This window comes from Rhodoluna sp. (assembly GCF_049276775.1).
GTDB lineage: Bacteria > Actinomycetota > Actinomycetes > Actinomycetales > Microbacteriaceae > Rhodoluna.
Genome location: NZ_JBASXC010000017.1, coordinates 1 through 55,763 on the forward strand (window position 1 = coordinate 1; position 55,763 = coordinate 55,763).

Below are 55,763 nucleotides of genomic sequence, written 5' to 3' on the forward strand. Positions count from 1 at the left end.
CAATCACAGAATCCCCAAGGAAGGTTGCAACACCTAAGTCCACAGGAGCCGAGTAAATCTCCCTCGGGTTTCCAACCTGGGCGAAGTTGCCATCACGGAGCAGCGCAACTCGGTCAGCAATCGAGAGGGCTTCTTCCTGGTCGTGAGTTACCAATATGGTCGTCGAGGAAACCTTGTCGAGGACCTGCTTGATTTCTTCGCGGATGCGGGTGCGAAGCTCGGCATCGAGGGCCGCGAAGGGCTCATCGAGCAGTATCAGTTCAGGCTCGGGAGCCAAAGCGCGAGCCAAAGCAATGCGGTGTTTTTGTCCTCCCGATAGTGAGGTAGCGGACTGGTTTTCAAACTGTTCCATCGAGACAAGTTTTAGAAGCTCACTTACCCTGGCCGTTCGGGCCGGCTTCGTAAGACCCTTTAGACCAAAAGCGATGTTTTCTGAAACGGATAGGTGAGGAAATAGTGCCGCATCCTGCGGCACATAGCCAACCCTTCTTGCCTCGGCTGGAACAAAGACGTTCTTTCCTGCAACCAGTTTTCCGGCAATTGAGATCTCGCCGGTGTCCGGATCATCGAAGCCAGCGATAAGTCTTAAAAGAGTTGTCTTGCCAGAACCTGATGAACCAAGCACCGCAACAAACTCACCATTGGTAACTTCCAAAGAGAGCCCATCAAGGACTGTCTGAGAGCCAAAGGACTTGCTGACGCCAGACAGCGCGAGGGTTGCAACCACTAGACACGCTCCAAGTCATTAATCGGTTCAAGATCTTTTCTAATTGCTCTATTGAGCAACCATGCCGGTATTCCAGCCAGCAGTACCAAAAGTAATGCATAAGGCGCAGCCGTAGAAAACGCGGCAACCCCAGTCTCGGTCCAGAGCCTGGTGGCGAGGGTCTCTACACCGGTTGGGCGAAGAAGCAGTGTTGCTGGCAGTTCTTTCAGAACGGTCAAGATCACAAGGGTGGTTGCTGCAAAGATACCTGGACCTGCAATTGGCAACACAACCTTCCTCAAGGTTTCTAACTTGGTTAGACCAAGGGAAGCGGCTACCTCATCCAGGCCAACGGGAGATTGCCTAAGCGGTGTTGATACTGCGGAGAGGGCGTTAGGCAGGAACAGAGCAAGGTAAGCAATCAGCACCAGAGCAAAGCTCTGGTAGATCCAAGGGGCCACCTGGTTGGAGAAGAAGGTTAGGGAAAGTGCAACGACGATTCCCGGGGTTGCGTGGGTTAGCCAAACTGATCTCTCAAGGACGTAGGCGGATCGAGATTTGAACCTAACCACCACAACGGCGATGGCAACGGCAAACAGTGCAGTCAGCATTCCACCGGAAACCGAAAGTATGACCGAGTTATAGAGTGCCTCTAAAACTTTCGCCCAGTCGGTTTTTGGAATGCCGGTTATGGACCATCTAGTTAGGCTCGCAACAGGAACCATAAGGCTCACCGTTGCAATGCCGGAAAGCAGTGCAACGAGTGGCCACTTCCAGCCCCGAAGATCTATCCGGTTTAGGCGGTTTGCTATGACCGAGCTAACTGCAAGTTTTCCCCTGGATCTAGACTCAACAACCAGTACCAGAATGGTGACTGCAACCAAGACAAGAGCAAGGCTTGCAGCCAGGCTCCTATCGAAGCTGGCTCGGTAGGCGTTATATATGGCTCTTGTGAAAGTGTCGTAGCGCACAATGCTTACGGCACCAAAGTCGCTCAACACATAAAGTGCTGATAGCAGCCCACCCGAAACCGCAGCGCCTCGGATGTTTGGCCAGGTCACTTTTCTCAAAACCTGAAACTTTCCAGATCCCAACGAAGAAGCAACTTCTTCAGTTGCCGAATCAAATCTTGCAAGGGCGGCCGAAACCGCCAGATAGACAAGCGGAGACGTTCCAACAGTGAGAAGCAACCAAGCGGCAAAGAAACCGCTAAAGCCTGGGATGACTGCAACCCAGGCGTAGGCAGCAACATAAGAAGGTATCGCTAGCGGAAGAGCGGCCAAGATGGCGAACACTTTTCTTCCCGGAATGTTTGACCTAACTGCAATCCAGGCCTGTACGGTTCCAACAACAACCGCGGAAACCGAGACGGCTGCGGCCATTAGAAGTGAGTTGATTATTAGTTCAAGAGTTCTTGGCGTCAGAACAAACTCAACAAAGGTTGAAATGCCCGCTCCACCAACTCGAACAAAGAGGTAGGCGAGTGGAATAAAAGAAATCAAGACGGCCAACACCGCCACTAGCCATATGGCTATAGGCGGTCTTGACTTTAGGGTCTTGGTCAGAGCAATCCAGCCTTTCGGATTAACTCAAGTGTCTCAGCCAAAGACTCAAGATCCGAGAGGTCTATCTCCGGCGCCTGGATATCCACAAGGGGCTTAAGTCCTTGAACCTCGGGGATACCGGTCATCGAGTACTCCCTGGTTCGCTCAACGAAGTAGCGCTGCGCGGTGTCGCCAAGCAACCACTTAGCGAAGACCTGAGCGCTCGGGTTATCGCTGACAACTGCAACACCTGCGACGTTGATCAAGTTTCCGATGTCACCGTCTTCGAACCAAGCAATTTCTGATCTCATGTTCTCGACGCCGTTCTGTGCAGCGAGCTCAAACCAGTAGTAGTGGTTGATAAGTCCTGCGTCAATGACGCCGTCTTCAACTGCCTGCAAAATGATGGAGTTTTTCTCAAACAGCACTCCGTTTTCTTTCATGGCTGCCAAGAAGTCAATGGCTGCCTGCTCACCCTCCAAAACTCGGATTGCTGTGATGAAGGCTTGGAAAGAAGCGTTGTTTGGCGAAATTCCGATTCTTCCCTTCCAGGAAGAATCCATCAAATCTTTATATGAAGCCGGAATTTCGGTCACCGTGGTTGGGTCAACCAGAATCATCCTTGAGCGGCCAGAGACCCCAACCCACTGCGAGGTAGTTGATCTAAATTCTGCTGGAACTAGTTCCATGATGTCTGGGGAGAGAGTCTGAGTGACTCCGGCTAGAGCGAGTGCTCCAAGAGCTCCGGCATCTTGGCCGAAGTAGACATCGGCACGGATGTTGTCTCCCTCTTCAAGGATTTGAGCGGCAAGCTCTGCAGAGTCGCCGTAGCGCACTTCAACTTGAATGCCGGTTTCTTGAGTGAAGGTATCAAGTAGCTCAGAGATGAGCACTTCGTTTCTACCTGAATAAATGGTGATTGATTCACCGGATGTGTCTACAGGGGTTTCGCTCGCGCAAGCGCCTAGGGTCAAAACTGCACCTAGAGCCAGCGCGATTGGCGCCAGAGTTATTCTGGGTCTTTTCATGTTTAGTTTTCTTTCAGTTTCGGATCGAATGTCATTTCGACCGTCTGGTTTGCCTTGTGGCGGTTGCCCCAAGGACTTCTAATGGGTTTTAGGACTTAGATGTCGAATCCCCTTCGTTCTCCTCGTCTCCTTCAGTCTCTTCGTCCCCGTCATCGGAGTAGAGATCGGCCCACTTGTCTTCGTAGTCGGGCTCATTCGAGCCCGGCGCCTTGGTGAGTTCTTTTTCGAGGGCGTTGTAATCAGTTGACGGGCTGAAATACTTCAGCTCGCGAGCAACCTTGGTGTGCTTTGCCTTTTGACGGCCACGCCCCATGGCGAGACCCCCTCTTCGTATCTTGGCCGCGCCCAAAAAGGCGCAGAATCAATGAAATCTGAGACAAGTTTAGCATCCGGCCTCAGGCTTTTAGCTAGAGCAATATCGACGCTGTGAGGAAACTAACAGCCGGAAACACTAGGTTTGCCACCCCGTTCAATAAAGCCCTACCCCTTCGACCCTTTGCCCAAAGCTCATAGCTTTGGGCTGCGAAAGTAGAAAAGGTGGAAAGCCCTCCGGCCAGTCCAATAATCAGAGCAACTTCATTGACCCCAGCGCTTAGTGCCAGACCGGCAATAAATGAAGCCAAGGAGTTGGCTACCAAAATTCCCCAGGGTAAAAATCCTCGCCAGCTGCCAATCAGGTGACGAACAACAGAGCCTGCCCCGCCCAATAATCCAACGGCTAGTGCCCCGACAAAAACTTCAACCACTTGGCTACCTCACCGAGCCCTTGGTAATTCCAAAGCTTGATCGAACAAACCAGTAAGCCAAGACACCAACAACAAACTGGCTAGCTACCGCTAGCCAGTAGAGGTACCCGATTTCAGAAAGGCCTAAAGAGCTGCCTGCAGTAATAAGGGCTAAGCCACTCATAGTTGTGAAGCCACCGGCAAATCCGGAGCCCCAGAAGGCCTTTGCTTTTTCACTCATTCTGAATGCAGAGCTATGAACAAACCCCAGAAAGGCAGCTCCAGCGATGTTCACAATTGAAGTTGCAACAAGATCAAAGATAAGAACTGATACTCCGGCTTGCTCAGCGCCTAACCAGATGGTGTATCGCGAAAGCGATCCCAGGGCTCCACCCAGAAAGATCGCAAACAAGAGAGCCAGCTTCAACCGGGACTACTTCTTTTTGACCTTCGTGGGCTTGTCCTTTGTAGGTTCTTTTCGTGCAGATTTGGAAGGCGCCCTGGATCCAAGGTTGAATGTGCTGGCAAAGCCAAGCAGTAAGAAACCTCCAGCTACCCAAGCCGCGGCTTTGGTTCCATCGGTAAACGCTTGTCCGGCAGCTTCCTGAAGGGCGGGATTCAGCTCACCAAGTCCAGGGATGGCAGCTCCAGCTGATTCGACAACTGCGTCAACAATTTGAACTTGCTGAGTTGCGTCAATTTGCAATTCATCGAGTCTTGTTTCAAGAGACGTTTGGGTCGATGTGAATAGAACTGTTCCAAGCAAAGCAATGCCGAGGGCCGAACCAATCTGTCGAACGGTGGACTGCGAACCTGATCCCTGACCTGATTTGTCCATTGGAACATCAACCATGATCACACCGGTGAGCTGCGCTGTCGCAAGACCAATTCCGATTCCGTACACAAACAGAAATCCTGCGATTGAAATCCAACCACCGTCGGTTGTGGCATTTAGAGCAATTCCACCGACACCGATCAGTTCAAGCCCAACTCCGATGCGGACCGCCATCGCGGGAGCTAACTTGCCACTCAGGGCTCCACCGATACCGGAGGCTAGGAAAGCTCCGGCTGCAAGCCACAGCAACACAAGTCCTGAGCTAATTGGTGACAGTCCTAGTACGTTTTGCAGCCAAAGAGGAATTGCGAACAAGATGCCGAATTCACCCATCGAGATGATCGCTGCTGCAATTGACCCGTTTCTAAAGGAGCCAATCTTGAAGAGGTCAAGATCCAAAAGCACATTTTTCTTTTCGCGCTCACGCATTTTCTCCCAGAGAACGAAGGCAACTGTTGCAACAACAGAGATCGCAAGCGAAATTGGAATTACCGATATGCCTTCGGTTGGCCAGACAAAACCGAATAGCTCAAACTGCCTCGCAGGATTTATTTCCCACCAGCCGTAGATTCTTCCTTCGATCAGACCAAAGATAAGTGTTGAGAACATCACAACCGATATCGCTGCGCCTACGATATCGATGCCACCTGCTCGCTGGGTCGATTTGGACTCGGGGACAAAATACAAAAGGCCTGCGATGATGATCATGCCGATGGGCAGGTTGATTCCAAAAGCCCAGCGCCATTCAAAATCAGTTGCTAGCCAGCCACCAAGTACGGGACCCACGGCAACCATTCCACCGATTGTTGAACCCCAAACGGCGAAAGCGATTCCTCTTTCTTTGCCCTGGAAGTTTGCGTTCACCAAAGACAGCGTGGTTGGCAAAACCATCGCGCCACCAATACCTTGAACCACACGAGCCAGGATTAGTTCGGCAGGGGTGGCGGAGATACCCGCCCATACCGAGGCGAGGGTGAAGATAACGATGCCGATAATAAGAAGTCGCTTGCGACCGATGCGGTCGGCGATTGATCCAAAAACCAACAGCAGTGCTGCGAAGACAAGGATGTATGACTCCTGAACCCACTGAACTTCTGCTGAGCTTAGGGATAGGTCATTGATGATGGCGGGGAAGATGGTGTTTACTATGGTGCCGTCGATGATGACGATGGAGATTGCCATCGAGATAAAGATCAGGCCGATCCAGCGATTGCGGGTTTTTTGTGGCACTTTTTATTGAGTCCTTAGAAGGTAATGGGCTGGCAAGATTACCAACCGAAATATGTCTATTACCCAACCTAGTCATGACGTGTGGGGAAGTAGGGGTTCTTTGCATACCAACACCCTCAAAAGATTTTCTAAGGGTTGCAGAAGCAAGTTGAAACTGGTGGCTCCGACCGGCATCGATCCGGTGACCTAACGATTTTCAGTCGTTCGCTCTACCAACTGAGCTACAGAGCCTAAAGGCGGTTTGACCCACCCCCATTCAATAAAAGCCCTCAAAAGAGGGCTCCTATTTGAAGCGACCCTGACCGGACTTGAACCGGCGACCTTCGCCGTGACAGGGCGACGCGCTAACCAACTGCGCTACAGGGCCTCGTTGCTACGAGCCATACATCTGGTGACCCCAACGGGATTCGAACCCGTGCTACTGCCGTGAAAGGGCAGCGTCCTAGGCCACTAAACGATGGGGCCTACAAAGAGTGGAACTTCATAGCACCAGCTATAAACAGTAGCCCCCAAGGGCCTTATTTGGCAACCCCAAAGGGCTTTAGACCTCTTATGTTTAGCGACACTCTCAGTAATCCTTCAGGTATTACTTCAAGGTTTCGTGTTAGCTTGAAAAACATGTCTTCCCGACTAAAAGCCTCTTTTGCCCTGCTCGCTAGCATGGGTCTAATTCTGGGCACCCTGGTGGCCGTTCCGGCCCTTGCAAACCCCAACTACCCCACCGCGGCCGAGGTCGCAGCAGCCAAGCGAAATGTAGTTGAGAAGCAGAACATGATCACTCGTATCGAGAAGCTGATTGAGGATCAAGAAGACGAGGTTGCGGCTCTAAACCGCGAAGCAAGCATAAAAGCCGAAATTTTTAACGTTGCCCAAGAAGAATTTGAAATCGTTGAGCGCAAGGTGAAGGTCCTTGAGAAACAGACCAAGGCGGCGCTCGCCGAAGCGGAGCAGGCCTCCGAGCAGCTTGGCCAAATTGCCTCCCAGATGCTTCGAAACGGTTCCGGTGGGACATCGCTGAATCTGTTTTTAAACCCCGGGCAAGCCGATGACCTTTTATACCAGCTCGGAGCCCAAGAAAAGCTGGCTGAGCAAACAGAACTTATCTATCAAAAGTCTTTGGAGCGCCAGCGCCTAGCTAAGGCCCTAACCGATGAGCTTACAACCGCTCAGGCGGAACTCGAAGCCAAGGCTGCAGTTGCCAAAAAAGCCTTCGATGAGGCAACCGCCGCGGCCAATGCCGTTGAAGCCAAGGTTGCCGCCAACAAGCGCCAAGGAAGAATTTTCTATAACCAGCTAGCGTCGCTTCGAAACACCGCTTCTGATCTTGAGCGTCAGCGTGCGGAAGGCTTGGCTTGGGAAAGACGCCAGGCAGCCGGAACCTCTCTTCCGGAAGCCCCTGAGCTATACAAAGTTGGACCACCAAACCAAGAAAAAGTTGAGCGCGTAATCGCTTTCGCTAGAGCTCAGCTCGGTAAGCCTTACGTCCTTGGTGGACGCGGCCCAAACGTTTGGGACTGCAGTGGTTTGACCCTCAAGGCTTATGAAGCTGCCGGTATAGCAATCGGTACGCACTCGGTTTCGAATCAGTTTATTAACGCGATGGATAGGCGTCAGCTTGTTCCGCTTCGACAGATCGAAGCTGGAGACTTGGTGTTCTGGTCCACCAGCAACAACCATCTAAACCGCGGCTACGGGGATAAGTACCACATCGGTATTTACATCGGTGGCGGATTAATTCTTGACGCACCAAACCCATCGAAGCCGGTTCGAATAATTCCGCTCGCTCAGCGAATGGGTGAAGTTGTTCCTTACGCTGCGCGCCCAAGCGCACCGCGTCAGTAACTTTCTTTAGTGCTTGTAATTGGCTTTTGCCTCGGCGATTAGTCTTTCCGCCTCGGTTTTGTTGGCCCACTTGCCACACTTGACCCACTTGCCCGGTTCAAGGTCTTTGTAGTGAGTAAAGAAGTGCTCAATTTCATTTCTGGTCTGCTCCGGAACATCTGAGATGTCCTGGATATGATCCCAGCGCTTATCGCCTGCTGGAACACAAAGAATCTTCTCGTCCATTCCGCCATCGTCTTCCATTGGCAAGACACCTACTGGACGCACGTTCACAACAACGCCTGGGAAAACTGGGAATTCAAGGAGCACTAGGGCATCTAGCGGGTCGCCGTCGCCGCCTAGGGTCTTGTCGAAGTAGCCGTAGTCAACCGGGTAAACAAATGGTGTGTAGAGCACGCGGTCCAAGTGCACACGACCGGTTTCGTGATCAACTTCATATTTGTTCCGGGATCCCCTAGGAATCTCGATTACTGCTTCAAACATTTACTCTCCTCAATAGGCTTGTTCCAGCTCCAAGATTACCCAAATTGAAGGAAAGAAGAAGTTCCGGTGCGTAAGCGTCTATCTCCCGCCCAGGGCCTTGTTCGCCATGCGGTTAGACAAGTGCTTCTTGCCCACACAAGATCCGGCCAGAAACTTCTCATTGCCGTATCCGGGGGAGCCGACTCGCTGGCTTTGGCAGCGGCAGCCGAATTCGAAGCTAAAAAACTCAATCTTAAAATCGCTGCAGCGGTAATCGATCACTCACTTCAACCAAACAGTGACAAGGTTGCAAGCCAAGCCGCCAAGCAACTTCTTGGTTTGGGAATTGATGAAGTTCATATCAAAAAGGTGAGCGTTGGGAAGAAAGGCGGACTTGAAGCGGCAGCGCGCGAAGCGCGCTACACCGCCCTGGAAACACTCCGCCTAAAAACCAAATCAAACTTTATTGTTTTGGGTCACACCTCATCCGATCAGGCAGAAACAGTTTTGCTTGGCCTAGTTCGAGGTTCCGGTGCCAAATCACTATCCGGCATGGCTACCAAAACAGAGTACTTACTGCGCCCACTTCTAAGCATCGAGCGCAAAACCACCGAAGAGTTTTGTCGAGACAGTGGAATTAAGTTTTGGTCCGACCCGCAGAACCAGGACCAGAAGTACTTACGCGTATTGATTCGAAAAACTATTTTGCCATTTTTGGAAAGAAAGCTCGGTGGGTCGGTAGCTAAGTCACTGATTAGAACTTCGGACCAGCTTCGCGAGGATGGCCAATACCTGGACACCGAAGCCAATAAGAAGTATCTAAAGCTTGCGAAGGTTTCCGGTACTTCGGTGAGCTTTGATACGGCTCAGCTTGCCAAGTTGCCTCAGGCGATGTTGAATCGGGTGATCAAGATTGCTCTTGATGGCTTCGGCAAAGAATCTAGTCGGACTCACGTTTTGGCGGTTGCTGATCTGGTTTTGTCCTGGCATGGGCAAAAGCCACTGACCCTGCCAGGGGTTAGAGTAGGGCGTAAGGCAAACACCATAACCTTCACCAAGCAGGAGAAAAGCGTTGGATCTGGAAACCGTAACCGCTGAAATCACCCAGGTACTGATCACCAAAGAACAGATTGAAAGCCGCATAGCGGAACTGGCCAAAGAAATAGATGCCCACTACGCAGGCAAAGACCTACTTCTTGTTGGGGTGCTGAAGGGTGCGGTTATGTTTATGGCCGATTTATCCCGCGCTGTTCAAACCAGAGTCCAGATGGACTGGATGGCGGTTTCTTCCTACGGATCAGGAACTACCTCCTCCGGAGTGGTTCGAATTCTTAAAGACTTAGATTCTGATGTTTTGGGTAGAGATGTTCTGATTGTTGAAGACATCATTGACTCCGGTCTCACACTTTCTTGGTTGGTTTCCAACCTAGAAGCCCGCGGAGCTTCCTCGGTTGAAGTTGTAACGATGCTTAGAAAGCCCGATGCTGCCAAGGTTGAGGTCGAAGTTCGCTGGGTGGGCTTTGAAATTCCGAACGAGTTTGTTGTCGGATATGGCCTCGACTACAACGAGAAATACCGCACCCTGCCTGGGGTAGCGGTGCTATCGCCTTCGGTTTACTCCTAAAACCAAACTGCCAGTTTCGGCAGGTAACCTAGGAATCTATGAAGCTCAAGAAAATCCTCTCTGGACCATATGTCTGGATCGTTGTTGCGATTGCCATACTCGTGACCGGTACCACCCTTATAAACGCTGAGACCTATCAGCAGGTGGACACTAAATACGGCCTGCAGCTGATCGAATCCGGTAAAGCTCAGTCGGTAAAGATTCTTGACGGCGAGCAAAGAGTTGACGTTGAGCTATCAAGTCCCGACGCTGAGTTTGGTTCCCAGGTTCAGTTTTTCTATGTTGCTCCACGCGGCGAGCAGGTAGTTGAAACCATAAATAATTCGGTGATAGCCGATGGCTATAACGACGAGGTTCCAAACACCCCTTGGTACCTAGCTTTGCTAGGTTCCCTGCTTCCCTTTATCTTGATCGGCCTAATCTTTTGGTTCCTACTTTCCTCCATGCAATCAGGCGGCGGCAAAGTAATGCAGTTTGGCAAGTCCAAAGCCAAGATGGTCACCAAAGAAACTTCGCAGACCACCTTCAAGGACGTTGCCGGTATCGACGAGGCCCTCGAAGAACTCGAGGAAATCAAAGACTTCCTAAAAAAGCCCGAGCGCTTTAAAGCGCTCGGCGCCAAGATTCCAAGGGGCGTCCTTCTATACGGACCCCCCGGAACCGGAAAAACTTTGGTTGCCAAAGCGGTAGCCGGCGAAGCCGGAGTTCCGTTTTTCTCAATCTCGGGCTCTGACTTCGTTGAAATGTTTGTTGGTGTTGGAGCATCGCGAGTTCGCGATCTTTTTGAGCAGGCCAAGGCCTCTTCGCCGGCGATCATCTTCGTTGATGAAATTGACGCGGTTGGTCGACAGCGTGGAGCCGGCATCGGTGGCGGAAACGACGAGCGCGAGCAAACCCTAAACCAGCTACTTGTCGAGATGGACGGCTTCGACTCCAACATCAGCGTGATTTTGATTGCAGCCACCAACCGCCCAGACATCCTGGACCCGGCTTTACTTCGGCCCGGAAGATTCGATCGGCAGATTGGTGTTGGAGCACCGGATCTGGCAGGAAGAGAACAAATTCTTCGAGTGCACGCCAAGAACAAACCGGTTGATGACGATGTTGACTTAGCTCTTATCGCTAGAAGAACCCCGGGCTTCACAGGAGCGGATCTTGCGAACGTTCTAAACGAAGCGGCATTGTTGTCAGCGCGTGAGAACCACAAGACCATTGACGCAGCAACCGTTGATGAGGCGATTGACCGCGTCATCGGCGGACCTCAGAAAAAATCTCGTCTGATGAAAGACGAAGAGCGTCTAAACACCGCGTACCACGAAGCAGGTCACGCACTGGTCGCAGCCTCACTAAATCACTCGGACCCGGTCACCAAGGTGACCATCTTGCCCAGGGGCCGTGCTCTTGGATACACCATGGTTTTACCCATGGAGGATCGTTACTCAGTCACCAGAAACCAGTTGCTCGATCAAATCGCCTACGCGCTTGGCGGAAGAGCGGCCGAGGAAATTGTTTTCCACGATCCAACTACCGGTGCATCCAACGACTTTGAAAAAGCCACCAAGACTGCGCGTCAGATGGTTACGCTGTTCGGATTCTCCGCATCGGTTGGAACAGTTTCTTACGGCGGCGGTGGAGAGGTGTTTATCGGACGAGATATGGCCCAGGCCAGGGAGTACTCCGATGAGGTCGCTCACCAGATCGACATTGAAATCAGAAAGATTTTAGATAACGCACACGACGAGGCTTACCGCGCCATCAACCTAAACCGCAAGGTTTTGGACACCATGGCCAAAGAGCTGATGGAAAAAGAAACCTTGAACCCGGACGACATCGCAAGAATTTTCAAGAGCGTAAAGAAACTTCCCAAGCGCAAGCTTTGGCTGTCTAAGACTTCACGTCCGGTTTCCAAAAAGGGTCCGATTCCAATTCCTTCCAAGGGTTCAACTACCGCTAAAGTTGCGGCAAAGAAAAAAGCGGAGGCCACCGCCTCGCGCGACGCGGCCAAGAAAAAAACGGCCAAGAAGGCTGCACCCAAAGCCGCTGCAAAAAAGCCAACCGCTAAGAAATCGACCACGGGATCAAAGAAAAAGTAATTGGTTGACATCGATCGCATCAAGAATGCGGTGAGGGAGCTAATCACCGCAATCGGCGAAGACCCAAATCGCTCAGAGCTTTTGGCAACCCCGGAGAAATTCGCTGATGCCTATCAAGAGTTTTTCAAAGGCGTTGGCGTTGATCCGCTGAGCATCTTGGCCGATGCAGTTCCAGCCGAGCAAAACGACCTGGTGATGCTAAAGGGCATCGAACTGGTCTCTATTTGTGAACACCACCTACTTCCCTTCATCGGCGTAGCTCACATCGCTTACCTTCCCAAGGGCAAGGTGGTTGGACTAGGAAGATTGCCAAAACTTGTTGAGGTATTGTCTGCCAGGCCTCAGCTGCAAGAAAACCTCACTTCTCAGATTGCCGAAGCCATTCAAGAAGGACTTGGGGCCCAGGGAGTTGTGGTGGTTATTGAGGCCCGGCACCACTGTGTGGCATCTCGCGGAGCGAGACAACCAGAGGCCAACACCGTGACAATGAAGGCCCTTGGCACTTTCACTGAACCGGTGGCAAGGACTGAAATCATGGCCCTGATTGCCAAATGACAACATGGTGAATTTCACCAGGCCCCTGATTATGGGCGTAGTCAACATCACCCCAGATTCCTTTTCTGACGGCGGACAGTTTCTAGGAGCCGCAGAAGCCATGGAACATTCACTCGCGCTAATTAAAGAAGGCGCCAACATCATCGACCTTGGTGGCGAATCAACTAGGCCAGGAGCCCTCCGGGTAAAGCTTGAAGACGAGCAGTCCAGAGTCCTCCCAGTGATTGAAAGGTTAGTCGCCAATCCAGAATTTCTTTCAAGCAAAGCGGTTATTAGCATCGACACCATGAACGCGGATACCGCGGCGCTTGCGGTGGCGGCCGGGGCAAAAATTGTTAACGATGTTTCCGGCGGTCTTGCAGATGAGCAAATGTTTGCAAAGCTCCGAGACCTTGATTGCAAATATATTGTGAGTCATTGGCGCGGCTTTAGCGAAACTATGGACTCGATGAATAACTACGAGTCGGTGGCAACCGATGTTGCCTCCGAGCTCACCGATCGAGTTGCCAAGGCGGAAGCCGCCGGGATCTCAAGAGATCGATTGATTATCGATCCGGGTCTTGGCTTTGCGAAGGACATCGCGCAGAACTGGCACCTGGTTGCAAGACTCGACGAACTAGAAAAACTCAATCTTCCGATTCTGGTTGGGGCTTCCAGGAAGCGATTTATCGCCGGGGCCTTAGAGCCAGATGACGTTGCGGGGGTAAGTAACCAGAGAAGGGATTTGGCAAGTGCTGTCCTGACAGCTCTGCTACTTCAAAGAAAACTCTGGGGGGTAAGGGTCCACAACGTATCCACCACACTGGACGCCATAAAGGTAGTCGAGGCGCTGGCGTTTGCGAATCAGGAATCAAGCGGGCAGAGTAAGTAAATGACCCAAAGAATCAAAATCAGGGGACTTCGGGTCTATGGCTATCACGGAGTCATGGAGCACGAGCGTCAAGAAGGTCAATACTTCATCGTGGATGCGGTGATCAAAATTGATTCGGAGCGTGCCAGAGAAACTGATGACATCGCCAATACCGTGAGCTACGCCGAGATCGCCCACCTAATTTCTGAAAACGTTCGAAACAACCCCGTCAATCTTTTGGAAACTTTATCTCAGCGCTTAGCCGATGAAGTTTTATTTGCCGCTAGCCCCTGGGCCAAGAAGGTGAAAATCACCGTCTCAAAGCCGGATGCTCCAATCGACCTTTACTTTGATACCGTTTCGGTCACAGCAAAGGCCAAGAGGTCAAGCTAATGCGAACTTGGAAGATAGCGGTGCTAGCTCTTGGCGCAAACCTGGGTGATCGCGAAAAAACAATCGAGATTGCTATCGAGCAACTCGCAGCTCAAAAAAAGATTCGGGTCTTGGAGCGGTCCCCGCTGGTTGAATCTGTCGCACTAACTGAGTCAGGCCCCGATGATTCGCTGCCTGCTTACCTAAACGGTGTAATCAAAATTGCAACTCAGCTTGGACCAAGAAAGCTACTCAAAGAAATCACCAGGATAGAAAATCTTCACGGGCGCATCAGGCTGCATAAGTGGGGATCCAGGACACTAGATATTGACATCATCACCTACGAGGATGTTTTCAAATCCTCCAAGCACTTAACCATCCCGCACCCAAGATCCCATCAGCGGGCCTTTGTTCTGGTGCCGTGGTTCATGATGGACGAGAGTGCAATCCTGCCAGGCCACGGCAGCGTTGCTGAGTTGGCGAGTTCAATGACTTCTCAGGTGAGTGTCGTGTCATGAAACCCACCAAGCTGAACTTCTTATCTGGGCTGATCCTGGCAACTGCCGTAGTCGGGTACTTTGCTGCTTCTTTATTGGTCTCCCGCGGTTTTCAGGTCCCGGTATCTCCAACCAACCTGCTGATTACCCTAGGGGCCATCGGCGTTGTGTTGCTTGCGCTCTCAATTCCTATTTGGCGCTACCGAAACGCTCTTAGAGATAGCAAAGTCGCAAGACCCAAAAGGGTGGATCCTTTTTATGCGGTTCGCGTTTTACTACTTGCCAAGGCAAGCTCGCTCGCGGGAGCACTATTTGCCGGCTGGCACATCGGGGTGGTTGGCTACCAATTATTTAGCCCGGTTGTGGTGCCAGTTTCAGCACTACAAAATGGCTTGGGTTTTATCGCAAGCTTCGCCCTGGTGGCATCGGCTTATGTGACCGAGCAACTCTGCAAGTTGCCCAATGACCCGGACGCAGATGCCGAACAGGGGGTGACATCGTGAAGCAGGGGAGACTAAACATCGGAGTTGTTGGCAGTCAGATTGCAGGGATTGCCATGGCCCAGGCACTTTCTCATGCCGGTCATCAGGTGGTTGCGGTCACCGCAGATGCACTCGATACCGATGAACGTATTGAGGTTTTACTTCCGCTTGCTAAAAAACTATCCGATGAGAAAATTCTTGCCGCCGCAGATTTAGTGCTTCTTGCGGTTCCGTCCTCCGAGATCGAGTCAACTGTTTTGTCGCTGTCTGATTTTTTTAGAGCTGGACAACTTGTGGTGCACCTGGCCGCTGAATTTGATCACGAAATACTTTCAGTTGCAGTGTCAAAAGGAGCTATTCCGCTGGCTATTCACCCCGCGATGCGCTTTACCGGAACCAGTTTGGATATAAATCGCATGAAGGAAAGCTACTTTGCGGTGAGCGCACCGGTTGTTGCACTCCCCATCGCTGAGGCGCTTGTTATAGAGATGGGCGCTGAACCTATTGTGATTGCAAGTAAGGCACGAGCTAGCTATGCCGAGGCAATAGCGGTTGCCAGCAATTTTTCCGCAATGATTGTTAATCAGGCAGTTGGTTTGCTGGAGCAAGCTGGAGTTGAGAATCCAGCTCTGGTTATTGCACCGGTAATAGAAAGTGCGGTGGATCAGGCACTGTCCAAGGGACACCGCCAGATCAAACCAGAAGATTTGATAGGGGATCTTTAGATGAAGGTCGTGAGAACAGTAGCGGATGTTGCGCTAATGGTCTCGCGAACCAAAGTATCTGGGAAAAAAGTCGCCTTCGTCCCAACAATGGGCTCAATCCACGAAGGACACCTATCCCTTATTGCAATTGCCAAGCAGCATGCTGACCTCGTGGTTGCCTCTATTTTTGTAAACCCGCTGCAGTTTGGCAGCTCGGAGGATTTTGAGCTGTACCCGAGAAACGAAGATGCCGACGCCAGGGCCTTATCCAAGGCCGGCGTCGACCTATTATTCATTCCGCCAGTCGATGAAATCTATCCCGATGCCAAGTTTGAGATAACTCAATCGGCCGGTCCAGTCGGAAAAGTTTACGAGGGAGCTGCCAGGCCCGATCACTTCGACGGGATGCTTACGGTGGTATCGAGACTGTTTGACATCGTCCAACCGGATACGGCGATCTTTGGCGCCAAGGACGCGCAGCAACTCTATTTGATTCGCCAACTGGTGAAGGCTCAAAACCCTCTGGGGATAAGGGACCCAATCGAAATAATCGAGGCTCCAACTGTTCGAGACTCCAAGGGACTCGCACTTTCGAGTAGAAATAAGCGCCTGACTAAGTCTCAACTTGGTCTGGCGCTTACTCTTTCTCAAGCTTTGGCGGAAGGTGCCCTTGCGGCAAAGCGTGGTGGGGGAGCAGCCGGTGCATACTTCTCCGCGAGCTCCGTCTTTACTTTGGCTCCGGAGGCTAAACTTGACTATCTGGCCTTGGTCAATCCAGCAAGCTTCGAACCAATCGAAGAAGGTTTTACGGGCCAAGCATTGATGATTGTTGCCGCAACCGTAGGCGACGTAAGACTTATTGATAACGGGTTGATCACCTTCTAGGAGAAGTAAAAGGGCAATGACTGACAATCTAGAAAACGAATCAGAGGATCTCCCCGAGCAAATTGCCATTCGCATGGAAAAGCGCGAAAAACTCAACGACCTAAACGACGCCTACCCGGTATCACTTCCCATCACACACACTATTTCAGAGGTGAGGGCCGAGTTCCCGGACCTCGAGATCGATGTAGTCACGGGCAAGAAAGTAGCAGTCGCGGGACGCGTGGTTTTTGCAAGAAACACCGGAAAGCTTTGCTTCGCAACTTTGCAAGCTGGCGACGGCGAGAGAATTCAGGCCATGGTGAGCCTCGATAAGGTTGGCGAACAAACTCTTGAGCAATATAAGGAATTGGTTGACCTAGGCGATCACCTCTTTGTCGCGGGTGAAGTAATCACCTCAAAGCGCGGTGAGCTCAGCATTCTTGTCGATAGTTGGAAGATGGCTGCAAAGACCGTCCGTCCACTTCCAAACCTTCACAACGAACTATCGGAAGAATTTCGTGTTCGTCACAGGTATATCGATTTAATTGTTCGCGACCGAGCTCGCGAGGTCGTGAAGATTCGCTCCCAGGTGATGCAGTCTCTTCGAGACACCTTTACCAAGGACAGCTATCTAGAGGTTGAAACCCCAATGCTTCAGTCCATGCACGGCGGGGCATCGGCAAGACCATTTAAAACCCACATGAACGCCTTCGACATGGAGCTTTTCCTTCGTATCGCGCCTGAGTTGTATTTGAAGCGCGCGGTTGTTGGAGGCATCGAGAGAGTATTTGAAATAAACCGAAACTTTAGAAACGAGGGCGCCGACTCAACTCACTCGCCAGAGTTTGCGATGCTCGAGGCTTACCAGGCCTACGGCGACTACGGCACGATGATGGATCTAACTCAGAAGCTGATTCAGAATGCGGCTCAGGACGTTTTCGGTTCTCAGGTAGTTTCACTTGACGGCGGTGAGCAAAACGATCTCTCAGGTGAGTGGGCAAGGGTTTCGATGTTTGAGTCACTTTCGAAAGCAGCCGGCCAAGAGATTACACCGACGACACCGATTGCAGAGCTAAAGAAAATTGCCGACAAGGTCGAGATTGAAATCGATCACCCGCTGCACGGTAAATATGTCGAGGAGCTTTGGGAGCACTTTGTGAAGCCAACCCTTAAGGGCCCGACCTTCGTGATGGACTTCCCGGTCGATACCTCTCCTTTGACTCGCGATCACCGCGATAAGCCCGGGGTAGTGGAAAAGTGGGATCTGTATATCCGTGGCTACGAGCAGGCAACCGGATACTCCGAGCTTGTTGACCCGGTGATTCAACGCGAGCGATTTGTTGCTCAGGCAGCCCTTGCGAAAACCGGAGACCCGGAAGCCATGAAGTTAGACGAAGAGTTCCTCAAGGCACTGGAATTTGGAATGCCACCATCTGGTGGCATGGGTATGGGAATCGACAGGTTGCTGATGAGCCTCACCGGCCTTGGAATCAGAGAGACCATACTGTTTCCGCTGGTGAAGTAAACTGGTAGTTGAAATGGAAGAAATCGAAGTAGTTCAACTAACCGTCCTGGAGTGGCTAAGCGACTTCGGTATGTCCATAATCCCCCCGGTTCTTATGGGGATCTTGTTCTATGTGGTGATGCGGGGCATTTTCCGAGCCGACTCCAATGAGCGTAAGGTTTACGCGAAAATAGAGGCCGAGGAGCGCGCCAAGCGCGAAAAAGCCTCTAACGCCTAGGGCGAACAAGCCTTCCTAAGCCCCTTCCCTCTGGTTAACATCTTTACCTAGGGCATTTTTGAATGCCCCTATAAAGGGAGTGAAAGATGTTTGAGAAGTTCACCGATAAGGCCAGACGAGTCGTTGTTTTGGCCCAGGAAGAAGCCAAGCTTCTAAACCACAACTACATCGGAACCGAACACATCCTTCTGGGTCTAATCCACGAGGGTGAGGGAGTCGCCGCCAAGGCACTCGAGTCTCTCGGCATCAACTTAGACGCAGTTCGCGACCAGGTCCAGGAAATCATCGGACAGGGACAGCAGGCTCCCTCCGGCCACATTCCTTTTACTCCCCGTGCCAAGAAAGTACTAGAGCTCTCGCTTCGCGAAGCTCTTCAGCTCGGACACTCATACATCGGAACCGAACACTTGTTGTTGGGTCTTATTCGCGAGGGTGAGGGTGTTGCAGCTCAAGTTCTTACCCGTCTTGGAGCTGACACCAACCGCGTTCGCCAGCAGGTCATTCAGCTTCTTTCCGGGTTCCAAGGAAAAGAAACCGTTCAGGTTGGTGGCGAGCAGGTCGCACCGCAAAAAGGCTCACAGATTCTCGACCAGTACGGCAAGAACCTCACGCAGTCAGCAGCGGAAGGAAAGCTTGACCCGGTAATTGGTCGTGAGCGCGAGATCGAGCGCGTCATGCAAATTCTTTCCCGTAGATCAAAGAACAACCCGGTGCTAATCGGTGAACCGGGTGTTGGAAAAACTGCAGTTGTCGAAGGACTTGCCCAGGCAATTGTGTCTGGCAACGTCCCAGAAACTCTAAAGGACAAGCAGCTTTACACTCTCGACCTTGGATCCTTAATTGCCGGTAGCCGTTACCGCGGAGACTTCGAGGAAAGACTCAAGAAAGTCACCAAGGAAATTCGGACCCGCGGCGACAGCATCCCCTTCATCGCCGAAATCCACCCCCTGGTTGGTGCCGGAGCTGCCGAGGGTGCGATTGACGCAGCTTCCATTTTGAAGCCGATGCTTGCTCGAGGAGAGCTGCAGACAATCGGTGCAACCACTTTGGATGAGTACCGCAAGCACTTTGAAAAAGACGCCGCCCTTGCTCGCCGATTCCAGTCGGTGCAGGTCAACGAGCCATCGCTTCCACACACCATCAACATCTTGAAGGGTCTTCGCGACCGCTACGAGGCTCACCACAAGGTATCAATCACCGACGGTGCAATCGTTGCTGCGGCTTCCCTTTCTGATCGCTACGTCACCGACCGTTTCCTTCCGGATAAGGCGATCGATCTACTGGATGAGGCGGGTGCAAGGCTTCGTCTTTCGATTCTTTCTTCGCCTCCCGAGCTTCGCGAAATCGAAGAGCGCATCGTTGGAGTAAGAGTTGAAAAAGAAAAAGCTATTGAGGGTCAGGACTTTGAACTTGCCGCGTCTAAGCGCGACGAGGAGAAAAAGCTCACCGCCGAAAGAGCCCAGCTCGAGAAAACCTTCCGTAAGGGTAACGTCGCCGCTCAGGGAATCGTCGACGAGGGACTAATTGCAGAGGTGCTAGCTCAGGCCACCGGTATTCCGGTATTCAAGCTTTCGGAAGAAGAAAGCGCGAAGCTTATTTTCATGGAGGACGAGCTACACAAGCGCGTCATTGGTCAGGAAGTTGCAATTGCAGCTCTATCCAAGACCATTCGTCGTCAGCGCGCGGGTCTGAAAGACCCGAAGCGCCCTTCCGGATCGTTTATCTTCGCCGGTCCTACCGGTGTTGGAAAGACAGAACTTGCCAAGGCTTTGGCCGAATTCCTATTCGATGACGAGAACGCACTTATCTCGCTGGATATGTCAGAGTACGGCGAGAAGCACACCGTCTCTCGTTTGTTCGGTGCCCCTCCGGGCTTCGTTGGATTCGAAGAGGGTGGCCAGCTAACCGAAAAGGTTCGCCGCAAGCCGTTCTCGGTTGTTTTGTTCGACGAGATCGAAAAGGCTCACCCGGATATCTTCAACTCCCTACTTCAGATCCTTGAAGAAGGTCGTCTGACCGACGGTCAGGGTCGTGTTGTTGACTTCAAGAACACCGTGATCATCATGACCACAAACCTTGGAGCCAGAGATATCTCCCGCGGAGCCATGGGCTTTAGCTTGGAAGGCTCGAACGAGAACGACTACCAGTTGATGAAGGCAAAGGTAAACGAGGAGCTAAAGCGCAGCTTTAGGCCAGAGTTCCTAAACCGAGTCGACGAGACTATCGTCTTCCCACAGCTCACCCAGGCAGAACTGCTTCAGGTAGTTGAACTGTTTATCAAGCGCCTCTCGGTTCGCCTAGAGGAAAGAGATCTGACCCTGGAGCTAACGGACGCTGCCAAGCAGCGCCTGATGGAGATCGGTTGGGAGCCAAGCCTCGGAGCAAGACCGCTTCGCAGAGCCGTTCAGCGAGAGATCGAGGACCGTATCTCCGAGCAGATTCTCGAGGGTCACCTCAAGAACTCCAGCCACATCAAGGTTGATTTTGTGGGGGGAGAGTTTGTGTTCACGAACCAAGTTCGTGAATCCATCCCTCAAACCGCCTAACATTTGTTAGATGGAGTCAATCAAGGTTAGGCCAGCTAAGACTGCGGATATCGGGGCAATCGCCGATCTCTGCGGTCCGCTTATTCAATCCCGTGTGCTGCTTGGCAAAGAGCGCGTCGAACTATACGAATCGGTTCAGGAATTCCTAGTGGCCGAGGATGCCTCGGGTGCAGTGATTGGCTGCGGCGCTCTGCACGTGATGTGGGAAGACTTGGGCGAGGTCAGAACCCTAGCCATCGAAGAGTCTCGCCAGGGCCAGGGCATCGGGAAGATGATTTTGGAAAGCCTTTTAGAGCGGGCATCAGACATCGGCCTAAAGCGAATTTTTTGCCTAACATTTGAAGTTGATTTTTTTGGCAAGTTCGGATTCGAGTCAATTTCCGAGACCCCGGTCGAGCCGGAGGTCTACGCGGAAATGGTTCGTTCCCACGATGAGGGTATTGCTGAGTTTTTGGACCTGGCTCGGGTCAAGCAAAATACTTTGGGCAACACCCGCATGCTTAAGCAACTCTAGAGAGCCCCAAACCTAAAATTGAAGGCATGTCCCAGGTGCCTAGATCAAATAAGCCAACCCCTGAAGTTTTTCGACGCAGACGAATCGCCGCCCTCATCGTGCTGGTTGTCTTCATTGGTTTGATCTGGGCGGGAGTGAGTGCCATTTCCTCTTGGCTTGGCGGATCATCTGCGACTGACGAAGTTCAATTACCCGACGGTATTGCCGAATCCAGCGTTGTAGTTGAATCAGGTCAGCCCTGTCCTCCAGGAACCGTTGTTGTTGAAGCAATAGTTGGATCCTCTGACGGTGAGCCAAAGAACGCCTTCGCCTCAAACAAGACTCCCTATATTTGGTTCAGCCTCACAAATAGAAACTCGGTTGACTGCACCTTTAACGCCGGCGCCAAGGCTCAGTTCTTCACCATTCAAAGTGGTGATGAGGTGATCTGGAAATCGGCTCAGTGCAACAGAGATGATCTGGTTGACAGCAACATCATCCTGCCTTTCGGTGAGTCTGTTGAGAGCTCACCTTCGCCGTGGGAAAAAGTTTTCTCAAGTGATTCGGGTTGTGGAGCTGAGCAGCCACCAGTAATCACAGATGGCGCTAGCTACCACCTGAAGGTTGAGGTAAGCGGCGAGCTATCTACTAACTCGCAGCAGTTTGTTCTGAACTAGATATCTAGAGCTAGCTCTTGAACTAACTCTTTAGTCCCGCAGCTAACGCTTTGTTGAGCTGAGTGAAACTTGAGTCAATCACCTTGGTGAAGCCCAGTCGCTTAGCTTCGTTTTGCCGAATTGGAGCCTGATTCACTTTTCTAATTTCGCCCGCAAGGCTTATCTCGCCAAAGGCAACGACGTCATGGGAAATCGGTTGGTCTTTGATGGCCGATGCAATAGCCAGGGCTATTGCAAGATCGGCCGAGGGTTCAGATATTTTCACGCCGCCGACGGTTGACACGTAGACATCCAACTCGGAGAGCTTAAGTCCGGCACGGCGCTCCAACACCGCCAAGAGCATTGCAACGCGGGATGAGTCAACACCGTTGGTGACTCGTCTTGGCTGGGCGGTTGAGCTTTTTACAACGAGCGCCTGAATCTCAGAGATCATGGCGCGCTTGCCCTCGAGGGTTACGGTCACACAGGTTCCAGAAACTTCTGTTTCGGAGCGGGATAAAAATAGTCCGCTTGGGTCTGGCACCTCGAGGATACCGTCGCCGGTCATCTCGAAGCAGCCCACCTCGTCGGTCGGACCGAAGCGGTTCTTAAACGACCGAATGAATCGAAGGCTGGTTTGCCTATCTCCCTCGAAGTGGCAAACAACATCGACCAGGTGCTCCAAGGCTCTAGGGCCTGCAACTGTTCCGTCTTTGGTTACGTGGCCGACCAAGATAATCGGCAGGTTGGATTCCTTGGCCACGCGAATTAGGTTTGCAGCAACCTCCCTAACTTGGGAGGGCATGCCAGCGGCACCGTCTATTTCTCCGGCGATGATGGTCTGCACTGAGTCAACAATCAGTAGCTCTGGCTTTAGGTGATCAACCTGTCCAAGCACTGTTGCCAGATCATTCTCGGAGGCTAAAAATAAGTTCTCGGAGAGCGCTCCGGTTCTATCGGCGCGAAGCTTTATCTGGCCCGTTGATTCCTCGCCGCTTACGTACAAAACCTTCAGGCCTGACTTGGCGCTGTTGGCAGCAACTTCCAATAGCAAGGTGGATTTACCAACCCCGGGTTCACCCGAGAGTAAGACAACTGCTCCAGGAACTATTCCCCCGCCTAATACCCGGTCAAATTCGCCAACGCCGGTGGGGCGAGAGTGCACCTGATCGGTGGAAACTTCAGTGATTGGTTTAGCGGCAAAGCTATCGCCGATGGCGGCTGGCCTGATGGAGCGAACCACCCCGATGCCTCGGCCCTTTCCGAGGGCGGTTAGCTGGACGGTATCCCAGGACTGGCACTCGCCGCACTGCCCAACCCACTTGGCCGCGGTCCAGCCACACTCGACACACGAGTACTCAGCTTTGGTCTTTGCCATGATCCTCCAATAGCTACCAAACTACCGTGACCCACCGATACGGCTAGCTGGTTAAGCTGGAACTATGGAGAACAACAAAATCGCCATTATTGGCGCAGGTTCAATGGGTGGGGCCATACTGAGTGGACTGATTGCCGCCGGGACCGCACCCGAATCCATCACCGCATCAACCGCAACGACGGCTAGTGCAAAGGCGCTCTCTTCAAAGTTTTCCATCTCAGCTTTTGCGACGGAGGAAACACCCTCAGCCAACAGCGAGGCAGCCAAGGGCTCAGATATTTTGCTGATTGGCGTCAAGCCCGGAAAGGTTCTTGAGGCACTTGGAGAAATAAAGGACACCGTCAAAGACGGGGCCCTAATTGTTTCGGTTGCAGCCGGCATCACCACCTCCGCTATGGAGGAAGCTCTAGGCAATAAAGTTTCGGTGATTCGAGCTATGCCCAACACCCCATCGATTGTTGGTCACGGTGTGACGGGTATTTCGAAGGGCAAAAGTGCAACCGATAACCAGCTTGCGGTAGCCAAAGGGCTTTTTGAAACAGTGGGTCAAGTTCTTGTTGTTGAAGAAGACAAGATAAATGCCCTGAGCACCATCTCGGGGTCGGGACCGGCATACGTTTTTTACTTTGCCGAAAAACTTATGACTGCAGCCCAAGCGATGGGCTTTAGTGAAGCGGAGGCCGACCTAATGGTGAGAGCAACATTCCTAGGTTCTGCAACACTACTTGCGGCATCGGAAGATTCCGCGAAGCAACTCCGGGATCAGGTGACCTCCCCGAATGGAACCACCATGCAGGCAACTGCAAAGTTTGATGAAGCGCAATTAGAGAGGATATTCATTGAAGCCACCGGTGCCGCTTTGGCCCGGGCAATTGAGATAGGTAAACAATCATGACTGACATTTATAAGGCAATAGCCGACCCTAAGGCACGTTTAGTTCTAGAGACTCTGGCGGATAAGCCAGGCTCAACGGTTGCAAAGACCGCGGAGTTTTCAAAGCTCCCCTCCGCACAGGTCACAACAATCGCCGCAACTTTGGTTGCGGCAAAGCTCGTGAAATCAACCGGCTCCGGCGCCAGCAAGAAATACACTCTCAACGCCAAGGGTTTTGGTCCGTACGTTTCATGGCTTGCAAAGGTTGCCGAGACATCAGCTGTTTCTAATCTCGAGCTTCAGCTTGTTGACCTCTCTGAGAAATTCGGCAACGTAGTTGCCGAAGGTTCTGACTGGGTTTCAACCAAGGTCAAAGAGAACGTTGACATCAACCCGAAGAAGTGGGGCAAGGAATTAGGTCGCATAATGGCCGAGGTTAAGCGTGAGGTCCAAAGAGAAACCAATCAGGTCAAAAAAGAGGCAAAGAAAATTACCACTGGCGTGAAGAAGGAAGTTAAGAAAGCTACAACCGGTGTGAAGAAGGAAGCCAAGACAATCGCAACCGGCGTCAAAAAGGAAGTCAAGAAGGCTACGACCGGTGTAAAAAAGAAGTGAAGACAGTTGCCGCCAAGGCAAAAAAGAGTGTTAAGAGCTAGCTTTTACCTCGGCAATTAGTGCCTCAACTTTGGCTTTGATTTCGTTTCTTATTTCTCGAACTACCTCGATTGGTTGATTCTTCGGATCGGTTAGTGGCCAGTCGAGGTAGGTCTTGCCAGGAAAGTAAGGACAGGCATCGCCGCAGCCCATTGTGATCACGTAGTCGCTTTCCAAAACTTTTTGGTCGGAGAGCTTCTCGGGATTCGCGGTCGATAAATCAATACCCTCTTCGAGCATTACCGCCATCGCCATTTCGTTGATCTCGGTGCCGGGTTCAGTTCCGGCTGAGATTACTTTGATTTGATCTCCCCCAAGGTGACGAAGATATCCGGCCGCCATCTGAGATCTTCCCGCGTTGTGAACGCAGACAAATAAAACAGTGACAAGCTGTGACATTTTGTCTCCTAGCCTTTCACCCGAATCAAAACCTCGTTGCGCTTGAGAAAGCCAGGCTTCCAGGGTGGGTCAAACCTGGCAAAGTACAAGCTACCCACGGTTTCTAAACCGGAAGTTAACAACTCGCCAACGAGCTTCTTTCCTTCAAGCTCAAATTTCTCTTGGTCCCAGGAGCCAGAAAACCTTCTAGCGGCAGCCAGGTGCGCAGGCACCTTTATTATCTTGACCCCGGGATCCGTGGACTCTGGAACTTGGCCCAGGCTCATTTGCTCAGGAAGCACGAATCTCACCATGTGGGTTTTGGGGCCGGTTGATTCTTGGATTACCGGAGCGGTCATCGCAATGGATTGACCCTTTTTATTGTTACCCGAGATGTACCTAACCAGGGGTCCAAAACCTAGACTTCCAGCATTGACGAAATCACCCCTGGCCTGGGTCTCGATTTGTATTCCGGCGGGGTACTTACGCAGCTCAAAGCCTTTGTGCTTGGTTAGCACCTCGTAAGGCTGTTGTTGAGTCATGGTCATAGCTTAGGAGCAGCTGGACTGGTAGCTTTGAAATGGAGCGAAAACCAAGGAGGACCTCATGACAAAACCGACCGATGACGCCGCTATCCGCAAGGAGGCAGAAAAGGCCCTGAAGAAAAAGAGTGAGTTCAAGCAATTCTTGGTCATCTATGCGGTAGTTTCACTAGTCACCGTCGGGATTTGGTTCTTTGTGACCCCAGGCGGATACTTCTGGCCAGGATGGGTCATTTTTGGCATGGGTATTGGCGCCCTGCTTTCAGGGCTGGATGCTTATGGAAAGCTGTCGGCAAAGCCTATTACTGACTCCGATATCGATGCAGAAGTTGAGCGCCTCAAAACTAAGAGATAAGCTTTTGGGGTTGCCGGTTTTGGCGGCAGACAACAAGATGAGGTTTTCGTGGGTTCAGTAATCAAAAAGCGTCGCAAGCGTATGTCTAAGAAGAAGCACCGTAAGCAGCTTCGTAAGACTCGCCACCAGCGTCGCAATAAGAAGTAGACCGCTAGTCGCGGTTTGCTTTTAGCTCACGCTTCTTAAAATCATAAATCGGCCAGTCGGCCGCCTTTGCATACCTAGTTAGAATTTTGTCCGGATTCACCGCGACCGGATGACCAACGGCAGTTAGCATCGGCAGATCGTTGTGTGAGTCGCTGTAGGCGTAAGACTTCCGAAGAGACAAGTTTCTGGTCTTCGCCAAAGCCTTTATAGCGGTTCGCTTATTTGGACCGTGAACCGGCTTTCCGTCTAGGTCGCCGGTCAAGATTCCATTTTTTCTCTGGACCTTTGTGCCGATGGCTCCAGTAAGGCTCAGTCTTCTTGCAATTACATCCCCTAGTTCCTGAGGCGCCGCGGTTACGAGCCAAACTTCGCGCCCCTCAGCCATATGGTCCTTAGCCAGGCGAACGGTCTCGGGCCAGAGCTTTAGCCGGATGTGTCTTTCGTAGACTTCTTCGACAAGCTCCTCGATGTCTTTAACCCGGTGCCCCGCGATTAGCAACAGGGCACGATCCTTTAATGAGGCAAGTACATTGTTGTTTTCTCCGCGCCAGATGAAGCGGAACTGATGCCAGGCGAAGCTCCAGAAATCTTTGCGGCTAAAAAAATTTCTTTCGAAGGCAGACTTACCAAACAAGTAGCTACTGGAACCGCGCAAGATGGTGTTGTCAACGTCAAAGAAAGCAGCAGCTTTCTTTGGCTTCTTTTTCTCAGGCTCGGTCTTTGGGCTCACGAGGTAAGTTTAACCTGTGTCCACAACGATTGATCTCACCCTGTATACCAAACCGGGCTGTCACCTGTGCGAAGAGGCGTTAGAAGCCATAGATCTAGTGGTGTCTGAAATAAAAGAGAAAAATTCAAACGATGTTCAGATTGAGTTGCATGAACTAAACATTCTCGAGGACGAAGCTCTGCTGGCTGCCTACGCGGAAGAAATTCCTGTGCTGCATATAAACGGTGAAACCCACGCCTACTGGCGCATCGATAAAGACCGCTTTAGGGAAGCTTTAGAAAAACTTCTCTAGGGTTCTAGTCGGTTAGGTCCGCGGAACAAGAAACCAACTTCTCTAATGCTTGGCTGGTGAAGCATAAGCATGATTACTCGAAGTAGTCCCATTCCAAAACCGCCGTGGGTGGGAGCTCCGTAGCGGAAGAAGTCGATGTATGTTTTTAGACCCTCGGGGTCCAAACCTTTTTGCTTAGCCTGTTCGATTAGAACATCTACGCGGTGCTCGCGCTGAGCACCGGTAGTGATTTCAGTTCCACGCCAAATCAAGTCATAGCTCTTGGTAAGTTCTGGATTACCCTCGTGCCTCATGTGATAGAAAGGCCTAACGGTTGATGGGTAGTCGGTTAGAAAAACGAACTCGTGATTGAAAGTTTCCGCAACGTGTGCCGCGATTTGTCTTTCACCCTCCGGATCCATATCCCCTCCGCGAACAACCTCGTGACCGCGCGCTTTGACAATCTCAACCGCCTCAGCCAATGGAATTCTTGGGAATGGGCGAGTAGGAACAATCACGTCAACGTCAAAGAGCTTCTTGATTTCCTCACCGTGGTTATCCTTCACGGCGGTGATGGCTGCAACCATGAGCTGCTCCTGGAAATCCATGACGTCCTCGTGGGAGTCGATCCAAGACATTTCCATATCCACTGACGTGAACTCGGTGGCGTGACGCGAGGTGAAAGATGGGTCAGCCCGGAACACCGGACCGATTTCGAAGATACGACCAAGGCCAGCCATCATCGCCATCTGCTTATAGAACTGGGGAGACTGCGCAAGGTATGCAACGGTCTCAAAGTATTCCAGCTTGAACAGCTCGGCATTTGACTCGGAGGCAGTTCCCATGAGCTTTGGCGAATGAATTTCGGTGAAGCCATTTTCCTGCCAGAACTTTCTCCAAGCTGCCTCAATGGTGGTTTGGACCTGGAAGACCAGGTTCATCTCTGGTCTTCGCATGTCTAGAAAGCGCCAGTCCAACCGCTTGTCAATTGAGGTGTCGTCCGCAATTGGTGTCTCGGGGTCTGCCAGGGTGATGATCTCCAGCTCGTCGAGCTGAATCTCCAACCCTCCGAGCTTGACTCTTTCGTCGTGAACTAGGCGACCGGTAATCCAAACAAAGGAGCCATTGGTAAGTGTTGATACTTTGTCGGCAAGAGCGTCTTCATCGGCAGGCCGCGGGTAGGTAACCTGAACGTCACCTGTTTCATCTCTGAGGATTATGAACTGGATGCGTTTTTGATCTCTTAGCTTTTCAACCCAACCGCCGAGGAGAACCGGACCATCTTTTCTCGATGGTAAGTCTTTGACCTGTTGACGTTCGCGCATTGTTTTTTGCTTCCTTGTTGGGGCTCCAGGCCCCAAGTTTAGCGGGGTTAGACTTGTTACATGCCCGCCACCCGCATTCATCTGGTACGCCACGGGGAAGTTGATAACCCCAACGGTGTCCTCTATGGCCGGCTTCCAAACTTCGCTCTTTCTGCCCTCGGAAGGCAGATGGCAGAGGCGACCGCCGCTGCGGTTTGTGCCCCGGGACACAAAATAACTCGACTATTTAGCTCGCCTCTGCTTCGAACGTTGCAGTCGGCTAGACCATTTACGTTGAAGCTCAATTTGACGGTCGAGAATGAGCCCGAAATCATCGAGCCAACCAATATTTTTGAGGGTAAAAAAGTTGGCCTCGAGACCGTTTTGAAAAACCCAAGCTACTTCTTTTTCCTTTTGAACCCGCTAAGACCCGGCTGGGGAGAGCCATACAACAAGATAGCCAAGCGAATGGTGAGCGCCATGAGAAAGGCCTGGGACGAGACCACAGACGGCGAGGTTGTCATGGTTTCCCACCAGTTACCGATCTGGATGGTGCACCTAAAGGCAGCTGGCAAGCCACTCTGGCACGACCCAAGATCCAGGCGCTGCGAGCTATCGAGCGTCACGAGCTTTGAGTTCAGGGGCAGCAGGCTAGTTGAGGTTGGGTACCTCGAACCAGCCGAGAAACTTCTTGTAAGCGCTATAGATAAAGGTGCAGTTTGAAAAGACTCCTAGCCTTGATTGCGATATCAGTTTTTGTTTTTGCTTCTTCTGGCTGCGCTAACGATTCTTTGGCCGAGCAGTTCAGATCTGGCGATAACAAAAACTACATCGCCGGCGATGGCACAGTCACCGAGTTTGCTCCAGGCTCAAGACCAAAGGCCGCTAGCTGGTCGGGAGTCACCGAAAGCGGTGAGCCGATTTCGAGCGAACAGCTCGAGGGTGTTATCACGGTCATGAACTTCTGGTACGCGGGATGTGCTCCCTGCCGTATCGAGATGCCCGAGCTAATCGAATTACAGGATGAGTTTTTACCGGAGGGTGTTCAATTTGTTGGAGTAAACGTGCGAGACAGCGCAGCAACCTCCCTGGCCTTCGCAAGAAAAATCAACATGAACTTTCCATCCGTTATGGACGCCAAAACCGGATCGGTTGTTCTGGGCTTTACCGGAGTTGTGACTCCTCAGGCGGTTCCAACAACTCTGGTTATTGACGCGGAAGGAAATGTTTCGGCAAGGGTGCTTGGAAGAATTGAAATGGGAATCCTTCGGGCTCTTATTACAACCACCATCAAGGAAAGATCATGAGCCCCGGCGAAATCATTCTGAACGGCTCCTTGATTGCGGCCATGCCGCTTGCCCTGCTTGCCGGAATAGTGTCCTTTGTCTCGCCCTGCGTGCTACCCCTGCTTCCTGGCTACTTAGGTTACATTTCCGGCGTGGCCGACGGGGGAGCCAAAAAGAGCAGGATCATTATTGGCTCTGTCTTGTTTGTGCTGGGCTTTACCGCAGTGTTCGTTTCCTTCGGCGCGCTGTTTGGCGGCATTGGAATGCTCATCTACATCAACAACTTGATGTGGGTCCAGCAGGTACTGGGTGTACTGATCATCATCATGGGTCTTGTTCTGATCGGCCAGTTCTCCTTCCTGCAGCGAACTTTTAAAACCGGCATCAAGCCAAAGGTTGGTCTTTTAGGGGCACCGCTATTGGGCGTTGCCTTTGGCCTGGGTTGGACACCCTGCATTGGACCAACTTTGGCGGCAGTTCTTGCTCTGGCATCCGATGCCGGCTCGCCGGCCAGAGGCGCCCTTCTGGCACTTATTTACTCACTCGGAATCGGACTTCCCTTCATTGCAATTGCGGCCGGCTTCGGTTGGGCAACTCGATCTGTGGCATTTGTGAAAAAACACATCAGGGCCTTCAACGTTGCCGGAGGTGTGATGCTGATCGCACTCGGTATCGCACTGGCTACCGGTGTCTGGATTGGTTTTGCAACTTGGGTACAGGGGGTGTTCGGTGTCTTCATCCCAGTTATATGAGTCTCCGGATATAGGTCTAACCGGTTGGGCCAGATGGATCTGGCGTCAGCTAACTTCAATGCGCACCGCGCTGATTCTGTTACTTCTTTTGGCAGCGGCATCGGTTCCTGGCTCCATTTACCCACAACGCTCGGCGGACCCAAATGGTGTTGCCCTGTACTTCCGCGAGGATGAGCAGCTAGCCGAGGTGTTGGATTTTTTCCAGCTCTTTGATGTCTACACATCAATCTGGTTCTCCGCTATATATATTCTTTTGTTCACTTCGCTGGTTGGCTGCGTTCTACCTAGAACCAAAGTTCACTACGAGGCGCTCAAAGCCGAGCCGGTTCAAACCCCAACCAATCTTGCTCGGATGCCCGTTTACCAAAAGGAAACTGTTCCACGGGGTATTGATCCGGTCGAAGCCGGAAAAAAGATTTTAGAAAAGCAGCGCTACCGCGTTATTAGGCGGGGGGACTCGGTAAGTGCCGAAAAGGGATACATCAGAGAGACTGCCAACTTGGTTTATCACTTTTCGCTGGTAGGTGTCTTAATCGCTGTAGGTATTGGCGGGGGATTGAGTTTTTCGGGTCAACGCGTTTTGGCAGAGGGTGACACTTTTGTTAATAACCTGGCGGGTTTTGACTCCCTCTCTCCAGGGACTTTCTTTGATCCCGAGAGACTTGCCCCAATCAGTGTGACCCTAGATAAGTTTGAGGTCGACTACGACTTTTTGAACGAGACCAACATCGGAACACCGCTTGATTTCAGGGCTACGGTGACGGTTCGAACCCCGTCCGATCCGGTTGGTCAAACAAGCATTGTTCGAGTCAATGAGCCACTTGATGCAACCGGCGCCAGTGTCTATTTGACCGGTCACGGCTACGCGCCGGAGATAACAATTCGGGATGCCAACGGGGACATCAGCTACTCGGGGCCGAGTATTTTCTTGCCCCAGGATGGCAACATGACCTCAATTGGAATCATCAAGGTGCCGGATAACTTGCCTGAGCAAATTGGTGTGGTGGGGTTTTTCTACCCGAGTGTGATTGAGCTTTCAACCGGTGCCTACACATCCATTTTTCCGGGGCTTATCGATCCTCTGATTTCAATGAATGTTTACACCGGAGATCTAGGTCTTGATAGCGGTGTTCCGTTGAACGTTTACGCCCTCGATACTGACCGTCTAACCCAGGTTGCCGGTAGAGGAGCTCCGAGCCCGGGGGTTGAGCTTCGCCTTGGTGAAACCGCTGACTTACCAAATGGGTTGGGGACCGTCCGCTTTGACGGCATCAGACGCTTTGCCTCACTGGACATCGCCTATAACCCTGGTCAGATCTGGGTGCTATTTTTTGCGATGCTGTCTCTCGCCGGAATCACGGTTTCACTCACCACCCCGAGAAGAAGAGTCTGGATCAGACAAGTTGGCGATTCCTTTGAAGTTGCTGGGCTTTCAAGAAGAGACGACCCCAGGCTCGAGGAAGTTGTTAGAGAATTAACTGAAAGCATAAAAAGAGGATAAAAAGTGGACCCAGTTGTCTTGAACGAAGAGCTCTCCCAGCTATCTCTTCTGGTTGCATACGCCGCCATGGCGGTGTTCACCCTTGCCTTTTTGGTCTCCGGCTACCACCTCTCCCAAGCCGCCAGCACTAAGGCTAAACAAGGGCAGCGGGTCGCTGCCTCCTCAAGCTCCGGCAGCGTTGCGGTGCTTGAAAGAGACAGCGATGTTGAGGCAGAGGATAAGTCCACTTCCCTGTTGGTTCTCGAGCGGGTGGGTCTAGCTCTTGCAATCCTTGGAACCTTGATTTTGGCAGCCAGCGTCATCATGCGCGGATTCGCAGCTGCCCGTGTCCCGTGGTCAAATCTCTATGAGTATTCGATCACCGGAGCACTTATCTTGATGATGATCTACCTGATTTCAATCAGGTCTGAAGAAGTTCGCATGATGGGAACTTTTGTTGTCGGTTTTGTGCTTTTGGTTTTGGGAACCGCAGTTTCAGTTTTCTACGTTGAGGTAGTTTCTTTGATGCCAGCGCTGCAGAGCTATTGGTTGGTAATCCACGTCATGGTTGCACTCCTTGCAACGGGATTTTTTAGCTTGGCAGCTGCCCTCTCTCTTGCCTACCTACTCAAGACAGCAAACTGGGTTGAGAACGCGAAGGGTAAAGGAACACAAAACTTCAAGCGCATCATGGAAATTTTCCCCTCAAAGGAAACTCTCGAAAGACTCGCTTACCGCTTTAATATAAGCGGTTTCATTCTTTGGAGCTTTACCCTAATTGCGGGAGCCATCTGGGCAGAGCGCGCCTGGCATCGGTACTGGGGTTGGGATACCAAGGAAGTTTGGACTTTTATCATTTGGGCGATTTACGCAGGCTACCTACACGCCAATGCAACTAGAGGCTGGACTGGTAAGCGTGCGGTATGGCTTGGAGTGATTGGATTCTCCGCAGTTGTGTTTAACTTCACCATCGTGAACATGTTCTTCACCGGACTACACACTTACTCCGGTTTATAGACACTGGTTTATAAAAACTAACTTTCTAAACCGATAAGCCTGCCGCAGCGCTCCAGTCTTTCAATCCACCAGTCGTAGCGGTGGTCTTCGGCATTGAAGATCTCAAGGGCTGCGGGGTTGAGAGTTTCACGCCTTACTTCCAAAACTCCATCAACTGGCTTCAGAGAGTCTTTCACTAGGTCTCCCGCGAAAAGATTTAGTGTTCCAAGGCCCGCGTCATAGCTGGAGCTAGCTAAGCTGGCGGCGAAGTGAAGCTCAGCGGCAAGACCAATCGAGGACTGCATCGCACTCGATGCAGCAATCGGCAGCTTCGAAGAAGCCGCCACTTCTAGTGCCGTGGCAACCCCTCCAAGTGGAGCGCTTTTTAGAACCAAGATATCTGCCGCTCCTGCAATCTCAACCGCCAGTGGGTCGGAGGATTTCCGAACCGATTCATCGGCTGCAACCAAAGTTTCAAGTCCGCGCTTTGACATTTCTAGTCGAAGCTCAGCAAGTTCCGCGATTGATTTCACCGGCTGCTCGAAGTATTCAAGCTTGATGCCAAGACCGGAGAGTTTTTCTAATAGCTCTAGGGCCTGCGGTATTTCAAATCCTCCGTTGGCGTCGAGTCTTATTTTGGCCTCGGGGTAAAGCTGCTTTACTTCTTGGATCCGCTCTAGATCAAGCGAGATGTCTTGGCCGGGTTCTGCAACCTTTATCTTGACCGTTTCGAACTTCCCGGCTCGGGATAAGACCTTGGCAATTTCTTCGCCGTTTACGGCCGGCAGAATCGCATTGACCTTTACCTGCGTTCGCTTCGGTTTTGAAAGATCTCCGTATCCCCATTCGAGGGCGGCTTCCAGCCAAACGGTAGCTTCCTCGTCGCTGTATTCGGGGAAGGCCGCCCACTCGCTCCAGCCGTTGGGGCCTTCAAAGACAAGTAGCTCTCGCTCGGTCATTCCACGAAAGCGGGTTCGAAGCGGGATGCTCACAACGCGAGCGGCTGCCATTAGGGCAAAAAGACGAGGGTTCACATTGTTAGTCTAAGAGCATGGCAAATCCAGTTTCTGAGCTGTTTGACGCGTCAATTTGGCGCGAGGTTCCAGGCTTTGAAGACCTAACCGACATCAGCTACCACCAGCACGTTTCCCTGGGCGTAGTTCGAGTTGCCTTTAATCGACCAGAGGTTAGAAACGCTTTTCGCCCAAAGACAGTTGATGAGCTCGCAGCATCGCTTGAGCACGCCAAAAATAACTCCAAGGTTGGAGTTGTCCTACTCACCGGAAACGGACCATCTCCCAAAGACGGCGGCTGGGCTTTTTCAAGTGGTGGGGATCAGAGAGTTCGTGGGCGAGACGGTTACAAATACGCCGACGATGAGAACAATGCCGACCCTGCCAAATCTGGTCGACTACACATCTTGGAAGTCCAAAGACTCATCCGCTTCATGCCCAAGGTTGTTATTGCCCTGGTTCCGGGCTGGGCAGCCGGGGGAGGTCACTCACTGAATGTGGTGTGCGATCTTTCGATCGCGAGCATCGAGCACGCCCGCTTCAAACAAACTGACGCCGATGTCGGATCCTTTGACGGTGGTTTTGGAAGTGCTTATCTTGCGCGTCAGGTTGGTCAGAAATTCGCCAGAGAGATTTTCTTCTTAGGACAGGAATACAGCGCCGAGCGCGCAGTCGAAATGGGCGTTGTGAACAAGGCGGTAGCTCACAAAGACCTAGAAAAAGAGGGCGTTGCCTGGGCAACCGAAATTTTGTCCAAATCGCCAACTTCGATTCGCATGCTGAAATTTGCGATGAACGCAATCGACGATGGACTCATTGGCCAGCAAATATTTGCAGGTGAGGCAACCCGACTTGCCTATGCATCGGACGAGGCGGCCGAAGGTCGCGACGCTTTTCTAGAAAAGCGAGCACCAAACTGGGCTCCCTACCCCTGGCACTTCTGATTGAAAAATGACTAAGCCGCTTGCGGTGGTACCCGCCAACGACACCGTCAAGGCGCTACTTGTTCTAGCCGATGTAATCGAGAACAAAAAGGCAATCTTTGTTTCGGGGCCCGAGGTGAACGGCGTGAAGCCAACCATCGAACCACTTCCAAAAGAAGTTCCAGAAAACATTGCTTGCGTTGTGGAATCCTCCGGTTCCACCGGAATTCCAAAACGCATTTCAATTTCAACCGCTGCTCTTTTGCACGCCGCTCGTGCAGGCCAAGAAAGACTCGGACCCTTAGGCCAGTGGCTTCTTGCGCTGCCCATTAATTTCATCGCGGGGCAGCAGGTACTGATCAGGTCTTTGCTTGCCAATCAACAGCCCGTGATCATGAATACCTCCTTACCTTTCACGGCGGAGGCTTTTCTGCGCTCAGCAATGCTGATGACAAACCCAATTCGATATACCTCGCTTGTTCCAACCCAGCTTGCAAAACTTATTGTGGAGGCGGAAAAAGATGAGGTGATGCTCAGCTCTTTGCAAAACTTTAGAGCCATCTTGGTGGGAGGACAGTCAACCCCGGATGAGCTCTACGATCGAGCGATTGGTCTGGGACTAAAAGTTGTTCTCAGCTACGGCATGACCGAAACCGCCGGAGGCTGCGTTTATGACGGTATCCCGCTTGATGGGGTGAGGCTCAAGATTGCACCCGATTCGAGACTGTTGATATCTGGAAAGACCCTGGCCGAAGGCCAGGACGATTGGATCTTCACAAATGACCTGGCTGAATTGTCCCATGCTGGAAAGCTCAAAATAATTGGGCGAGCGGATCGGGTAATCATTTCCGGTGGACTAAAGCTTTCTCTAGAAAGAGTCGAGTATTTAGGCAATGAGCTTCCAGGGGTTTCAGAAATCGCAGCTGTTGCACTCGAGGATGAAACTTGGGGTCAGCGAGTTGGAATTGCATACGTCGGCTCTCCGGAGGTAGCCGATGATATCGCCAATCAACTCGCACACCTTCTGGGCCCCGCCGGCAAACCAATTCGAGTAATCCGAGTAGATAAACTACCTAAGCTTCCAACCGGCAAGTCCGACAACCGCGCGGTTGCGGAACTTTTTTGAGACGGAGAAATCTGATGAAGGCAAATAAACTAAAGCTTTGGATAGAGGGCGCGAGGCTTCGCACCCTGCCTTTGGCTATTGCGCCAGTTGCCATCGGTGCTGGAGCCGCTGACTCGGTTCAGGCTTTTGATCTTTCCCTTTCGGTTCTTGCTTTAGCAGTTGCACTCTTTTTGCAGATTGGTGTGAACTTCGCGAACGACTATTCGGATGGCATTAGAGGAACCGATGACAATCGGGTTGGCCCGCTTCGGCTAACCGGATCCAAATCCGTCAAGCCCGAAGCTGTAAAGGTTGCCGCTTTCGGATTTTTTGTCTTAGCTGCGGTCGCAGGACTTGTGATTGTTTTGATCACCGGTTTGTATTGGCTGATTGCTGTTGGGGTGGCCGCGATTATTGCAGCTTGGTTTTACACCGGTGGAAAAAGCCCCTACGGATACTCAGGTCTTGGTGAACTTGCGGTCTTTGTTTTCTTCGGGTTGGTTGCAACTATCGGAACAACTTTCATCCAGGTCGGTTTTATTGAATTCAATGCCGTCCTTGGAGGCATTGCTTCGGGACTATTTGCCTCTGCCGTTTTGATGGTGAATAACATTCGGGATATTGAAACCGATTCGTTGGCCTCGAAGAAAACCCTGGCAGTTCGTCTAGGTAAAAAGCCTGCCATCGCTATGTTCCTCGCGATGATCTGGCTTCCGTTTTTGATTCTTGGCTTTTTTGTGCTGTTGTATCCGGCGAGCATGCTCGGCTTCGCGGCCCTGTTTCTCGTTGTTCCGGCAACGGTGATTGTCACAACGGCGAAGACGGCTAAGGAATTGATCTTGGTTTTGAAACTAACCAGCTTTGCGGCTTTGGCCTACTCACTGAGCTTGGCGACTGGTTTATTTGTCGTTTTCTTTTGAATCCAGAATTGAATTCTCAACATCGGCATCTTCATCAGGAACCCCTGAGAATTTGTCTCGCTTGTTGCGCTTATAAATCTCAGCCGATAGAGCATCTCTTTGCTTCTGCAGAAAGACCAGCGATACAGCTAGGGCTAGGACCCCCGACATAACAGCGGAGTAGATTCCTTCGAATCCCAGTACGAGAAATATCGTCAGGAATAGGGCGAATATGCCTAATCGAGCGGAAATAAAGACCAACCAGAGTTTTTTCACAGTTACATTCTAAGTTTGTCTCTCGCATAGAGTTAATACATGGTTAGAACACTGCTTTTCATATTCGGAGTTTGGTTGCTATTTACGGTCTTTGTGACCGTATTTGCCGCCAGTGCAAACAAAAACGAGGTTAGAACCCTACCCAAGTGGTTATGGATATTGATATGTGCGGGTGTGCCGTTTATCGGTGGCCTGCTTTACCTGGTGCTTGGAAGACCCCTTGGCCCACCAAAACAGCGCTACAGAAAAACCAAATCTGTGGCTCCCGATGATGACCCTGCCTTCTTGCGCGACCTGGCCGACAAGCTAGACACCAAAGATGAAGATCCGGCCAAAGACAAGCCAGAAGATACGCCCGAAGACAAGCCCGAAGAAGACTCGGGTCCAAGCCCCGAACCTAAGGATAAGTCGTAGCTTTGATTGCAGCACCTTCGCAAATCTTCGCAGCTCATCTAATGGCTGCACTTTCGGAGCTGGAGGTCGAGGAGGTATTTTTATCTCCCGGCTCAAGATCTCAATCACTTGCCATCGCAGCCCAACAACTTCACGACGTTGATCGACTCACCCTGAGGGTTCGAATCGATGAGCGCTCGATGGCATTTACCGCTCTGGGGGCAGCGAGGGCATCGGGTCAACCGGTTGCAGTTATGACCACATCGGGAACCGCGGTTGCCAACTTACTTCCGGCCGTGCTTGAAGCTCACCACAGCGGTGTTCCACTGATTGTCATCACGGCGGACAGGCCCCAAGAACTTCGAGGGGTTGGAGCCAACCAAACCACCCACCAGGTCGGGATTTTTGGTGATGCGGTTAGGTTTTGTGAAGATGTCCCAGCCCCTGAGGGAGAAGTTGATTTAGATTTCGTTCGGCAGTTAGCCGAAAGAGCGGTGTCAACGGCAATGGGAGATTTTCCCCACCGACCGGGCCCGGTGCACCTAAACATCTGTTTCAAAGAACCGCTTTCTTCCAAGACCCCCGACGCAGCAGATGTGTATACCGGGGCGGAGTTTCCCGAAGAAACACTTCCGGTTCCAAGCTTTGCGATTTTAGATGGAGAACCAAACACGGTTGTGATTGCAGGAGCCGAATCCGGCGTTCTCGCTCTGGAGGCATCGGAAGCATTCGGCTGGCCGGTGTTTGCCGAGCCAAGCTCAAGGTGTCGCTACGGCGCAAACTCAATCGTTGCCTACGCTGCCATTTTGGCCGAGGACGAAGAACTAAAAGCCAAGATTCAAAGAGTTGTGGTCTATGGAAAACCAACCCTAAGCCGCGAAGTTCAAAAGCTCATCGCGAGAGACGACATCGAATTGATTGTTGTCAACTCTGAGCTCACCGGATTATTCAATCCATATGGGAACGCATCTCAAATTGTTGATGATCTGAGCGTGACCGGCGAGGTTAGTAGCGAATGGCTTGCAAGGTGGCGAGTAGCTTCCCACAACTGGATCTCAGCACAGTCCTATGAGTCTGGACTAGATAGAAGAAAAGTAATTGAGCTTGTCTACCAGGCGAGCCAGCTGGATGACTCGATTGTTTTGGGCGCATCCAGAATGATCCGCGAAGCGGATATTTGGGCACCGTCCAAAGCGGTTCAGGTATTTGCTAACCGCGGTCTATCTGGAATAGATGGCACGGTTGCAACTGCAACCGGCATCGCCCTTCGTGCCGAAGGCGCATACACCAGAGCAATCATTGGCGATCTGACCTTGATTCACGATTCCTCATCGATGATCGAAGATCCGGAAGAGACCCTGAATCTTCAGCTGATTATGGTCAACGATCAGGGTGGCAGCATCTTCGAGAAGCTGGAGCTATTCCAGGAGGTAGAAACCGGAACCTTTGACCGAATCTTTAGAGCCGGTCAAAAGATTGACTACTGGTCACTTGCTAACGCCTACGGTTTTGTTTATCTCGCGCCTGCCGATGAACAAGAACTCACCGAGGCCCTAAAAACCCCGGGTCGGGTCCTTATCGAAATCAAGCTCTAACTCAAAGCTCCTCGAACCGGAACAAACTTTAGTTCGGTTTCCTCAAGTTCTGCCGCTGGCTCTGAATCGGCCACCAGCCCACACCCTGCAAATGCGGTTAAGACGCTTTCTTCAATGTATCCACCCCGAAGAGCGATGGCCCACTCGCCATCGCCGTCAGCACCAATCCATCCGACCGGTCCCGCGTAGCCGCCGCGATCAAAAGGCTCAAGCTCTGCAATCAGAGCTTGAGCAGCAGCCCTCGAGGTTCCGGCAACCGCAGCGGTTGGGTGTAAAAAGGCCGCCAGATCCAGAACCGAAATATTGTTCTTCAGCTTTCCATAGACGTCACTCGCGAGGTGCCAAAGGTCTGGAAGTGCCAAGCTGAATGGTTTCTCGTCAGAGTCGACCGTGAGGCAAAAAGGACTCAGGGCTTCAACCATCGAGTCCACCGCGAAGCGGTGCTCGGCCAGGTTTTTCTCTGATGCAACCAGGGCGTTGGATCTTTGAACGTCTGATTCCGGTGAGTCACCGCGCGAGGTGGTGCCGGCCAAAACCCGAGCTGAAACCTGCCCATGCGAGACCCGAACCAAAAGCTCGGGCGAGGCCCCGAAGTTTCCAGCCACAGAGTAGACCCAGCAGCTCGGGTACTTTTTGGCTAGGGCCCGAAGTCCGGTTCGAATATCAAAGTCCTGTGGGAGCTGAGCCATTATTTCTCTGGCAAGGACAACCTTTTGGATCTTGCCCGAACGAATCTTTGAGATTGCCTTTTCAGCTTGCTTTAAGAATCCGGCCGAGGTCATCGAACCCTCAACAAAGGAAAGCTTTTGGTTTTCTGCGTAAGAAATTACCTTGCTGTAGAAATCGGCGGTTGCTTCCTCTTCACCCTCGGGGGTGATTTTGGTTATCCAGCTTCGGCCATCTCTGGTCCCAAGGATGATCCTTGGGACAATCAAAACCGAGTTGATGGTGCTATCGGGAGAAAATGTCACACTCCCAAAACCAACCAGGGAACTTCCCTGCACCTGAAGCGGGTCTGTGATCTCTGATTGCTCAACCTGGTCGCGCCATAGGCTCGCGAGCTCGGCGATCCTAGTTTGACCGGAGGTCTCAAAGCGAGCGGCTTCTCCGAAGCCGATCAATCCTTGGCCGTTTCGAATGAAGGCGGTGGGATTAGGGGGGAAGTGTCTGGTGATGTCAAAGCCCTCGGGGGTCGCTAACTCACGCGTTAAAACGCGAAGTTTTCGAATTGATGACATCGGTGCCGTTTCGTTTTTGGGGCCAAATTGGCCGAACTTCTTAAATTCTAGGTCAAAGCTAAGATTGATAGGTGAGTAAAGCGGACCTAACCAAGAAGGCGCAGGAAGTTGCTGCGATGTTTGACGGAGTCGCAAAAAACTACGACAGGGCGAACGATTTACTCTCCTTCGGATCAGCCAGAACATGGCGAAAAGCGGTGGCCAAGCTGGTAAACCCGAAAAGCGGTCAGACCATTTTGGATCTAGCTGCCGGCACGGGGGCCTCCTCGGTGGCCTTCCTCAAAGAGGGCGTCCGCGTGGTCGCGGCCGACTTTTCTAACGGAATGCTCGAGGAAGGCAGAAAGCGCCATCCCGAGATTGAGTTTGTTTTTGCCGACGCCACCAAGCTTCCTTTCCAGGCAGAGGAGTTTGACACCGTCACTATTTCCTTTGGTCTTAGAAACGTTGAAAATACCGAGCTCGCACTCTCGGAGATGCTTCGGGTGCTAAAGCCAGGCGGCAGGCTGGTGGTTTGTGAGTTCTCGGCTATTCCGAACAAGTTCCTGCACTCTCTATACCGCTTTTATCTAAAGAATCTTCTTCCGCGGATTTCTGCACTGGTTTCAAAAACCCCAGAGGCATATAGCTATCTTGCGGAGTCAATTGACGCTTGGCCTCGCCAAGCGGAGCTTGTGAAGCTGATAGAGAAAGTTGGCTACCAATCTGTTGGTTTCAGGAATCAAACCCTCGGGATTGTTGCTATCCATACTGGACTAAAGCCAAAGAAAGCCTAACTAATGCCCAAAACCACGCTGCCCAAGCAGCTTCGCAAGGTCGCCGATAAAGACCTACTCGCGAAGCTCGAGTCTGGGCTGGAGCTTGTGGAAAAACAGCTGATCGAAGCCGTCAAGCACACCGACCCAATCGCCAAGGTGACCACGCGTCACCTGATTGATGCCGGAGGTAAAAGAATCAGACCAACACTTGTTTTGCTTTGTGCACAGCTCGGTGATGGAACGGCGAACGAGGTCATTCAATCTGCTGTGGTGGTTGAGCTAACCCATATCGGAACTTTGTATCACGACGATGTCATGGACAGCGCCCCCAAAAGAAGAGGTGTTGATTCTGCTCACGAGATATGGGGCAACAATGTCGCAATCTTGACTGGGGATCTGCTATTTGCAAGAGCATCTCAGCTGGTTTCCAAGCTCGGTCAAAAAGCGCTAACCCTGCAGGCTGACACCTTTGAAAGGCTCTGCCTTGGACAACTGAATGAAACCGTTGGTCCGGCAGAGGGTCAAGACCCTATTGAGCACTACCTGAGCGTTCTTGCCGACAAAACCGGTTCCCTAATCTCGGCCTCGGCGGAGCTTGGAGTGTTGTTCTCTGGTGCAGATGAGTCGCTTCGCGAGCCGGTTAGAAAATACGGTGAAGCCATCGGTGTTGCTTTTCAGCTAATCGATGACGTAATCGATATTCACTCGGATGGACAGGTATCGGGCAAGACTCCGGGAACCGACCTTCGGGCTGGGGTTCAGACCCTACCGGTTCTTTATTTGCGGCAGGATGCTAAATCGGATGGCGAATCCGCCAAGCTTATTGAGATAATTGATGCCGGGCTCGATGACGATGTCCAACTGACCAAAGTGATTGAACAATTGCGTGAGCACCCAGCAACCGAGCGTGCTTTCCAAGAGGCTAAGCGCTGGGCCGACCAGGCAATAGCAGCTTTAGCCGATTTGCCAGCTGGACCAGTTCGCGAAGCCCTCACTAACTTTGCCGATGCGGTTATCGAGCGTCAAAACTAAAAGATCTAAGGATACGAATAACAAGATGTCTAAGCTCAGGCTTGCAATCGTTGGCGCCGGTCCTGCCGGTATCTACGCGGCCGATCTTTTGATCAAATCTGAAACCCGTGACTTTGATGTTTCGATTGACCTTTTTGATTTGCTTCCAGCCCCCTACGGTTTAGTCCGCTACGGAGTTGCCCCCGATCACCCCAGAATCAAGGGCATTATCAAGGCACTCTACGAGGTGCTTGATCGAGGTGACATTCGCTTCTTCGGCAATGTGACCTACGGAAAAGACATCACGCTGGATGATCTAAAGAAGCACTACAACGCGGTCATCTTTGCCACCGGCGCCGTCCACGACGCAGAACTTGCAATTCCAGGAGTCGAGCTCGAGGGATCTCTCGGGGCAGCAGCGTTTGTTAACTGGTACGACGCCCACCCTGACTTTGAAAGAAGCTGGGACCTAAGCGCCAAAGAGGTGGCAGTTATTGGAAACGGCAACGTGGCGCTCGATGTTGCAAGGGTGCTTGTTAAGTCCCCTGCCCAGATGCTCGAAACAGATATTCCAGAAAATGTCTACAAAGGATTACTCGCCTCAAACGCAACCGACGTTCACGTCTTTGGTCGACGCGGACCAGCCCAAGTCAAGTTTTCTCCTCTTGAGCTTCGAGAGGCCGTTCACGTCGAAGGTGTTGACACCATCGTCTACGAAGAGGATTTCCAGTACGACGAGGGTTCGCAAAAACAAATTGAGAGTAACAACCAAACTCGCGTGATGGTCAAAACCCTGGAGGAATTGCGTGAGAAGCAAATAACCGGGGCGCCAAAGAGATTACACCTGCACTTCTTTTCTGCCCCGGTTGAAATCATTGGCGAAAACGGAAAAGTCAAGGCCCTAAAGATTGAGCGAACCAAACTAGATGGCAATGGTGGGGTGGTTGCAACCGGTGAGTTCCGACAAATTCCGGTGCAGGCTGTTTATCGCGCGGTTGGATACTTCGGTTCCGAGTTGTCTGAGATCCCGTTTGATTCAAAGGCCGGAGTCATTCCAAACGATAAGGGTCGGGTTCTTGATTCAACGGGAAAGCAAATAGAAGGTGTCTACGCGACCGGCTGGATTAAGCGCGGACCGGTTGGCCTCATCGGACACACCAAATCAGACGCCATCGAAACCATCGCGCAGATCATCGAAGATAAGCCAACCTGGTGGCAGCCGGTCGCTCCCGAAGAGGCGGCAATTGTTGAACTGTTGGACAGCCGCAACGTTGAGTATGTCGGTTGGCCCGAGTGGCTAAAGATAGACGCCGAGGAGAAGCGTCTGGGTGAGGCCCAGGAGCGCAAGCGCATCAAGCTTGTTGAAAGAGAAGATTTTCTAGAGATTGCTAAAGGAGCAAAACCCTAATTGGAGTTGACTAAGGAAAGAACCAAAAGCGCCGAGTCCGCTCTGGTCGCAGCTTTTTTCATCCAGGGTTTTCTAGCCATCACCTACCTCCCAAGAATCCCAGAGATCATTGAGCAAATTGATGTGTCCTTTGGCGTCTGGGGATTAATCATTGGACTTGCGGGCCTCGGTGCACTTGTTCCGCTTTTGATCACCAATCGCTTGGTTGGAAAATTTGGCACCAGACCAATTGTTCGCTTCTCAAGCTTCATGATTGTTGCAACGACCATCAGCCTAGGTCTCGCAACCAACGGCTTCGTTTATTTCATTTTCCACGCCCTGATGATGTTCAGTATGAGCTTTTTGAACATCGCCGTGAACGCCCAGTCCGTGATGCTTCAGAAAAAAGTGAAGCAGGTCATCATTGGAAAATTCCACGCCTCCTGGAGCATCGGAGCTGGAGTTAGTGCTGCGGTTTCTGGAATCTTGGCAAGCTTTATGTCTTTGCAACTGCACCTTATTTTGGTGGGTCTTGTTGCCCTGGTTGCCTTTCAGTTCGCCATTAGGTTGATGCTCACACCCGATGAGGATGGCCACCACGAGGAGCGCCAGGCCGCAGTAAAGGTGCCGTTCTTCAAATCCCCACCTCAGCTTTGGCTATTGGCCTTTGGCTTTTTTGCCGGAGTCTTTCCCGAGATGGTGATGATGGACTGGTCAGCGGTCTTTGCCAAGGAAATCATGCTGCTTGATCCAACCCTTGGAGCCATTCCCTTCACCGCCTTCACAATCGCCATGATTGCGGGGCGTTTGCTGATTGGCCGAGCCACCAAGAAATATCACATCAGTGAGCTATCGAAGTGGGGCGGCATCATCGCGTCGGTTTCCATGCTGCTTGGGGTATTAGTTGCACCACTTCTAGTTCCGGTAAACGGAATCCTTGCGCTTGCGGTTTTGTCCATGTTTTGGCTGGTGACTGGTTTTGGCCTTGCGCCCATGGTGCCCTCGTTCTTCGGAGCCGCCGGTCACGTCGCTGGACTAACCACCTCTCAGGCCCTGTCTCGAATGCTTCTTGTTAACACCATCGCGGTTAGCATCGCCAAGATCTTCATGGGTGCTCTTGCGCAGGGTGTTGGTTTAGGGCTTGCCTTTATATTGCCGGTGACCTTGATGTTCATCGCAGGTATCTTGGCTGGAAGAGTTGCCAAGAACTCGAAGCGTAAGGAAGCTGTTGAGAACGCCTTCCCACTCACCGGTCCAATTACAGTGGTGGACGAAGTGTCTTAGCTAAAGGATTTAGCGGTAGTTCACGAACTGCAGGTCAACATCCAAGTCTTTGCTCTTAAGCAATGCTTGAAGCTCCTGAAGATCATCGCGTGATTTGCTGCTGACTCTAAGCTCATCTCCTTGAATCTGAGACTTTACGCTCTTTGGCCCCTCGTCGCGGATTATTTTGTTGATCTTCTTAGCTGATTCCTGAGAGATACCCTCTTTGATCTTGCATTCGATGCGGAACTCCTTGCCGGAGGCAAAGGGCGTTCCGTCTTCTAGGCTTTTTAGCGAGATACCGCGCTTGACCAGCTTGGACTGGAACACGTCCAGAACCGCCTTGGCTCGCTCTTCGCTGTTGGCCTTTATAAGGATCTTCTCGCCAGACTCCTCAATTGAGGCACCAACTCCCTTGAAGTCGTAGCGCTGCTCAACCTCCTTGGAGGCCTGGTTCAAGGCGTTTGATATTTCTTGCGGGTCTACTTTGCTTACGATGTCGAATGAGGAATCAGCCATACCAACAGTTTACAAGAACAGCATATGAGGCCCGGAAATACGGGGTCTGGGTGGCAGGTAAATATTGGTATTCTTTTAGGGCGCCGAAATCACAACACACAGATGGCTAGTTACCCAAGTGGCCAAAGGGAACTGACTGTAAATCAGCTGGCTCAGCCTTCGGGGGTTCGAATCCCTCACTAGCCACGAAACCCCAGCCCTCCACGGCTGGGGTTTTTACACTTTACTTACAAGTACTTACGAGCGAGGGAAAAAAATTGGATCAGTCCATCAAGGCCTCGCCAATCTCAGGCAGTGATAGCACAGAGGGTGAAGATAAGTCAGGCTGGAAGCAAAGGGCGACTGTGTTTCTGGTCGGTCAGACCATTTCTACCTTTGGTTCTTTACTGGTTCAGTATGCGCTTTTGTGGCACCTGACTCTCACCACCAAATCCGGTGTGGTGCTAGCCCTGGCGGCAATCTTTGGTTTTCTACCTCAGGCAATCGTTTCCATCTTCGCTGGGGTTTGGGCCGACCGCATGAATCGAAAAGTGATGATTATCATCTCCGATTCCACGATTGCCCTGGCAACTCTGGTTCTAGCATTTTTCATGCTTTCAGGCGTTGAAGATCTGTGGCTGATTTTTCTGGTGATGGCGGTTCGATCGGTGGGTGCCGGCATCCAAATGCCAGCCATTTCGGCATTACTTCCCCAAATTGTTCCCACCGAAAAGCTCATGAGGGTAAACGGAATCAACAGCAGTGTTCAGTCCTCGCTAATGATCCTGGCTCCGGTAGCTGCCGCGGGTATATATTCAACAATTTCACTAGCGGCAATCTTGTTTATCGATTTTGCGACGGCGGTTATTGGGCTTTCGCTTTTGGCCACAATTTCTGTTCCAACCCTTGCTCGGGCAGCAAGCGATGAGAAACCGAGCTACTTCACCGACCTTCGCGAGGGCATGAAGTACATATTCAGCAACGACCTTGTGCGTTGGGTAATGGCCATTTACGCCATCGTTTTCTTGCTAATTGTTGCTCCATCAAACCTCTCTCCGCTAATGCTGGTTCGAACTTTTGGATCCGACGTTTGGCTGCTCACCATCCTCGAGCTCTCATTTGGAATTGGGATGGTGGCCGGAGGAGCGCTGATGGCGATCTTTGCCACCAAGGTGGATCGCCTAGGAATGATGGTGGGAACATCAATCATCTTCGGCGTTCTAGCCGTTGTTATGGGCTTCACAACGAACCTGATTGTTTTCTATAGCCTGTTTTTCATTATTGGCTTAGCTGTCCCAGCATTTTCAACTTCTTCTATGACTCTGCTTCAAGAAACTGTTGAGCCAGAGCGCCAGGGGCGAGTCTTTGGTTTTGTTGGGATTGTGATGGCTGTTGCCATGCCTCTCGGGATGGCGGTTCTTGGACCCCTTGCCGACATTGTTTCGGTTGAGACACTTCTAGTTGCTACAGGGCTCATCACAGTGACCGTTGCGGTTGTTGCTGTTTTGCTACCAGCAGGAAAAAGGGCGGTTGCGGCAGCGCACGCTTCGACTGGTTCTAGTCGCTAAGAAAGAACCGTCGCGTGGAATTTATCAATTGGGTCAGGTAACATCTGGACATGCAGGCAAGTCATCGATCCACTGATGCTGGTGAGTCCGAACAGGGACCCAAAGGCAGCGCAATCATCGTCGGCGCTAACTGGTATCGCTTTAGGCCCGGAGAATATTTACTTAATCCCCATGTCATGAGCGTCTCCTTCGTCTGGATTGTTAGAGGTGGAGGGTTGATTAGCTGTGCTGGTAAATCTTTTCGCGTAGGCCCAAACCAAATTGTTCGACTTCCATGGCATCACAAAGTTGAGTACCAGGCAGATGCCCAGAACCCATTTCGAGTGGGGACGCTGCACATTGTTCCTCATCACAAAGAGGGAGTCCCGGTTGTGCCTCGCGTAGCTCACTTGGTGAACGATCCCCTTCTAGACGACCCAGCCCGATCCGGAGACCCAAACGAATTTGAACCCGCAATGGCAAGCTACCTGTCGGGACCGGCTCGACGAATAGCTGACCTTGGCAGGTTTGCGGTCGAAAGATTTACGGATGCGTCATTTGATGAGGAGCTCTATCGAGAACTAGCCAGAGTGGTGCTGGTTGAAAATCGACTTTGGGGACAGTGGCAAGCGGACAAAGTATTACCCGTAGCTCTCGAAGAAATGATGGCATATGCCCGCGCAAACATCAGTTCTGCCCTATCGGTTGCCGAGGTGGCAAAGGCTGGGGATTGCAGTGCCACTACCGCACAGCGACTATTCAATCAGTACACCAGCGTTCCTCTAAGAACTTGGGTTAGGCAACTTAGGCTTCAGGAGGCCGCCCACCTACTGCGCACGAGCGGGCTTCGGGTTAATGAAATTGGGGAAATGGTTGGCTTCTCCGATCCGCTTTATTTCTCAAGGGTCTTTCGTGAAGAATATGGAATTGCACCAAGTCACTTTGCCCAAGGAGAACTCCGACCGTAAATTACCAGTGGGTTTTTCTGGCGCGGTGGATTGTCCATGAACTGGGTCGGAAGTACATGCTTGGTAATTCTTGCAATCAAATAGTTTTAGAGTCACTTTAGGTAATCGAAGACGATTGGTGCGAGATGAGCGTTATCAACAGAAAATTTGGTCGAACTGGCTGGGACATCAGTGAGGTTTCTTTTGGGGCCTGGCAGCTGGGAGGGCAGTGGGGACCGGTTGATGACAACGAGTCCATAGCAACTCTGATTGAGTGCTACGAATCAGGAATCAACTTCGTCGACACCGCCCAGATGTACGGGCTTGGGCACAGTGAAACAATCGTTGGTAAATCGCTTCGAGAGTGGGGCAACGGCGGAATCAAAGTTGCCACAAAAGCTCAGCCGGTTGCGTGGCCACCTGTCACAGAAGGCGACCCAAAATTCTCAGAGCTGTATCCCAGCCAATACTTAATTGAGCAGGTCGAGGGATCTCTGAAAAGACTCGGCGTCGAAAGACTCGATCTTTACCAGCTGCACTGCTGGGCACCGGATGGCCTCAGAAACAGGGAATGGCTAGAAACACTTTCAAAACTGCGCGATCAGGGAAAGATCGACAAGATTGGGGTCTCAATCCGCGACTACCGTCCAGAGGATGGAGTTGAGCTAGCAGGCAGTGGGCTAATTGATTCGATTCAAGTGATTTACAACATCTTTGAGCAAGAGCCTGAGAAAGCGCTCTTCCCAGCGGCAGCCGAAGGAAACACGGCAATCATTGCTCGCGTTGCACTCGATTCCGGTTCACTAAGCGGTCTCTGGAACAAGGACACTTATTCGAGTTGGGATGAAGGTTCTGTGCTGCACACCTTTTATAGGGATGAGCGATTCGGATTGACCCTGAAGCGGATTGAAGCGATCAAAGATGACACCTCTGAGTATTACGAAAAACTTGCCGAAGTGGCCGTGCGCTTTGTACTCGATAGGCCAGAGGTCTCAACGGCAATTCTCGGCATGAGTAATTCACGTCGAATACAGGAAAACCTGTCCTACTCGGATGGCGTTCGACTGCCAAGGGAACTTAGGAAAAAGCTAGCTAGCCACGAGTGGAGAAGGAACTACTACGTATGAAAACCGAAACTGAAGTACGCGCGGAATTTCTTTCGCACCTTGAAATTGAAGACCGAATGGCGAAGGCATCAATTGTCTACCTACCGCTAGGTGCCATTGAGTTTCACGGACCTCATCTACCCACCGGTCTCGATGGACTCACAGCTCACGGAGTATGCGTGGCAGCCGCAAAAGTCACCGGAGGCGTTGTGCTGCCTACCGTTTACCAGGGGACCGGTGGCGAGCACTCAAACTACCCCTGGACCTTGATGATGCCAACCGGCAATGGACTGGGTGAGAATCTTCAAGCAATGCTTGATCGCTTAGAGGAGTTGGGGGTCGAATCAGCCGTTGTTCTAAGCGGGCACTTTGCAGACGAACAGCGTGCTCTTTTGAAAGAGCTGGCCGCTAGTTGGGCCGCCGATAATAGTAAGAAGATGCACCTAACAACGAGGAGTATGGCTGATTGTGATGAGGCTCCAGTTGCGCCAGATCACGCCGGGGTCTTTGAATCACTTCTTTTAGCTGCCCTTCACCCAGATTTGGTTCACGTCAACAAACTTCCAGAGGCGGCTTCTAACCCGAGTATCGACCCAGGAGATAACCCGTTTGGTTCTCACCGGCACGAGAAGGACCACGCGCTATGGGGAGTGTTCGGACCTGATCCGAGAGCTATTGACCTAAAGGACTCAGCTGCGCTGCTGGATTCACTGGTCACCTGGATTGCAAAGCTAGCCACTTCAGGAAAGAAGTAGTTACTGACGGCGGTTGTTCAGTCCATGTTTCGCACCAAGTTCCCATGCCTGACTCCAACAATCGAGGGTTAGCATTACACAAATACCAATGGAGGTAAATAAAGTGAAAATCACAGTCAAAGAAGACGCGTGTGTTGGTTCCGGACAGTGCGCTCTAGTCGCAGAATCACTTTTTGATCAGGATGACAACGGAATCGTGGTTCTGCTAAACGCCGACCCTGATGCCTCAGAAGAAAACGCAGCCCAAAAGGCCGCTTCTCTGTGCCCAGCCCGAGCAATCATCGTCAGCTAGCCAAAGTTCATAACCCCAAGCAATCATGAAATCTAGCCATCGCATCGTGATTGTTGGTGCGTCCATCGCTGGGCTCACAGCTGCAGAGAGTCTTAGGCTCGAGGGGTTTGAGGGCGAGATTATTCTCATCGGTGACGAGGAACATCTTCCATACAGCCGCCCACCTCTTTCCAAGCAACTCTTGATGGGTTCCTGGGAGCCCGATCAAACCAGAATCAAGTCCAAGGAAGATCTTGCAGACCTTGGAATACAGTTCCGCGGCTCTAGCCCCGCATTGCAGTTGGATCTAAATAACAGAGTTGTTCTAACCGGCTCGGGGGTTGAGAGTTTTGATGAGCTCATTATCGCTACCGGTGCTAAGGCGCGTCAGCTCGGAAGCCGGGGAGTTCACACTCTGCGAAATCTTGAGGACGCGATCTCGCTAAAAGAAAAAATGAGTCACTCAAAAACGATTGCGGTGATTGGAGCAGGGGTTTTGGGTTCCGAAATTGCAAGTGCCGGAAGGGCGCTTGGCTCTGAGGTGATTCTGGTTGGCAAAGCTAAAGAGATTAGTTTTGGCTCGATTGGAGGTGCGCTAACAAGCAAGATTGAAGATCTCCACGCCGCAAACGGCGTCGAGCTAAGACTCGGCAGCGACGTGCTAGACATAAAAGTTGGCCAGGATGGTGCCAGATTCCTACTTGATTCAGGGGAAATTATTGCGGCAGATGTAGCGGTCGCAGCGGTTGGAGCGATTCCCTGCACAGAGTGGTTGGCTAAATCGGGGCTAGATATTTCCGATGGCGTTATCTGCGACTCTCTAGGGCTTGCAGCACCTGGCGTTTATGCAATCGGTGACGTGGCAGCCTGGCAGGATCCAGAAACCGGTGCCCAAGTTCGAGTCGAACACCAAACCAATGCCATCGAGCAAGCCATGTCGGTAGCTGGAACAATTGTGCACAATCGTAAGCCAACTTCACCCGCACCGTTTTTCTGGTCGGACCTTCACGGCGTGAGCATCAAAGCATATGGATGGTTTGACGGACAGCCCCTTAAGGAGCTAACTTCAATCTCCCAATCTGGGTCGCTGCTCGGAGCTGACAGTGCAGGAGCGACTCGAGGAGTGGTGGCGTGGGATGCACCGGTCAGAGAATTTAGACAAGGTCGGTCGCTAGTCGACGAGTCACGAAATATTTCGAACACCAAAACCCTAGTAAAGGATCAACTATGAGCGACAGCAAACCCACCTGCCCCGTGAATCACGCTTCCCTTCCGGGAGACGGAACACCCATGAAGCCATCACCTAGTTTTGCTAAGTGGCGAGCAGAGGCACCGGCTACACCTTTAAAGTATCAAGACGGACACGATGGCTTGATAGCTACCGGTTACGATCTAGCACGCTCTGTACTATCAGACCCGCGCTTTAGCATGAGACCCGAGCGACTTCCCATGGGTCCGGTGGGCGATCTAGCTAGCGATAAGGATGTACCGAACGCTGCTCTGCCTGCAGAATTACCTGGCCCACTAGACGATGATGCTCAAATTTCTGAGCAGTCAAATCTTTTGATCATGGACGGTGACGAGCACTCCAAGCTTCGTCGACTTGTGACTCCAAGATTCTCGCTGAAGCAGGCTAGATCTCGTCGCGAATGGATAAGCAAGATGGTTTCCGAGCAGCTTGCTTTATTCAAAGCCAAGGAGCAACCAGCCGACATTTGGAGAGATTATGGATTGCCAATTGCGGCTAGGACTCACTGCCACGTTCTTGGAGTGCCGGAGTCTCACCTACAAACTTTTATTAGCCTCTTCGAGGGCAGCTCGACTGCACAGCAGAAATACGACTTCATTCGCGAGGTCCTAGAGCTTAGAAAAGGCAACCCAGGCGAGGATGTTATTTCAGACCTCCTAGCTTCGGAGGAAATAACTCCTCATGAAACCGAGGGTGTGCTCAGACTGCTCATGGGCGCTGGTCGTGACTCGGTGGCCTACCTAATTGCAACCACTTCCGTCGCACTTCTAACAAACCCAGACCAACTAGAGATACTCCTTGCCGATCCGGAGAAAATTGATCTGGCTGTTGAGGAATTCATGCGCTACGGAGCAATGTTCATCACCTTATTCCCCAGGACTGCTCTGGAAGACGTTGAGTTGGAGGGGGTCCTAGTTAAGGCTGGCCAGTCAGTATCGGTTTCGTCGGTTGCGGCAAACCGGGACCCTGCACGCTGGGAAGATCCAGACGTCTTCGATGTAAACAGAGATGGCTTTGGGCACCTTGGTTTTAGCTATGGAATTCATGGCTGCATTGGTCAGCAGGTGGCAAGAATTGAAATCTCTGAGGGTATTCGCCAGCTGATCCTGGGTTGCAAGGGCCTAAAGCTTGTCCACGCCGAACAGCTCACCCCAATGCCTTTTGCTCACCCAGTCGCGGTTTATGAAGCTGGTGCGGTACTGGTTGAGTGGGATAGCTAAAAAGAAATCGAGCTCTCGCATAGAGAAATTGATTAGTTTTTCTTGGCTGATTGTTTAGAGCGAGAAGAGTCTCGAACCACCAGCTCGGGCTGAAATACAACTTGGCGTCTAGTCGAATTCTGTGGCGCCTCCGTTTCCTCGATTAGTAGTTCGATTGCCTGAGCTCCGATCAGGGCTGAAGGCTGCCTAACAGAAGAAAGGGAAATCAAGGCACTGCTGGCAAAAGAAATGTCATCGTACCCGACCAGTGCAATGTCTCCTGGAATCGAAATATTCTTGGCAACAACCAAAACCTGCATGATTCCGATAGCCAATAGATCATTTGCGGCGAAAACAGCATCAGGCCTTTGTGAAGCTGGCCGACTAAGAATTGCCTCTCCAACCGCCCGCCCTTCGAGAACAGTTAGATTCTTCGTCGCAAAGACTTCGAGCTCGGCATTGTCTTGAGATTTGATGGCTTTCTTCGATCCTTTTAGGCGGTCAGCAATCTGCTGAATACTCATCGGCCCACCTGCAAACATGATTCGTTTTCGACCAGTTTCGATTAGGTGGCTAAGTGCCATAAATCCGCCAGCAACGTCGTCGACGGCCACCGAGCTCAAGGTCTTATCTTTCGACTCGCGGTCAACGAGGACTATGGGAGTGCCCCTATCTCTGGCGCTGACTAGATCCTTAATGTCTGATGACACGGGCGAAACTAGAAGTCCAGCAACGCGTTGCTCTTCAAACAAACTCAGAAGCTGCTTCTCGCGTTCGTGGTTTTCGTCGGAGTTTGCGAGCAGGATAGACATGTGGTGCTCAGCTGCCGCCTCCTCGGCGCCCCGGGCTAGATCGGTAAAGAAAGGGTTTCTGACATCCAGAACCAAGAGACCAATTGAATGAGACTTACCAGCGCGCAGTTGTCTGGCGGCATCGTTTCGAACAAAGCCCAGCGACCTAATCGCTTGCTGAACTTTAGATACTGTTTTGTCAGCTACCTTGTCAGGGTTGTTAAGGACATTGGACACCGTCCCAACAGACACGCCTGCTTTGCGCGCAACGTCTCTAACGCTTACGGACACGGCATCCACCAATCTGATTGAACGTTCAATTTAGACTAGTGGCCAATTGTAACGATTCAATTACAAAGCCAAATATCCCAACGTTCAACTTGTTCAACAAAGTAGCTTATTACTAACTGAATTGAAACGATTCACTAAAACGACGGGGTTTTTCCAAATGGCAGCAAACTCAAAGGCCGTACTGGAGATAAAGAGCGCCACCAAGGCGTTCGGTGGAGTTCAGGCGCTCAATGGTGCGAACCTGGTCCTTTATGCGGGCGAGATACACGCCCTCCTTGGCGAAAATGGCGCCGGAAAATCCACCCTCCTGAAGTCTTTGGCCGGAGTTCACAAAATCGACTCTGGGTCGATAACCCTAAACGGCAAACCGTTCCAACAGGGAAGCACACGAACTGCGCAGCAGCAGGGTGTGGCGGTTATCTACCAGGAGCCAAGTTTATTCCCGGACCTAACTCTTGCGGAGAACGTATTTGTCGGACGTCACCTTCAAACCGCCAAGATGGTGGACTGGAAGAAGATGCAGCTTGAGGCCAAAAAGCTTTTCGATCAGCTGGGAGTAGACCTAGACGTCAATCGAATTGCTCGTGGACTATCAATTGCTGATCAGCAAATCGTGGAAATCGTAAAGGCCCTGTCAATCAATGCTCAGGTGATTGTCATGGACGAGCCGACAGCTGCTCTTTCGACTAAAGAAGTAGACCGACTATTCAGCGTTGCAAGAACCTTGCGTGATCAAAACTGCGCAGTTGTGTTTGTTAGCCACCGCCTGGACGAAGTATTTGCTCTTTGTCAACGCATGACAGTAATGCGAGACGGTGCAACAGTTGGTTCTGACGAAATCAAAAATGTTTCCGAGGCCCAAATAATCAAGATGATGGTGGGTCGAGAAGTTTCGGAACTGTTTCCGAAGCAGACTCCGAAACTTGGCGAAGTAGTCCTAAAAGTAGAGAACCTAGCCTCCTCTGGCCAATTTGCGGGAATTAACTTTGAGGTACGTAAGGGTGAGATTTTTGGCCTTGCCGGCTTGGTTGGTTCAGGCCGATCTGAAATTGTCCGAGCCATTTTTGGTGTTGATCAATACGACACTGGTTCGGTTTTACTGAACGGGGTGGCGCTGCAGAAGGGCAGCGCATCGAAGGCGATGGCTGCAGGAATTGCATTGGTTCCTGAGGACAGAAGACAACAGGGTTTGCTGATGCCCTACTCCATAGCTAAAAACACCTCAATCACAGTTTTGCAAAGAATGATAAAGAATTTAGTCGTTAAGAAAAAAGACGAGCAAGAAGTAGGACTCAAGTGGGCAAAAACTCTCCAATTGAAGTTCGCCTCGATGAACGATGCCGTTGAAAGACTTTCCGGCGGTAACCAACAGAAGGTTGTTCTCGGAAAGTGGCTTGCAACAGAACCAGCCGTTCTAATTGTCGACGAGCCAACCCGCGGTATCGACGTGGGTACAAAATCTGAAGTTCACAGACTCCTTTCGCTGAGGGCTCAAGAGGGACTCGCCATCATCATGGTCTCATCGGAGCTCCCGGAAGTACTCGGAATGTCTGACCGAATCCTGGTGATGCGTGAGGGTCGCCAGGTTGCAATCCTCAATCGCAATGAAGCAACGCCTGAAAAGGTAATCGCTCTAGCAACGGGAGCGGCGGCCTAAGCATGAACGTAGTTTGGAAGATAATCAGGGTCCGAGAGGTACCAGTTCTTCTTGGCCTGGTGCTGGTGTATCTGGGCACTGGATTTATGAATCCGATCTTCTTTACCCCGAGCATTCTCAACGACATCTTGTTCGGTGTGGCAATAGTTGCAGTTCTGGCCATTGCACAAACCTTTGTGATTGTTATGAGACACATCGATCTATCCGTCGGGTCCGTTATTGGTTTCACGTCATTTTTGATTGGTGATCTATCCTCCAAGGGGTACTCGCTCGTAGCTGTGCTAACCGCAGCGCTACTCGTTGGAGCAACGGTGGGAGCCGTGAATGGTTTCCTGGTTGCCTATCTGGGACTTCCTAGCCTCGTGGTGACTCTGGCAACTTTGTATATCGTCCGAGGAATATTCAATGAGGTCGGTAAGGGACAAACCATTGTCGAGAGCATGGTGCCCGTGGAGTTGAACTGGATGGGATTAAACCGCTTCTACGGAATCTCATACTTGTTCATTGTCGTCGTCGTGCTGATGATTATCGCCGGCGTCATAATGCACAAAGTTCGAGCAGCCAGAGACCTCTACGCAATCGGATCCAATGTTGCAGC

General features: G+C 51.6%; 62 protein-coding genes and 4 tRNA genes (1 of these 66 running past the window's edge). 45 read left to right on the forward strand and 21 right to left on the reverse strand.

The annotated features are described in order from the left end of the window. The 10 genes from WAO31_RS01010 to WAO31_RS01055 all read right to left on the reverse strand — a co-directional run. Positions 1 to 727, reverse strand: a 727-nt coding sequence (locus tag WAO31_RS01010; RefSeq protein WP_509589155.1) for an ABC transporter ATP-binding protein, incomplete at its 3' end; no start/stop codon positions are given. Beyond that, entirely contained in the window at positions 727 to 2,226 is a 1,500-nt protein-coding gene (locus tag WAO31_RS01015) for an ABC transporter permease (protein WP_509589157.1), read from the reverse strand. The genes WAO31_RS01010 and WAO31_RS01015, both read right to left, overlap by 1 nt. Positions 2,227 to 2,267: 41 nt before the next feature. Further along, on the reverse strand, positions 2,268 to 3,278 hold the full coding sequence (locus WAO31_RS01020; protein ID WP_509589159.1) for an extracellular solute-binding protein: 1,011 nt from the start codon (positions 3,276 to 3,278) through the stop codon (positions 2,268 to 2,270). Positions 3,279 to 3,366: 88 nt separating this feature from the next. Continuing rightward, positions 3,367 to 3,591: a DUF3073 domain-containing protein gene (locus WAO31_RS01025; RefSeq protein WP_509589161.1), complete on the reverse strand. Its 225-nt coding sequence runs from the start codon at positions 3,589 to 3,591 to the stop codon at positions 3,367 to 3,369. 94 nt (positions 3,592 to 3,685) lie between these two features. Beyond that, positions 3,686 to 4,024 (reverse strand): fluoride efflux transporter FluC, encoded by a 339-nt coding sequence (locus WAO31_RS01030; protein ID WP_509589163.1) that lies wholly within the window; start codon positions 4,022 to 4,024, stop codon positions 3,686 to 3,688. Between the two features lie 4 nt (positions 4,025 to 4,028). Then, positions 4,029 to 4,430 carry a CrcB family protein gene (locus WAO31_RS01035; protein WP_509589165.1) on the reverse strand — a complete coding sequence of 134 codons (402 nt, stop codon included), beginning with the start codon at positions 4,428 to 4,430 and terminating at the stop codon, positions 4,029 to 4,031. 6 nt (positions 4,431 to 4,436) lie between these two features. Beyond that, the gene (locus WAO31_RS01040; RefSeq protein WP_509589167.1) at positions 4,437 to 6,068 is read right to left on the reverse strand and encodes a DHA2 family efflux MFS transporter permease subunit; all 1,632 of its coding nucleotides are present in this window, start codon (positions 6,066 to 6,068) and stop codon (positions 4,437 to 4,439) included. A gap of 155 nt (positions 6,069 to 6,223) precedes the next feature. After that, positions 6,224 to 6,299: transfer RNA gene (locus WAO31_RS01045), tRNA-Phe, on the reverse strand. A 62-nt stretch (positions 6,300 to 6,361) separates the two neighbouring features. Then, positions 6,362 to 6,435: transfer RNA gene (locus tag WAO31_RS01050), tRNA-Asp, on the reverse strand. 22 nt (positions 6,436 to 6,457) lie between these two features. Beyond that, positions 6,458 to 6,533: transfer RNA gene (locus WAO31_RS01055), tRNA-Glu, on the reverse strand. Between the two features lie 153 nt (positions 6,534 to 6,686). Between WAO31_RS01055 and WAO31_RS01060 the strand changes: the two genes are divergently transcribed. Then, on the forward strand, positions 6,687 to 7,910 hold the full coding sequence (locus tag WAO31_RS01060; protein ID WP_509589169.1) for a C40 family peptidase: 1,224 nt from the start codon (positions 6,687 to 6,689) through the stop codon (positions 7,908 to 7,910). 6 nt (positions 7,911 to 7,916) lie between these two features. Here WAO31_RS01060 and WAO31_RS01065 read toward each other — a convergent pair whose 3' ends face one another. Then, the gene (locus tag WAO31_RS01065) at positions 7,917 to 8,393 is read right to left on the reverse strand and encodes an inorganic diphosphatase (RefSeq protein WP_509589171.1); all 477 of its coding nucleotides are present in this window, start codon (positions 8,391 to 8,393) and stop codon (positions 7,917 to 7,919) included. A 66-nt stretch (positions 8,394 to 8,459) separates the two neighbouring features. Here WAO31_RS01065 and tilS point away from each other — a divergent pair, with 66 nt between their 5' ends. The 15 genes from tilS to WAO31_RS01140 all read left to right on the forward strand — a co-directional run bounded on the left by tilS (position 8,460) and on the right by WAO31_RS01140 (position 21,871). Continuing rightward, positions 8,460 to 9,470: a tRNA lysidine(34) synthetase TilS gene (tilS, locus tag WAO31_RS01070; RefSeq protein ID WP_509589173.1), complete on the forward strand. Its 1,011-nt coding sequence runs from the start codon at positions 8,460 to 8,462 to the stop codon at positions 9,468 to 9,470. Further along, positions 9,445 to 9,996 carry a hypoxanthine phosphoribosyltransferase gene (gene hpt, locus WAO31_RS01075; protein WP_509589175.1) on the forward strand — a complete coding sequence of 184 codons (552 nt, stop codon included), beginning with the start codon at positions 9,445 to 9,447 and terminating at the stop codon, positions 9,994 to 9,996. Before tilS ends, hpt begins: the two co-directional genes overlap by 26 nt. A gap of 38 nt (positions 9,997 to 10,034) precedes the next feature. Next, positions 10,035 to 12,089 carry an ATP-dependent zinc metalloprotease FtsH gene (ftsH, locus tag WAO31_RS01080; RefSeq protein WP_509589177.1) on the forward strand — a complete coding sequence of 685 codons (2,055 nt, stop codon included), beginning with the start codon at positions 10,035 to 10,037 and terminating at the stop codon, positions 12,087 to 12,089. After that, the gene (folE, locus tag WAO31_RS01085; protein ID WP_509589179.1) at positions 12,090 to 12,644 is read left to right on the forward strand and encodes a GTP cyclohydrolase I FolE; all 555 of its coding nucleotides are present in this window, start codon (positions 12,090 to 12,092) and stop codon (positions 12,642 to 12,644) included. It begins immediately after the preceding gene. A gap of 4 nt (positions 12,645 to 12,648) precedes the next feature. Next, positions 12,649 to 13,515, forward strand: coding sequence for a dihydropteroate synthase (folP, locus tag WAO31_RS01090; protein ID WP_509589181.1), 867 nt, complete (start codon positions 12,649 to 12,651; stop codon positions 13,513 to 13,515). Further along, complete coding sequence (gene folB, locus WAO31_RS01095; RefSeq protein WP_509589183.1) at positions 13,516 to 13,887, forward strand: dihydroneopterin aldolase; 372 nt, start codon at positions 13,516 to 13,518, stop codon at positions 13,885 to 13,887. It abuts the gene before it with no gap. Further along, positions 13,887 to 14,384 carry a 2-amino-4-hydroxy-6-hydroxymethyldihydropteridine diphosphokinase gene (gene folK / locus WAO31_RS01100; RefSeq protein ID WP_509589185.1) on the forward strand — a complete coding sequence of 166 codons (498 nt, stop codon included), beginning with the start codon at positions 13,887 to 13,889 and terminating at the stop codon, positions 14,382 to 14,384. The genes folB and folK overlap by 1 nt, the downstream gene beginning before the upstream one ends. Then, positions 14,381 to 14,866 carry a DUF3180 domain-containing protein gene (locus WAO31_RS01105; protein WP_509589187.1) on the forward strand — a complete coding sequence of 162 codons (486 nt, stop codon included), beginning with the start codon at positions 14,381 to 14,383 and terminating at the stop codon, positions 14,864 to 14,866. Before folK ends, WAO31_RS01105 begins: the two co-directional genes overlap by 4 nt. Beyond that, the gene (locus WAO31_RS01110; protein WP_509589189.1) at positions 14,863 to 15,570 is read left to right on the forward strand and encodes a DUF2520 domain-containing protein; all 708 of its coding nucleotides are present in this window, start codon (positions 14,863 to 14,865) and stop codon (positions 15,568 to 15,570) included. The genes WAO31_RS01105 and WAO31_RS01110 overlap by 4 nt, the downstream gene beginning before the upstream one ends. After that, positions 15,571 to 16,434, forward strand: a complete 864-nt coding sequence (gene panC / locus WAO31_RS01115) for a pantoate--beta-alanine ligase (RefSeq protein WP_509589191.1) — start codon at positions 15,571 to 15,573, stop codon at positions 16,432 to 16,434. Positions 16,435 to 16,450: 16 nt separating this feature from the next. After that, a complete protein-coding gene (gene lysS, locus WAO31_RS01120) occupies positions 16,451 to 17,938 on the forward strand; it encodes a lysine--tRNA ligase (RefSeq protein ID WP_509589193.1) in 1,488 nt (495 codons plus the stop codon). A 13-nt stretch (positions 17,939 to 17,951) separates the two neighbouring features. After that, positions 17,952 to 18,155, forward strand: a complete 204-nt coding sequence (locus WAO31_RS01125; protein WP_509589195.1) for a hypothetical protein — start codon at positions 17,952 to 17,954, stop codon at positions 18,153 to 18,155. An 86-nt stretch (positions 18,156 to 18,241) separates the two neighbouring features. Continuing rightward, positions 18,242 to 20,701 carry an ATP-dependent Clp protease ATP-binding subunit gene (locus WAO31_RS01130; RefSeq protein ID WP_509589197.1) on the forward strand — a complete coding sequence of 820 codons (2,460 nt, stop codon included), beginning with the start codon at positions 18,242 to 18,244 and terminating at the stop codon, positions 20,699 to 20,701. 10 nt (positions 20,702 to 20,711) lie between these two features. Then, entirely contained in the window at positions 20,712 to 21,215 is a 504-nt protein-coding gene (locus WAO31_RS01135) for an amino-acid N-acetyltransferase (RefSeq protein ID WP_509589198.1), read from the forward strand. 26 nt (positions 21,216 to 21,241) lie between these two features. Then, a complete protein-coding gene (locus tag WAO31_RS01140; protein ID WP_509589200.1) occupies positions 21,242 to 21,871 on the forward strand; it encodes a hypothetical protein in 630 nt (209 codons plus the stop codon). Positions 21,872 to 21,893: 22 nt separating this feature from the next. Here the strand turns inward: WAO31_RS01140 and radA are convergent, their stop codons facing one another. Continuing rightward, positions 21,894 to 23,228, reverse strand: coding sequence for a DNA repair protein RadA (radA, locus tag WAO31_RS01145; protein WP_509589201.1), 1,335 nt, complete (start codon positions 23,226 to 23,228; stop codon positions 21,894 to 21,896). 64 nt (positions 23,229 to 23,292) lie between these two features. Here radA and proC point away from each other — a divergent pair, with 64 nt between their 5' ends. Next, positions 23,293 to 24,123: a pyrroline-5-carboxylate reductase gene (gene proC, locus WAO31_RS01150; RefSeq protein ID WP_509589203.1), complete on the forward strand. Its 831-nt coding sequence runs from the start codon at positions 23,293 to 23,295 to the stop codon at positions 24,121 to 24,123. Continuing rightward, positions 24,120 to 24,716 carry a hypothetical protein gene (locus WAO31_RS01155; RefSeq protein WP_509589205.1) on the forward strand — a complete coding sequence of 199 codons (597 nt, stop codon included), beginning with the start codon at positions 24,120 to 24,122 and terminating at the stop codon, positions 24,714 to 24,716. The genes proC and WAO31_RS01155 overlap by 4 nt, the downstream gene beginning before the upstream one ends. A gap of 30 nt (positions 24,717 to 24,746) precedes the next feature. Here the strand turns inward: WAO31_RS01155 and WAO31_RS01160 are convergent, their stop codons facing one another. Further along, positions 24,747 to 25,154 carry an arsenate reductase ArsC gene (locus tag WAO31_RS01160; RefSeq protein WP_509589207.1) on the reverse strand — a complete coding sequence of 136 codons (408 nt, stop codon included), beginning with the start codon at positions 25,152 to 25,154 and terminating at the stop codon, positions 24,747 to 24,749. An 8-nt stretch (positions 25,155 to 25,162) separates the two neighbouring features. Then, entirely contained in the window at positions 25,163 to 25,675 is a 513-nt protein-coding gene (locus tag WAO31_RS01165) for an SOUL family heme-binding protein (protein WP_509589209.1), read from the reverse strand. A gap of 64 nt (positions 25,676 to 25,739) precedes the next feature. Here WAO31_RS01165 and WAO31_RS01170 point away from each other — a divergent pair, with 64 nt between their 5' ends. Both WAO31_RS01170 and WAO31_RS01175 read left to right on the forward strand, forming a co-directional pair. Continuing rightward, entirely contained in the window at positions 25,740 to 26,030 is a 291-nt protein-coding gene (locus WAO31_RS01170; RefSeq protein ID WP_509589211.1) for a 2TM domain-containing protein, read from the forward strand. A gap of 48 nt (positions 26,031 to 26,078) precedes the next feature. Then, a complete protein-coding gene (locus WAO31_RS01175; protein WP_009882927.1) occupies positions 26,079 to 26,177 on the forward strand; it encodes a 30S ribosomal protein bS22 in 99 nt (32 codons plus the stop codon). A gap of 4 nt (positions 26,178 to 26,181) precedes the next feature. Here WAO31_RS01175 and WAO31_RS01180 read toward each other — a convergent pair whose 3' ends face one another. Next, on the reverse strand, positions 26,182 to 26,907 hold the full coding sequence (locus WAO31_RS01180; RefSeq protein WP_509589215.1) for an HAD family hydrolase: 726 nt from the start codon (positions 26,905 to 26,907) through the stop codon (positions 26,182 to 26,184). Positions 26,908 to 26,923: 16 nt separating this feature from the next. Between WAO31_RS01180 and WAO31_RS01185 the strand changes: the two genes are divergently transcribed. Beyond that, positions 26,924 to 27,199: a glutaredoxin family protein gene (locus WAO31_RS01185; RefSeq protein ID WP_509589217.1), complete on the forward strand. Its 276-nt coding sequence runs from the start codon at positions 26,924 to 26,926 to the stop codon at positions 27,197 to 27,199. On the opposite strand, the gene aspS is transcribed toward WAO31_RS01185, so the two are convergent. Beyond that, a complete protein-coding gene (gene aspS / locus WAO31_RS01190) occupies positions 27,196 to 28,503 on the reverse strand; it encodes an aspartate--tRNA(Asn) ligase (RefSeq protein ID WP_509589219.1) in 1,308 nt (435 codons plus the stop codon). The genes WAO31_RS01185 and aspS overlap by 4 nt on opposite strands. A 60-nt stretch (positions 28,504 to 28,563) precedes the next feature. Here aspS and WAO31_RS01195 point away from each other — a divergent pair, with 60 nt between their 5' ends. From WAO31_RS01195 to ccsB, 5 genes are read left to right on the forward strand one after another with little or no spacing between them, the layout of a single operon-like run. Further along, a complete protein-coding gene (locus WAO31_RS01195; RefSeq protein ID WP_509589221.1) occupies positions 28,564 to 29,205 on the forward strand; it encodes a histidine phosphatase family protein in 642 nt (213 codons plus the stop codon). Beyond that, complete coding sequence (locus tag WAO31_RS01200; RefSeq protein ID WP_509589223.1) at positions 29,202 to 29,789, forward strand: TlpA family protein disulfide reductase; 588 nt, start codon at positions 29,202 to 29,204, stop codon at positions 29,787 to 29,789. The genes WAO31_RS01195 and WAO31_RS01200 overlap by 4 nt, the downstream gene beginning before the upstream one ends. Beyond that, positions 29,786 to 30,520 (forward strand): cytochrome c biogenesis CcdA family protein, encoded by a 735-nt coding sequence (locus WAO31_RS01205; protein ID WP_509589225.1) that lies wholly within the window; start codon positions 29,786 to 29,788, stop codon positions 30,518 to 30,520. Before WAO31_RS01200 ends, WAO31_RS01205 begins: the two co-directional genes overlap by 4 nt. Then, the gene (resB, locus tag WAO31_RS01210; RefSeq protein ID WP_509589227.1) at positions 30,498 to 32,021 is read left to right on the forward strand and encodes a cytochrome c biogenesis protein ResB; all 1,524 of its coding nucleotides are present in this window, start codon (positions 30,498 to 30,500) and stop codon (positions 32,019 to 32,021) included. Before WAO31_RS01205 ends, resB begins: the two co-directional genes overlap by 23 nt. Positions 32,022 to 32,024: 3 nt before the next feature. Continuing rightward, positions 32,025 to 33,017 carry a c-type cytochrome biogenesis protein CcsB gene (gene ccsB / locus WAO31_RS01215; protein ID WP_509589230.1) on the forward strand — a complete coding sequence of 331 codons (993 nt, stop codon included), beginning with the start codon at positions 32,025 to 32,027 and terminating at the stop codon, positions 33,015 to 33,017. A 17-nt stretch (positions 33,018 to 33,034) separates the two neighbouring features. Here ccsB and WAO31_RS01220 read toward each other — a convergent pair whose 3' ends face one another. Further along, positions 33,035 to 34,030 carry an o-succinylbenzoate synthase gene (locus tag WAO31_RS01220; RefSeq protein WP_509589233.1) on the reverse strand — a complete coding sequence of 332 codons (996 nt, stop codon included), beginning with the start codon at positions 34,028 to 34,030 and terminating at the stop codon, positions 33,035 to 33,037. A 17-nt stretch (positions 34,031 to 34,047) separates the two neighbouring features. Here WAO31_RS01220 and WAO31_RS01225 point away from each other — a divergent pair, with 17 nt between their 5' ends. Genes WAO31_RS01225 through WAO31_RS01235 form a run of 3 tightly spaced genes read left to right on the forward strand, consistent with a single transcriptional unit; the run spans position 34,048 to position 36,957 of the window. Continuing rightward, positions 34,048 to 34,953, forward strand: a complete 906-nt coding sequence (locus WAO31_RS01225) for a 1,4-dihydroxy-2-naphthoyl-CoA synthase (RefSeq protein ID WP_509589235.1) — start codon at positions 34,048 to 34,050, stop codon at positions 34,951 to 34,953. Between the two features lie 7 nt (positions 34,954 to 34,960). Beyond that, entirely contained in the window at positions 34,961 to 36,058 is a 1,098-nt protein-coding gene (locus WAO31_RS01230; protein WP_509589238.1) for an AMP-binding protein, read from the forward strand. Between the two features lie 14 nt (positions 36,059 to 36,072). Further along, positions 36,073 to 36,957, forward strand: a complete 885-nt coding sequence (locus WAO31_RS01235; protein ID WP_509589240.1) for a 1,4-dihydroxy-2-naphthoate polyprenyltransferase — start codon at positions 36,073 to 36,075, stop codon at positions 36,955 to 36,957. Here the strand turns inward: WAO31_RS01235 and WAO31_RS01240 are convergent. Further along, entirely contained in the window at positions 36,937 to 37,212 is a 276-nt protein-coding gene (locus WAO31_RS01240) for a DUF4229 domain-containing protein (protein WP_509589241.1), read from the reverse strand. The genes WAO31_RS01235 and WAO31_RS01240 overlap by 21 nt on opposite strands. Before the next feature lie 39 nt (positions 37,213 to 37,251). Here WAO31_RS01240 and WAO31_RS01245 point away from each other — a divergent pair, with 39 nt between their 5' ends. After that, complete coding sequence (locus tag WAO31_RS01245) at positions 37,252 to 37,626, forward strand: PLD nuclease N-terminal domain-containing protein (protein ID WP_509589243.1); 375 nt, start codon at positions 37,252 to 37,254, stop codon at positions 37,624 to 37,626. 2 nt (positions 37,627 to 37,628) lie between these two features. Beyond that, the gene (gene menD / locus WAO31_RS01250; RefSeq protein ID WP_509589245.1) at positions 37,629 to 39,200 is read left to right on the forward strand and encodes a 2-succinyl-5-enolpyruvyl-6-hydroxy-3-cyclohexene-1-carboxylic-acid synthase; all 1,572 of its coding nucleotides are present in this window, start codon (positions 37,629 to 37,631) and stop codon (positions 39,198 to 39,200) included. Here menD and WAO31_RS01255 read toward each other — a convergent pair. After that, entirely contained in the window at positions 39,197 to 40,438 is a 1,242-nt protein-coding gene (locus WAO31_RS01255; protein WP_509589247.1) for an isochorismate synthase, read from the reverse strand. The genes menD and WAO31_RS01255 overlap by 4 nt on opposite strands. Before the next feature lie 71 nt (positions 40,439 to 40,509). On the opposite strand from WAO31_RS01255, the gene ubiE reads away from it, so the two are divergent. From ubiE to WAO31_RS01275, 4 genes are read left to right on the forward strand one after another with little or no spacing between them, the layout of a single operon-like run. After that, positions 40,510 to 41,211 (forward strand): bifunctional demethylmenaquinone methyltransferase/2-methoxy-6-polyprenyl-1,4-benzoquinol methylase UbiE, encoded by a 702-nt coding sequence (gene ubiE, locus WAO31_RS01260; RefSeq protein ID WP_509589249.1) that lies wholly within the window; start codon positions 40,510 to 40,512, stop codon positions 41,209 to 41,211. Positions 41,212 to 41,214: 3 nt separating this feature from the next. Further along, a complete protein-coding gene (locus WAO31_RS01265) occupies positions 41,215 to 42,225 on the forward strand; it encodes a polyprenyl synthetase family protein (protein ID WP_509589252.1) in 1,011 nt (336 codons plus the stop codon). Between the two features lie 25 nt (positions 42,226 to 42,250). Beyond that, on the forward strand, positions 42,251 to 43,612 hold the full coding sequence (locus WAO31_RS01270; protein WP_509589255.1) for an FAD-dependent oxidoreductase: 1,362 nt from the start codon (positions 42,251 to 42,253) through the stop codon (positions 43,610 to 43,612). Beyond that, positions 43,613 to 44,875 carry an MFS transporter gene (locus WAO31_RS01275; protein ID WP_509589258.1) on the forward strand — a complete coding sequence of 421 codons (1,263 nt, stop codon included), beginning with the start codon at positions 43,613 to 43,615 and terminating at the stop codon, positions 44,873 to 44,875. It begins immediately after the preceding gene. 9 nt (positions 44,876 to 44,884) lie between these two features. Here WAO31_RS01275 and WAO31_RS01280 read toward each other — a convergent pair whose 3' ends face one another. After that, positions 44,885 to 45,373 (reverse strand): YajQ family cyclic di-GMP-binding protein, encoded by a 489-nt coding sequence (locus tag WAO31_RS01280; RefSeq protein ID WP_509589260.1) that lies wholly within the window; start codon positions 45,371 to 45,373, stop codon positions 44,885 to 44,887. Between the two features lie 104 nt (positions 45,374 to 45,477). Here WAO31_RS01280 and WAO31_RS01285 point away from each other — a divergent pair. From WAO31_RS01285 to WAO31_RS01320, 8 genes are all read left to right on the forward strand, one after another. Beyond that, a tRNA-Tyr gene (locus WAO31_RS01285) sits at positions 45,478 to 45,559 on the forward strand. Positions 45,560 to 45,630: 71 nt separating this feature from the next. After that, entirely contained in the window at positions 45,631 to 46,920 is a 1,290-nt protein-coding gene (locus WAO31_RS01290; RefSeq protein ID WP_509589262.1) for an MFS transporter, read from the forward strand. Positions 46,921 to 46,970: 50 nt separating this feature from the next. Beyond that, a complete protein-coding gene (locus WAO31_RS01295) occupies positions 46,971 to 47,867 on the forward strand; it encodes an AraC family transcriptional regulator (RefSeq protein WP_509589264.1) in 897 nt (298 codons plus the stop codon). 125 nt (positions 47,868 to 47,992) lie between these two features. Beyond that, entirely contained in the window at positions 47,993 to 48,973 is a 981-nt protein-coding gene (locus WAO31_RS01300; RefSeq protein WP_509589266.1) for an aldo/keto reductase, read from the forward strand. Continuing rightward, positions 48,970 to 49,707, forward strand: coding sequence for a creatininase family protein (locus WAO31_RS01305; RefSeq protein ID WP_509589269.1), 738 nt, complete (start codon positions 48,970 to 48,972; stop codon positions 49,705 to 49,707). Before WAO31_RS01300 ends, WAO31_RS01305 begins: the two co-directional genes overlap by 4 nt. A gap of 103 nt (positions 49,708 to 49,810) precedes the next feature. Beyond that, positions 49,811 to 49,999: a ferredoxin gene (locus WAO31_RS01310; protein ID WP_509589271.1), complete on the forward strand. Its 189-nt coding sequence runs from the start codon at positions 49,811 to 49,813 to the stop codon at positions 49,997 to 49,999. A 25-nt stretch (positions 50,000 to 50,024) separates the two neighbouring features. Further along, positions 50,025 to 51,209, forward strand: coding sequence for an NAD(P)/FAD-dependent oxidoreductase (locus WAO31_RS01315; RefSeq protein WP_509589273.1), 1,185 nt, complete (start codon positions 50,025 to 50,027; stop codon positions 51,207 to 51,209). Next, a complete protein-coding gene (locus WAO31_RS01320; protein WP_509589275.1) occupies positions 51,206 to 52,447 on the forward strand; it encodes a cytochrome P450 in 1,242 nt (413 codons plus the stop codon). Before WAO31_RS01315 ends, WAO31_RS01320 begins: the two co-directional genes overlap by 4 nt. 32 nt (positions 52,448 to 52,479) lie before the next feature. Here WAO31_RS01320 and WAO31_RS01325 read toward each other — a convergent pair whose 3' ends face one another. Further along, on the reverse strand, positions 52,480 to 53,508 hold the full coding sequence (locus tag WAO31_RS01325) for a LacI family DNA-binding transcriptional regulator (RefSeq protein WP_509589278.1): 1,029 nt from the start codon (positions 53,506 to 53,508) through the stop codon (positions 52,480 to 52,482). 157 nt (positions 53,509 to 53,665) lie between these two features. Here WAO31_RS01325 and WAO31_RS01330 point away from each other — a divergent pair, with 157 nt between their 5' ends. After that, positions 53,666 to 55,165, forward strand: coding sequence for a sugar ABC transporter ATP-binding protein (locus WAO31_RS01330; RefSeq protein ID WP_509589280.1), 1,500 nt, complete (start codon positions 53,666 to 53,668; stop codon positions 55,163 to 55,165). A 2-nt stretch (positions 55,166 to 55,167) separates the two neighbouring features. Beyond that, positions 55,168 to 55,763, forward strand: partial view of an ABC transporter permease gene (locus WAO31_RS01335; RefSeq protein ID WP_509589282.1) — the 5' portion only. It continues 382 nt past the right edge of the window; 596 of the gene's 978 nt are visible here — the first part of the coding sequence; the start codon lies at positions 55,168 to 55,170; its stop codon lies beyond the right edge, outside the window.

Excerpts from the sequence above, each read along its gene's own strand:
- WAO31_RS01020 (WP_509589159.1), bottom strand. The coding sequence starts at position 3,278 with ATGAAAAGACCCAGAATAACTCTGGCGCCAATCGCGCTGGCTCTAGGT.
- WAO31_RS01025 (WP_509589161.1), bottom strand. The coding sequence starts at position 3,591 with ATGGGGCGTGGCCGTCAAAAGGCAAAGCACACCAAGGTTGCTCGCGAG.
- WAO31_RS01060 (WP_509589169.1), top strand. The coding sequence starts at position 6,687 with ATGTCTTCCCGACTAAAAGCCTCTTTTGCCCTGCTCGCTAGCATGGGT.
- WAO31_RS01065 (WP_509589171.1), bottom strand. The coding sequence starts at position 8,393 with ATGTTTGAAGCAGTAATCGAGATTCCTAGGGGATCCCGGAACAAATAT.
- ftsH (WP_509589177.1), top strand. The coding sequence starts at position 10,035 with ATGAAGCTCAAGAAAATCCTCTCTGGACCATATGTCTGGATCGTTGTT.
- folP (WP_509589181.1), top strand. The coding sequence starts at position 12,649 with ATGGTGAATTTCACCAGGCCCCTGATTATGGGCGTAGTCAACATCACC.
- folB (WP_509589183.1), top strand. The coding sequence starts at position 13,516 with ATGACCCAAAGAATCAAAATCAGGGGACTTCGGGTCTATGGCTATCAC.
- folK (WP_509589185.1), top strand. The coding sequence starts at position 13,887 with ATGCGAACTTGGAAGATAGCGGTGCTAGCTCTTGGCGCAAACCTGGGT.
- WAO31_RS01105 (WP_509589187.1), top strand. The coding sequence starts at position 14,381 with ATGAAACCCACCAAGCTGAACTTCTTATCTGGGCTGATCCTGGCAACT.
- panC (WP_509589191.1), top strand. The coding sequence starts at position 15,571 with ATGAAGGTCGTGAGAACAGTAGCGGATGTTGCGCTAATGGTCTCGCGA.
- lysS (WP_509589193.1), top strand. The coding sequence starts at position 16,451 with ATGACTGACAATCTAGAAAACGAATCAGAGGATCTCCCCGAGCAAATT.
- WAO31_RS01125 (WP_509589195.1), top strand. The coding sequence starts at position 17,952 with ATGGAAGAAATCGAAGTAGTTCAACTAACCGTCCTGGAGTGGCTAAGC.
- WAO31_RS01130 (WP_509589197.1), top strand. The coding sequence starts at position 18,242 with ATGTTTGAGAAGTTCACCGATAAGGCCAGACGAGTCGTTGTTTTGGCC.
- WAO31_RS01135 (WP_509589198.1), top strand. The coding sequence starts at position 20,712 with ATGGAGTCAATCAAGGTTAGGCCAGCTAAGACTGCGGATATCGGGGCA.
- WAO31_RS01140 (WP_509589200.1), top strand. The coding sequence starts at position 21,242 with ATGTCCCAGGTGCCTAGATCAAATAAGCCAACCCCTGAAGTTTTTCGA.
- radA (WP_509589201.1), bottom strand. The coding sequence starts at position 23,228 with ATGGCAAAGACCAAAGCTGAGTACTCGTGTGTCGAGTGTGGCTGGACC.
- proC (WP_509589203.1), top strand. The coding sequence starts at position 23,293 with ATGGAGAACAACAAAATCGCCATTATTGGCGCAGGTTCAATGGGTGGG.
- WAO31_RS01155 (WP_509589205.1), top strand. The coding sequence starts at position 24,120 with ATGACTGACATTTATAAGGCAATAGCCGACCCTAAGGCACGTTTAGTT.
- WAO31_RS01160 (WP_509589207.1), bottom strand. The coding sequence starts at position 25,154 with ATGTCACAGCTTGTCACTGTTTTATTTGTCTGCGTTCACAACGCGGGA.
- WAO31_RS01165 (WP_509589209.1), bottom strand. The coding sequence starts at position 25,675 with ATGACTCAACAACAGCCTTACGAGGTGCTAACCAAGCACAAAGGCTTT.
- WAO31_RS01170 (WP_509589211.1), top strand. The coding sequence starts at position 25,740 with ATGACAAAACCGACCGATGACGCCGCTATCCGCAAGGAGGCAGAAAAG.
- aspS (WP_509589219.1), bottom strand. The coding sequence starts at position 28,503 with ATGCGCGAACGTCAACAGGTCAAAGACTTACCATCGAGAAAAGATGGT.
- WAO31_RS01195 (WP_509589221.1), top strand. The coding sequence starts at position 28,564 with ATGCCCGCCACCCGCATTCATCTGGTACGCCACGGGGAAGTTGATAAC.
- WAO31_RS01205 (WP_509589225.1), top strand. The coding sequence starts at position 29,786 with ATGAGCCCCGGCGAAATCATTCTGAACGGCTCCTTGATTGCGGCCATG.
- WAO31_RS01225 (WP_509589235.1), top strand. The coding sequence starts at position 34,048 with ATGGCAAATCCAGTTTCTGAGCTGTTTGACGCGTCAATTTGGCGCGAG.
- WAO31_RS01230 (WP_509589238.1), top strand. The coding sequence starts at position 34,961 with ATGACTAAGCCGCTTGCGGTGGTACCCGCCAACGACACCGTCAAGGCG.
- WAO31_RS01235 (WP_509589240.1), top strand. The coding sequence starts at position 36,073 with ATGAAGGCAAATAAACTAAAGCTTTGGATAGAGGGCGCGAGGCTTCGC.
- WAO31_RS01245 (WP_509589243.1), top strand. The coding sequence starts at position 37,252 with ATGGTTAGAACACTGCTTTTCATATTCGGAGTTTGGTTGCTATTTACG.
- WAO31_RS01255 (WP_509589247.1), bottom strand. The coding sequence starts at position 40,438 with ATGTCATCAATTCGAAAACTTCGCGTTTTAACGCGTGAGTTAGCGACC.
- WAO31_RS01265 (WP_509589252.1), top strand. The coding sequence starts at position 41,215 with ATGCCCAAAACCACGCTGCCCAAGCAGCTTCGCAAGGTCGCCGATAAA.
- WAO31_RS01270 (WP_509589255.1), top strand. The coding sequence starts at position 42,251 with ATGTCTAAGCTCAGGCTTGCAATCGTTGGCGCCGGTCCTGCCGGTATC.
- WAO31_RS01280 (WP_509589260.1), bottom strand. The coding sequence starts at position 45,373 with ATGGCTGATTCCTCATTCGACATCGTAAGCAAAGTAGACCCGCAAGAA.
- WAO31_RS01295 (WP_509589264.1), top strand. The coding sequence starts at position 46,971 with ATGCAGGCAAGTCATCGATCCACTGATGCTGGTGAGTCCGAACAGGGA.
- WAO31_RS01300 (WP_509589266.1), top strand. The coding sequence starts at position 47,993 with ATGAGCGTTATCAACAGAAAATTTGGTCGAACTGGCTGGGACATCAGT.
- WAO31_RS01305 (WP_509589269.1), top strand. The coding sequence starts at position 48,970 with ATGAAAACCGAAACTGAAGTACGCGCGGAATTTCTTTCGCACCTTGAA.
- WAO31_RS01315 (WP_509589273.1), top strand. The coding sequence starts at position 50,025 with ATGAAATCTAGCCATCGCATCGTGATTGTTGGTGCGTCCATCGCTGGG.
- WAO31_RS01320 (WP_509589275.1), top strand. The coding sequence starts at position 51,206 with ATGAGCGACAGCAAACCCACCTGCCCCGTGAATCACGCTTCCCTTCCG.
- WAO31_RS01330 (WP_509589280.1), top strand. The coding sequence starts at position 53,666 with ATGGCAGCAAACTCAAAGGCCGTACTGGAGATAAAGAGCGCCACCAAG.